Genomic DNA, 57,671 nt, shown 5'->3' with positions numbered 1-57,671 from the left:
ATTACCGTTCTTTCGCCGGATGCGGCATAACGCCTTATCCGGCCTACAGTTACATTACGAATACTTTTTGGTGCGCCGCGTTGGCGCGGTATTCGCCGGATCGTCCGGCCAGACATGTTTGGGATAACGCCCTTTCATCTCTTTTTGCACCTCGCGGTACGATCCCTGCCAGAACGCGCTCAGATCGCTCGTCACCTGTAGCGGTCTTTGGGCCGGCGACAGCAACTCCAGCACCAGCGGCACGCGCCCCTGGGCAATGGTTGGGTTTTTTGCTTCACCAAACATTTCCTGCATCCGAACCGCCAATACTGGAGGATTATCCTCATGATAGCGAATAGCAATCCGGCTTCCCGTCGGCACAGTGTAATGCGCAGGCAGCTCACTATCCAGACGTTGCAACATTGACCAGTCCAGTAAACCGCGCAACGCCTGTCCCACATTGAGTGCTTTTAATGCGCGTAACGAGTGCACACCGCTCATGTGCGGCAGCAGCCAGGTCTCCAGCGACGCCAGCAGAGAATCCTCATCTACCGCGGGCCAGTCGTATTCTGGCAACCAGTTTGCCGCACATTGCAGACGCAGTCGAAACTGCTCGGCTTCCGGCGTCCAGTTGAGCACACTTAGCCCTTTATCGCGAATGCCATTCAACATCGCCTGATGCAACTCCTCTTCCGAGGGTTTGGCCAATGGCTGTACTTTTACCGTGAGCTGACCAATGCGCGACCGACGCAATGCCTTTAACGTTCCCTGGGTTTCATCCCATTCGATGGTGTCGGACTGTTGCAGCAGCTCAGGACATGCCTGCATCAGCGACTCGATATCCAGCGGCAGAGCCAGCAAAATACGCGCGTCTGGCGAAGCGCTGCCCTGCAACAAAAGTGGCGCTATCAGCCATTCATGGCGTCCTGAAGCATCATCGGCATCCAGCATGGCGCCCATGCCATTCGCCAGTTGATAGCGCCCTTCCTGTCCGCGTCGACGCGCGATCCGATCGGCAAACGCCCGCGCCAGCAATGAGGGGAGCAGCGTGCTGTCGGGCTGCCCGCTGCTAACGTTAAGCCGTTTCAGCAACTGTTGACTGCGCTGCTGCCAGGCGGGCTGATTTCGTGAAAACGCCACGGTCAGATCGGTACTTCCACCGCGCGGCGGCTCTTCCAGAATCGCGGCCAGTTTTGCCGCCGTAGCCGCTTCGGTATTATTTTTGGCACCGACCAGCATCGCCGCTAAACGAGGATCGTTACCCAATGCCGCCATTTTCTGCCCGCGGGCACTGAGCCTGTCGCCCTCAAGCGCGCCCAGCATCTGCAACAGCCGTTTTGCCGCCTGCAGGTTGATGGCGGGCGGCGTATCCAGCCAGTTCAGTTGCCCAGGTTCGGTACATCCCCATTGCAGCAACTCCATCAGTAGCCCGGACAGATCGCTCTGCAATATCTCCGCTTCCCCCTGCGCTGCCGCTCTTTCTGCCTGCTCTTTGGCAAGCAGATGCAGGCAAATACCGGGCTCCAGACGACCCGCACGTCCCGCGCGCTGAGTCATCGAAGCCTGGCTGATGCGCTGGGTAATCAGTCGCGTCAGACCGGTACGCACGTCATAGCGCGCCACGCGTTCCTGGGCGCAGTCCACCACCAGCCGGATGCCTTCGATCGTCAAGCTGGTTTCAGCAATATTGGTGGCCAGCACCACTTTGCGTTTGCCTTGCGGCGCGGGCACAATCGCCTGACGCTGCTCGGAAAGCGTTAACGCGCCGTACAGTGGACACAGCACAACATCGCTGCCTACACGCGTAGCCAGCTGCTCCTGTACACGCAGGATTTCGCCCACACCCGGTAAAAATAGCAGCAGTGACCCGCTTTCATGGCGCAATAGCTCCGCCGTCGCTATCGCCACCGCTTCATCAAAACGCAAATGCGCCGCCAACGGCAGATACCGCCGCTCAACGGGAAATGCGCGGCCTTCAGAAACGATCGTCGGCGCATCGGGCAACATCTGCTGCAAACGCCCGTTATCCAGAGTGGCGGACATAATCAACAGTTTCAGATCGTCCCGCAGCCCTTGCTGTACATCCAGCAATAGCGCCAGCGCCAGATCAGCCTGTAAACTCCGTTCGTGAAATTCGTCGAGGATCACCAGCCCGACGCCTGTCAGTTCAGGATCGCGTTGGATCATCCGCGTCAGGACGCCCTCTGTTACCACTTCCAGCCGGGTCTGCGGCCCTACGCAACTTTGTGCGCGCATGCGATAGCCCACGGTTTCACCAGGCTTTTCGTTCAGCAATTCCGCTAATCGTTGCGCCACATTGCGCGCTGCCAGGCGGCGCGGCTCCAGCAAAATAATCCGCCCCGTAATACCGCGATGCTCAAGAAGTCGCAACGGCAGCCAGGTCGATTTCCCGGCACCGGTCGGCGCCGTCAGCAGAACCTGCGGCGAGGCATCAAGGGCGGTAAGCAGTTCAGGCACTACGGCGGCAACGGGCAACGACGTCACAAATGGCTCCAGAGGGTTAACATTCTTCGCGCTGCATTGTAGCATCGCGTTAATTCATAACCGAGTATCCATCATGTCTGAGCCAAAAAGGCTGTTCTTTGCGATTGAATTGCCAGCCGGGGTTCGGGAGCAGCTAATCCACTGGCGGGCCGCGCAGTTCCCCCCTGAAGCGGGTCGCCCCGTCGCGGCTGATAATCTGCATCTGACGCTGGCCTTTTTAGGCGACGTCAGCGCTGAGAAGCAACAGGCGCTGTCGCAGCTCGCGGGGCGTATTCGCCAGCCAGGTTTCACGCTCAAATTCGATGATGCCGGGCAATGGCTGCGCTCCAGGGTCGTGTGGCTGGGTATGCGTCAGCCGCCGCGCGGGTTGCTGCAACTGGCGAATATGCTACGGGCGCAGGCAGCGCGTAGCGGGTGCTATCAAAGCCCGCAGCCGTTTCACCCGCATATCACGCTGCTGCGCGATGCCGGTCACGCGGTTCCAATCCCTCCACCGGGCTTTGGCTGGTCATTTCCGGTAACGGAGTTCGCACTTTACTCCTCCTCATTTTCACGAGGACGCACGCGTTATACGCCGCTGCAACGCTGGACGCTGACTGAATAATTAAAGGGACTGCTTATGCAATTTTCTCCACCTTTACAACCTGCAACGCTCATCCAGCGCTATAAGCGCTTTTTAGCGGATGTGATCACACCCGATGGCACAGCGTTAACGCTACACTGCCCAAATACCGGTGCAATGACCGGATGCGCAATGCCAGGTGACACCGTTTGGTATTCGACATCAGAAAATACTAAACGCAAATATCCACATACCTGGGAATTAACGCAAACCCAATCCGGTGAATTTATTTGTGTTAACACGCTGTGGGCCAACAGATTAACGAAAGAGGCGATTCAGCAGACGTTAATTTCGGAAGTTTCAGGCTACAGTACTTTGAAAAGTGAAGTAAAATACGGCGCCGAAGGGAGCCGCATCGACTTTTTGTTACAGGCAGATTCCCGACCTGACTGCTATATTGAAGTGAAATCAGTCACGTTGGCGGAAAAAGAGCAGGGTTATTTTCCCGATGCCATCACTGAACGAGGTCAGAAGCATCTTCGGGAATTGATGAGCGTAGCGGCTGAAGGCAAGCGGGCAGTGATATTTTTCGCCGTGCTACATTCAGCCATTACACGGTTTTCACCCGCGCGCCATATCGATGCAAAATATGCGCAATTATTAGTTGAAGCACAGCTTAAGGGGGTTGAAATTCTGGTTTATAAAGCGGAACTTTCTGCCCACGGTATGACTCTTAAAGAGCCGTTGCCCATTACCTTGTAATGGTGTAAATATCTGGTCAATTAGTATTCTGGGCGCGTGGGCAAATACGCTTTTCCTCACAGGGTTGTCAAGTGTTACGTTTAGATAATTGCTATCCGGAAAAGCATCTGCTATTTATAGCGACCTGATTTTTCCCCCGAACATGGGGATCGATAGTGCGTGTTAAGGAGAAGCAACATGCAAGAAGGGCAAAACCGTAAAACATCGTCCCTGAGTATTCTCGCCATCGCTGGGGTGGAGCCGTACCAGGAGAAACCGGGCGAAGAGTATATGAACGAAGCCCAGCTGTCGCACTTCAGGCGTATTCTTGAGGCATGGCGCAATCAACTTAGGGATGAAGTCGATCGCACCGTAACTCATATGCAAGACGAAGCGGCTAACTTCCCTGATCCGGTGGACCGCGCCGCACAGGAAGAAGAATTCAGCCTTGAGCTGCGTAACCGTGACCGTGAGCGCAAACTGATCAAAAAGATCGAGAAGACGCTGAAGAAAGTAGAAGACGAAGATTTCGGCTACTGCGAATCATGCGGCGTAGAAATTGGTATTCGCCGTCTGGAAGCGCGTCCGACAGCCGATCTGTGCATCGACTGTAAAACGCTGGCAGAAATCCGCGAAAAACAAATGGCAGGTTAATTCCGGTCATTTTTACCACGTTTACTACAGGCGGGAGCTTCTCCCGCCTTATTATTTGTTAGTCCGCAAAATGAGCGATTCACACTATATTGGCCGCTTCGCCCCTTCCCCTTCCGGCGAACTGCATTTCGGCTCACTAATTGCCGCCCTCGGGAGTTACCTGCAGGCTCGTGCCCGGCGTGGAATCTGGCGAGTGCGCATTGAAGATATTGACCCCCCTCGTGAAGTTCCCGGTGCTGCAGATACGATTCTGCGTCAGCTGGAACATTACGGACTGCACTGGGATGGCGATATTTTATGGCAATCCCAACGTCATGATGCCTACCGCGAGGCGCTCGCCTGGTTACATCAACAGGATCTGAGCTATTACTGCACCTGTACGCGGGCGCGTATTCAAAGCGTCGGCGGTATTTATGACGGCCACTGCCGTGAGTTACGCCTCGGACCAGAGCAGGCGGCTGTCCGCATAAAGCAACGTCACCCGGTGATGCAGTTTACTGACCAACTGCGCGGTGAAATTCAGGCAGACCCGCAGCTTGCAGGCGAAGATTTTATCATTCACCGTCGCGACGGGCTGTTTGCCTATAACCTCGCCGTGGTGGTTGATGACCACTTTCAGGGCGTAACAGAGATTGTACGCGGTGCCGATCTTATCGAACCCACGGTGCGGCAAATCTCTTTGTATCAGCAGTTTGGCTGGCAAGCACCTGACTATATTCATCTTCCGCTGGCGCTCAACGAACAAGGCGCTAAACTTTCAAAACAAAATCATGCACCTGCGCTGCCGCAAGGCGATCCGCGTCCGGTGATTATTGCCGCGCTGCGCTTTCTCGGCCAGCGTGCCGATATCCCGTGGCAGGATATGCAGGTTGATCAGATCCTGGAGTTTGCCGTTGAGAATTGGCGTCTGACAACGGTGCCTGAATCGGCGATCTTAAATCCGGCATTCTCAAATGCATCATGCTGAGCTATGATTAGCCGCTATTTTTACACAGCAACACTTGTTCTGATTGAAGTTTGACACTACCGAGGTGCACTATTTTTACCCGAGTCGCTAATTTTTGCCGCAAGGTGCTAAGCCGCGAGGAGCGCGAGGCTGAGCTCGCCGTCGCCCGTCCACATATGACGGTAATTCCGCGTGAGCAGCACTCTATCTCCCGCAAAGATATCAGTGAAAATGCCCTGAAGGTAATGTACAGGCTCAATAAGGCCGGATACGAGGCATGGCTGGTTGGCGGTGGTGTACGCGATCTTTTGCTGGGCAAAAAACCGAAAGATTTTGATGTCACCACTAACGCAACGCCGGATCAGGTGCGCAAACTGTTTCGTAACTGTCGCCTGGTTGGTCGCCGTTTCCGTCTGGCCCATGTCATGTTCGGCCCTGAAATTATCGAAGTGGCGACGTTCCGCGGCCATCATGAAGGCAGCGAATCCGATCGCACAACATCGCAGCGCGGGCAAAACGGTATGCTGCTGCGTGACAACATCTTCGGCTCCATCGAAGAAGATGCACAGCGTCGTGATTTCACGATTAACAGCCTGTATTACAGCGTGGCCGATTTCACCGTACGTGATTACGTTGGGGGAATGCAGGATCTCGAAGAGGGCATCATTCGCCTTATCGGTAATCCGGAAACGCGCTATCGCGAAGATCCTGTGCGCATGCTGCGCGCCGTACGCTTTGCCGCCAAGCTCGACATGCGTATCAGCCCGGAAACCGCAGAGCCAATCCCACGTCTGGCAACCTTGCTTAACGATATTCCTCCTGCACGCCTGTTTGAAGAAGCGCTCAAGCTGTTACAGGCGGGCTATGGGTACGAAACCTATAAAAAACTGCGTGAGTACAGCCTGTTCCAACCGCTGTTCCCAACCATTACGCGCTACTTCACCGAAGACGGTGACAGCCCAATGGAACGCATCATTGCCCAGGTACTGAAGAATACCGATAACCGCATTCACAATGATATGCGCGTTAACCCGGCGTTCTTGTTTGCTGCCATGTTCTGGTATCCGTTACTGGAAGCCGCACAGAAAATTGCGCAAGAAAGCGGTCTGGCCTATTACGACGCTTTCGCGCTGGCAATGAACGACGTGCTGGACGAAGCCTGCCGCTCGCTGGCGATCCCGAAACGTCTGACCTCACTGACCCGCGATATCTGGCAGTTGCAGTTACGTATGTCCCGTCGCCAGGGTAAACGCGCCTGGAAGCTGATGGAGCATCCAAAGTTCCGCGCAGCTTACGACCTGTTAGCGCTGCGTGCTGAAGTCGAACACAACGCGGAATTGCAGCGACTGGCGAAATGGTGGGGTGAATTCCAGGTTTCTGCGCCGCCAGAACAAAAAGGCATGCTGAACGAACTGGATGAAGAGCCAGACGCACGTCGTCGCCATCGTCGCCCGCGTAAACGCGCGCCACGCCGTGAAGGCTCCGCATGACCTATCACGTATACCCAACAAATTTCGAGTCGCATCAAGGTGGTGACACAGATGCAGCTTGAAAAACGACGGGTATATATCGCCCTCGGCAGTAATTTAGCCTCCCCTCTGGAGCAGGTTAATGCTGCCGTGAAAGCGATCGGGGAAATCCCTGACAGCCGAATCGTGGCTGTCTCCTCATTTTACCGTACGCCACCATTGGGCCCACAAGATCAACCCGATTACCTGAACGCCGCCGTCGCACTGGAAACCACCCTTGCGCCGGAAGAATTACTCAATCACACCCAACGCATTGAGTTACAGCAGGGCCGGGTGCGCAAAGCCGAACGCTGGGGACCACGAACGCTGGACCTCGACATTATGCTGTTTGGCGATGAAGTGATTAACACCGAACGTTTGACCGTACCGCACTACGACATGAAAAACCGTGGTTTTATGCTGTGGCCGCTCGCTGAAATCGCGCCGGATCTTATCTTTCCAGACGATAAACAACCCCTTGCGTTTTTCATCCAGCAAACCACTCCTCGTCCGGCGCAATGGTAACCGCGTTATATAATAAATTAATTATGAAAAGTCTCACTCAAATTAATTAAACTACATTTTCCTTTCAGTAAATCTAATTAACACATACTACTCAGACATCATCCATGCAAAACAATTATTATTAAAGACCAGTAGTTGTTTGTTCCTTGCGCTTTATCACACAAACCTATATCCCATAAAAATATATTTCAAAAAACAAAAAAAGCCCTCCTACAATAATTTTAAAATAAAATGATTTTATAAAACCCATAGACCCAAGTTATTTTACAAAACATTACTAACCGCTAGAATATGCCCCTGCTATTTAATATAGCAAAGTAGTAATTATCTAATATTTCAAATCCTGTAAGGATACAGTAATGAAAAAAGCAATTTTGGCAGCAGCTATGGTTATGGCAATGGGCTCAACTTCAGCAATGGCAGCGGATGCAGAAGGCGGTCAGCTTAATTTTCACGGTTTAGTCAGTGCTACAACCTGTTCTAAAGTCGTTTCCACCAGCCGTGGTGATGAATCCACTGATGGCAACATCTATCTGGAAACCGCAACCCCGGCGGATATCACCACTGAAGTCGCTGATGCTACTTACGGCGCAAAAGCAGAACCTTTCTCCATCGTTCTGAACTGTAAAGATGCATCCGAAGTGACCACCGGAACTAAGGCCAGTCTGTCAATGGTCTCTTCTTTTGGTAACACCAAAGGCACGCTGGATAACGACACCAACCTGACTGCCGCCGGTATGGCTGCTGCGAAGAACGTAAACATCGCGATTCACGATGCAGACACCAAAACGCTGATGAAAGTTGACGGTGCAGATGTTCACGAAGCCACCTTCGATGCCAGCAAAATCGCTACCTACCACTTTGTAGCTTCCTATGTGAAAGCAGTACTGAGTGATGACGTAACCCCAGGTCACGTTACCACTAACGCAATGTATACCTTTACTTATCAGTAAGCATTAACGCTTTACTGATGAAATAAGTATACAAAAAAGCGCGTTAATAGCATTAACCGGAATTATTACACCGTTTGTCATTAACACAGCTTGTAATAACGAGGTGAGAATTACGATTACTATCGCACCTCGTTTCTTAAATTAAGAACACCAAATCATCCACTGGCAAGGAATGCTCATGTTGAATTTTAAGAAAACGCTTACCACATTGGTACTAGCAGGAAGCTTATTGAGTAATACCAGTCATGCCGATATTATCATTTCCGGCACGCGCATCATTTATGATGAAAATAAAAAAGATGTCAGTATCCGCCTGGAAAATAAAGGTACCCGACCGCTGCTGGTGCAAAACTGGATTGATCTCGGGAATGATAATGCCGATCCAGGCAGTATTAAGGCCCCATTCGTCTCCACTCCTCCCGTTTCACGTATAGAACCAAAGCACGGTCAATCCGTGAAAGTAATGTTTACCCAAACCACAGCATTGCCAAAAGACCGTGAAAGCGTGTTCTGGTTTAACGTGCTGGAAGTACCGCCAAAAGCAGACGCCAACAAAGAAGAAAACAAAAGTTTGCTGCAGTTAGCTTTCCGCACTCGTATCAAACTGTTTTACCGCCCTGCCGGTTTACAGGGTTCGCCTGCAGAAGCCACCAAACAGTTGAAGTGGCAGATGGGGAATGAACAAGGTCATACGACGCTAAAGGTTAATAACCCAACACCTTACTACGTTTCATTTAATGATGCTGTCGTTACGGTTGGCGGGAAGCGCTATACCGTTGATGCCACCATGGTTGCGCCTTTGAGCAATGCCTCTTTTAACGTCAAAGGTCTACAAAATACCGTATCAGGCAAACTGGACTACCACGCCATTAACGATTATGGCGGCATGATCGAAGGCTCTGTTTCACTGTAATCGATTAATCAAAACGCAGGATGCAAAAGACGGTGCAAAACTTTCCTTATACCGAATCGATGCCGAAAAAAACGCTACTGGCGATGTGCTGTGCACTGCTTTACAGCCAGCCCGGTTTTGCCGCAGAAAGCGTCGAGTACGACAGCTCATTTTTAATGGGAAGTAGCGCGGCTAGTATCGATATCAGTAAATATTCCGACGGCAACCCTACGCCAGCGGGAACCTACAGTGTGAAAGTTTTCGTCAACGAGAAATCAGTAGCAAGCCTGACCCTTCCCTTTGTTGATGTTGGTAAAAATAGCGCGCAAGCCTGCCTGACGTCGAAGAATCTGGCACAGCTGCACATTAAGCAGCCTGAGATCGGCAACGAACACGCTATTCTGAAAAAAGGTGATGAAGATGGGGATGACTGCTTAAACCTACCTGCACTTATCGAGCAGTCAAACGTAAGCTTTGATATGGGTGAGCAGCGCCTGGATATCTCCGTTCCTCAGGCGTGGCTCATTAAAGGTTATTCTGGCTATGTCGAGCCCTCCTTGTGGGAAAGCGGCATCCCGGCAGCCCTGTTTTCCTATACCCTTAACGGCTACCACAGCACCAACCACGATACTGACAGCGATAGCTTGTATGCTGCATTTAATACGGGCATCAATCTCGGTGCATGGCGTCTTCGTGCCAGTGGTAACTACAACTGGGCGAAGGACGGCGGCAGCAATTTCGAATACCAGAACCGTTATCTGCAGCGCGACCTCCCGGCACTACGCTCACAGCTGATTGTCGGCGAAGCCTATACCACTGGCGAAACCTTTGACTCGGTGAACATCCGCGGGGCACGTCTGTATAGCGACACGCGTATGCTGCCTTCACAGTTGGCTAACTATGCGCCTATTATCCGCGGCGTCGCCAACACTAACGCCAAAGTGACCGTGACTCAGGGCAGTTATAAGATTTATGAAGCGACCGTTCCGCCGGGACCTTTCGAGATCAACGATATCAGCCCTTCCGGCTACGGTAGCGACCTGATCGTCACCATCGAAGAAGCTGATGGCAGTAAACGTACTTTCTCCCAGCCGTTTTCTTCGGTCATGCAGATGCAGCGCCCGGGCGTCGGACGCTGGGACGTGAGCGTCGGGGAAGTCAATAACGACGAACTTCATGACAAACCAAACCTGGCGCAGGGCTCATACTACTACGGTCTGAACAACTTTCTGACGGCCTACACCGGTATTCAGGCAACGGACAACGACTATTTCGCTGGACTCCTCGGTCTGGGTCTGAATACACCCTTTGGCGCACTGGCGGTTGACGTTACCCATTCACGCGCAGATATCCCTGACGACGATACCTATCAAGGCCAAAGCTATCGCTTGACCTGGAACAAACTGATTGAAGCGACCGATACGTCGTTCAACGTCGCGGCCTATCGCTACTCGACGCGAGACTACCTGGGCCTGAATGACGCGCTAGAGCTAATCGACGATGCCAAATTCAAAGGTACTGACGCTGAACGCAATACCATGAATAACTTCTCGCGTATGAAGAATCAGGTCACCGTCAGCATGAACCAACCTTTGCAGTCCGCTGAGGTTGATTACGGTTCATTTTATCTGTCAGCCACCTGGACCGACTACTGGGCAAGCAACGAGAGCCGCAGCGATTACAGCCTGGGTTATGGCAAAGGATTTTCCTGGGGCAGCATGAGTATCAACCTGCAGCGCACCTGGGATGAAGAAGGCGAAAAGGATGATTCGCTTTATATCAACTTCAATATTCCGCTGGAGAACCTGCTGGGTGGTGAACGTCGCCGCTCAGGGTTCAGCAACTTGAGCACCCAGATGCGTACCGATTTTAACGGTGGGCACCAGATCAGCATGAACAGTAGCGGCAGCAGCGAAGACAATAAGCTGAACTACAGCGTGAATACAGGCTACACCATGCAAAAAGAGGGGAAAAACATCTCCGATATTGGTGGATATACCAGCTATCAGTCCCCATGGGGAGATCTTTCAGCATCCGCCTCGGCGAATAACGACAGTAACCGTCAGTATTCGCTCTCCACTGACGGCGGTTTTGTGTTGCACAGCGGTGGCTTAACGTTTACCAACGACAACTTTGGCAACAGCGATGCCATTGTGCTGGTGAAAGCGCCTGGCGCTAAAGGCGCTCGGATTAACGGTGGAAGCAGCACAATTGATCGCTGGGGTTATGGCGCAACGAACTCACTGACGGCCTACCGGGAAAACCAGGTCAATCTCGACATCGATACGATGGATAACGACGTCGAGCTGAAGAGCACCAGCACCACACTGGTACCACGCGATGGTGCGGTCGTTTTCGCCAGTTTCGAAACCGATGAAGGACGTTCAGCCATTCTCAACATGACGCGCAGCGATCACCAGACGATCCCATTCGGCGCCGAAGTTTATGAGAACAATGTACAGATCGGCAATATGGGCCAGGGCGGCCAGGCTTTTGTCCGCGGTATTAGCGATAACGGCGAACTTACGGTGCGCTGGTTTGAAAATAACCAACCCGCAACCTGTACGGCAACCTTCCTGTTGCCAGCAACGCAACAAACGGTCGGCACCAGCCAGACCCTACTGTTAGACAACATTACGTGTCGTGTCATTAACCACAATACAAATGGAATCCCCAATGAAAAGGAATAAGCGCTTTTTAGCTGCCTCCGTACTTGCGATGATATTTCCGCTAGCCAGTCACGCAGAATCTATCAACGTCGACTTTACTGCTACGGTAATAGCATCAACCTGTAACATTAAATTAACAGCACTCAATGGTTCGAGTGTTACAGACAATGGTGGGGATAAATACACTTTAACAATCCCTAATGTCGGCCTGGATAAAATTGAAAATGCAACGACTGCTGCGCAAGCCGATTTTAAATTAGTCGCGACGGAATGCAGTGCTGGCCTTAATAGTATTGTGACCAAAATAACGGGGACGACTATTTCCGGTAAGTTAATTAAAAACACGCTCACCGATACGACCGCTGCAGAAAATCTTGGCATGGGATTTAAACTTGTTAATACAGAGGATTCAGAGTTTATTACTCCAGATGGTTCAAGTAGTGTGACATGGGACGCCAATAATATTGCAAATGGCTTAGACATGACCGTTGCATTACGTGAAATCACGCAAGGACAAGGGACTCCTGGTGACTTTGAATCCTCAGCAACTTTTAGCTTTACCTATAATTAACAAGGACGAATAGCATGAGCCTAAAACTAACTAACACACTCTTGTTTAGCACACTATTAACAATAGGTACAGTGCATGCTGCTGAAACCAGCAGCCTTGAGCTAAAAGTAAAAACGACCGTCACATTGGGAACATGTTCTGCTCAGGTTATGGATGGTGATATTGCTACCAACACCATCGCTCTGGGAGATGTAACTTCATCGCAAGTTATAGCAAAAACATATACCAAACCGTTTAAAATTCGATTCAGTAATTGTGCTGGTTTGCCAGAGAGTAAAGCAACTATCAAATTTGACCGCAAGTCTGGAACCTCCTGCGCAGGTAGTAACGGGCCAGGGTTTCGAAATATTGGAGGAACATCATCCAGTATAGGACTTGAGCTATGGACAACAGAACAACCATCTGGTGCAGATAGCGTGCAATTGCTTTGTAACACACCCAACGCACAGGTAGTTGATGTATCTACAGCGAAAGGAAATACGAACTTCGACTATAAACTAAGCGCTCGATTGTTTGATGTTAGTGGTTCGGGTAAAATAGGTGCTGGTACATTCACATCGCCAACGACTTTGACAATTACATACCAATAATAGTTGATATAAATAGAACAACTATTTACTAAAAAATATATTGGGGTAAATATGTCATTGCATAGAAATTTCTATTTATCTTTATACTTAGGGCTGACAGCAGCCCTTTTTTCGCTATCCTGTCACCCCAGTATAGAGTTAGATCTTACAGCTAACATTATTAACAATACGTGTAATATTGAGGTTAGTGACGGCGGTACTGTTACTTTTCGTACAGTAGGGCTCGGTTATTTTGTACCTGGCATAACCTCTGAATCTGATTACGAAGGTGGTGAAATATTTTCCATCAAACTGTTGAGCTGTCCTGTCAGTGATAACGAAATAACCAAGGTGACGTTTGAGTTCACGCCGCAAAGCGGGCAGTTTGCCATCGGCAATCAACAGGTGTTTGCCAACGAGCTCACCAAGAGCGCAGGTGGGGCAGAAAACGTCGGCGTAGTGATATTTACCACGGACGTCCCGCGTAAGAATGTGTTGAATACTGATGGTACATCGCGAGCAACCTTTAGTGCAACGTCCTACAGCGATACCAGCTGGACCTTTTATTCCAGAATGCAAAAAATCCTTGATAGCGGCACGGTGACGCCAGGTCAATTAAGTAGCCATGTACTTGTCAATGTCACCTACCAATAAAATTCGGAACGACCATTAATAGGGAAATTAGCCATGAAGAAAAACATAGTCCTTTTAATATCATCTCTATTTTTATGGTTAGGAGCCAGCAACGCTTATGCCTGGTCTGTCTATATTGGGCAAGCGACCTCGTATCAAGGAGGTGCAGAATATGCAGATGTACAAGACTACTCAGTTCCATTCTCATGGAACCTGCTCCCTTCAGTTGCCGCCCATACAGAATCAGGATTACGCGAACTTGCTGTTTCTAATGCGACAGAATTTGATCCCAAGCATGGACTTAATTGTAACTATAACCACGATGTTCATAGTGTAAATCTTTATCATGGTTTTCAGAGTGCGGGTATTAAAAATAATAGCGGCAATCCATTATGGAAAACAAATACTACGGGTTTGTATCTTGGTATGGAAATTACCAAAATTAACTTTGGCACCGCCTATTATCCAGGGAGTTCATTTTGGGTTGACTGGAACGGCGGTGGTACGGATTATAAGTCCTTTGATCTGAATTTCATTAGTACCTCTTATGCAGATTTCTCCACTTTCTGTGATTCAATCGCATGGAAGAAAGGTTATTTTGAAATGGGGGGAATTGTTCTGTGGATTAAATTCCATCTTTATGCTGATGATACATTTAAGCCAACCACATCAGCAGTTAACGTTACCTTTCCAACAAGTACCGGATACAACTTCCGATTTAAGCTTTCAGACACCAGTATCGGTGGTGGCAACCACTACCTTGATTACGTCATCAGTCCAGGTTCAATAACGATTCACTACCCAACATGTACCGCCACTGCCGTTACAGGTGAAGGTGTTTCAGGATCTACCGTGCCTTTTGGCAGTCGCAACGCAGAAGAACTGAAAGGCGACGGTGTGACAAAAGACTTTTCAATAAAATTAAGTAACTGTACCTACATTAAGAATGTCGAAGTGAAGTTAGGATCAACAATAACAGGCAGCAGTGACAACGCATTATTGGGTAATACTTTAACATCTGGTGCCGCCAGCGGTATTGGCGTGACGGTTGCCGGCGAGAAGAATCCAGCAAGCATCAGCGACTGGATGACGATCATGCCAAACAACTCCAGCTCCGTTTATAAGTTTACGAATATGGAAGACTATACCTATAGCAATATCGGTAACCCCGATCAGATTCTGAATTTCAGAGCAACGCTGAAACAAGACGGTAGCAACACCATCAAACCCGGCGAGTTCAAAGCGACAGGCAGCTTCACTATCGACTACCCCTAAGCGCGTTAATCCGGCGGCTCTCGCTGCTGGGAATACACACAAAGGGCTAACGCTTTTCTGCTTCATTCCCCTACAATGCGGCCATTATATTCATCAATATTATGGCCGGAGAGGTTATGAGCAAACCCACCACTATCGCTGTGTTGCAGAAATGCAAACAAGAGAAAAAGCGCTTCGCGACTATCACCGCCTATGACTACAGCTTCGCTAAGCTGTTTGCCGATGAAGGCATCAACGTGATGCTGGTCGGTGATTCACTGGGCATGACGGTACAGGGGCACGACTCCACCCTGCCCGTCACCGTTGAAGACATTGCTTACCACACCCGAGCCGTGCGTCGCGGCGCACCGAATTGTCTGCTGCTCTCCGACCTACCGTTTATGGCTTATGCCACTCCGAAGCAGGCGTTTGAAAACGCTGCGGTGGTCATGCGCGCGGGCGCTAATATGGTCAAAATCGAAGGCGGCGCCTGGCTGGTAGATACGGTGAAAATGCTCACCGAACGCGCGGTGCCGGTTTGCGGCCATCTGGGATTAACGCCCCAGTCGGTGAATATCTTCGGCGGCTATAAAATTCAGGGCCGCGGCGACGCCGGGCAGGTACTGCTGGATGATGCGCTGGCCTTAGAAGCCGCTGGCGCTCAGTTGCTGGTGCTGGAGTGCGTGCCGGTTGAGCTGGCGAAGCGCGTCACTGAAGCGCTGTCGATCCCGGTGATTGGTATCGGCGCCGGTAACGTCACCGACGGACAAATCCTCGTCATGCATGATGCCTTTGGCATTACCGGTGGCCATATCCCGAAATTTGCGAAGAATTTCCTCAATGAAGCAGGCGACATGCGCGCCGCAGTGCGGCAGTATATGGCTGAAGTGGAGTCCGGCGTTTATCCGGGCGAAGAGCACAGCTTCCACTAATTTTCTGACCGTGCCGGATGACGACGCTACGCGTCTTATCCGGCCTACGGTACCTCAGGCAACTCAAGGAGTCTTGTCGTGTTAATCATTGAAACCTTGCCGCTGCTACGCCAGCATATTCGTCGTCTGCGTCAGGAAGGCAAACGCGTCGCACTGGTTCCCACCATGGGCAACCTGCACGACGGCCATATGAAACTGGTCGATGAAGCAAAAGCGCGGGCTGATGTGGTGTTCGTCAGCATTTTCGTTAACCCGATGCAGTTTGACCGACCAGACGATCTGGTGCGCTATCCGCGTACCCTGCAGGAAGATTGCGAAAAGCTGAACAAGCGTAAAGTCGATTATGTCTTTGCTCCGGCCGTTGAAGAGATCTACCCGCAGGGTCTGGAAGGCCAGACTTTCGTTGATGTTCCCGGCCTCTCTACCATGCTGGAAGGCGCCAGCCGTCCAGGCCACTTCCGTGGTGTTTCCACTATCGTCAGCAAGTTGTTTAACCTGATCCAACCCGATATCGCCTGCTTTGGTGAAAAAGATTTCCAACAGCTGGCGCTGATCCGCAAAATGGTAGCGGACATGGGTTATGACATTGAGATCGTTGGCGTACCGATTATTCGCGCCAAAGACGGTCTGGCCCTCAGCTCACGTAACGGTTATCTAACAGCAGAACAGCGTAAAATTGCGCCAGGCCTGCACAACGTGATGAACGGTATCGCTGAAAAGCTGATTGCGGGTAATCGTGAGCTGCAAGAAATTATTACCATTGCCGAACAAGAACTGAATGAAAAAGGTTTCCGCGCCGACGATATTCAGATTCGTGATGCCGACACGCTGCTGGAGTTGACTGAAACCAGTAAACGCGCGGTGATTCTGGCCGCAGCATGGCTGGGTCAGGCTCGTCTGATCGATAATCAAAGCGTTACATTAGCCCAGTAGACAGGGGTTAAAAATCGGGCAATACTGCCTGAAGATTTCTCAAAGCAGGCCAGTCGCGCCTGCTTAGCCAAGGTAAACGACAGGGTATAGAAGTTATGATTCGCACCATGCTGCAAGGCAAGCTCCACCGCGTAAAAGTCACGCAGGCGGACCTGCATTACGAAGGCTCCTGCGCCATCGACCAGGATTTCCTTGATGCCTCAGGTATTCTGGAAAATGAAGCTATTGATATCTGGAACGTGACCAATGGTAAACGTTTCTCAACCTATGCCATTGCGGCTGAACGCGGCTCCAGAATCATCTCGGTGAACGGTGCAGCGGCGCACTGTGCTGAAGTTGGCGACATTGTGATTATCGCCAGCTTCGTCACCATGTCTGACGAAGAAGCCCGTACATGGCGTCCGAAAGTGGCCTATTTCGAAGGCGACAACGAAATGAAACGTACTGCAAAAGCCATTCCGGTACAGGTCGCCTGACAGCCCTTACCCCTGCGGCTGATTGACTATCAGCCGCGACATTGTTTCCAGCGAATCCGTCCGCAGAATATACAGCCGCTTTAGCAACATCGGGTTATCGCCAGGCTTCACCTTCCCTTTCACCGTCGTCACCGCCAAATGAAAACCAGCGTCATGCGCCGCTTTCACCGCCGTCGCGTTATAGCCGCCAAACGGGTAGGAAAGATAGAGCACATGCGGATTAAACTGCCCGAGCGCCCGACGGGAGTGTTCAAAATCAAACAGAATATTGTGATAGTTACGGCTGAGTAAAATTGGTCGTCGCTGGCCATCCACCCGATGCAAGAAATGGGTGTGCGACTGGAAGTCGAACACGTCTTTGATCCCTTCCAGCTCGGAAATACTCATAAACTGCAGCGATTTTGGATCCCACTTCTGTGGGTGGCGCTTGATACGTGAGCTAATGATAAACGCCGTCGCCTTAAAGCCATACTGCTTGAGGACTGGATGCGCATAGCGGCTAACGGACTTCAGGCCATCATCAAACGTAATAACGACCGAACGCGCCGGAAGGTTTGCGCGATTATTGAGGTAGTCTTCTAACTGATACATCGTCAGCGTGGTATAGCCCATATCTCGCAGCCAGGTCATCTGGTTACTGAACGCGCGCACTGATGTGGTGGTGGAGGTATGACGAAAACGCGTGTTCTCTTCATCGCGCAGAATATGATGGTAAGTCAGAATCGGGATACCGTTATCCTGCTGGGCATCCAGCGCGCTGATATAGGCCAGCCGCTCGCCGATGCGAATCTGATACCAGGTCTGATTCAGTCTGTCTTTCAGCCGACTGAGCACCGGGTAACGTAGATTCTCAGCCAGCGTACCAAACGGCGCACTGCCTACGTCCGGCGCGTTATAGACCGGGGTATCTTTCCAGGTAATCAGGTTCTGGTTACTCAACGGTTTATTTAAGTCACCCAGGCCGTCTTCCACACGCTGATGCCCCTGCACAGGTTCCAGGTGCCCTTTGTCGATGTAGCCTTTGCCAAAACCGAAGTTGAAGGTGTAGTAATCCTTTGCATCCGGTTCAACGGCAATAATCTGTCCGGCGCGTAAATTACCGACAGTCTCCGTCTTATTGCCAATATGCGCCCAGATCACCGCATCCTCCGTGGTTTGCATATAGCGAGCGGGCAAGGCCGCACCTACGCCACCAGAAAACAGGAGCAACAGAACAAACAGAACGCGCATAACCATATGATTTAACCGAGGCGAGAAACCTCGGTTATTGTATCAAAAGCATCATCAATACCAATGATTAATACTCATACAAATCATGCTTCAACACGAAGGGGGGATTTTTTTGTTGTTGATGCCAGAGGCTGGAGACTTCGGGGCCGCCAAGCGCGACGATGCAATCGCGAAACGCAGAACTGCTCAGCGATTCCCGTGACGAAATCATTCGCTCAAGCAATGGATAGCTGATACCTGAAATCACTTCGCACTGGGGATGTTTATGACTCATTAACGAAGCCACACGGTAAGGCGCAGCCCCGGCCATATCCGTCAGGAATACTACCCCTTCACCAGAGTCTGTGGCATGCAGGGCATGGCACATCATGCGGCTTAACATATTCGAGCTGAGCCCACGCCAGAAACTTACCACCTGACATTGCTCCAACGGGCCGTACTTTTTCTCCAGACGATGCAGCATATCCTGTGCCTTATCGTCATGACAGGTAATTACCCAACCTAACATTGCCTACCTCCTTAGCAGGCAAGTAGTTTATCAGGGTGATAAATCGGTAATGGTGATAAGCATCAAAAGTCTTCCTCTCCCGAGTCAGGAGAGGAAGAAAGAATTAGCTACGCAGGCCGCGTCCGCGCTGAATCAGGTACCAGCACAGCAAGTAAAACGCCGCAATGAACACCACCAGCACGCCAAACGTGGTGACCAGCGGAACATCATGAATACCCAGGAAGCCGTAGCGGAAGCCGCTAATCATGTAGACAATTGGGTTCAGATGCGACAGTCCCTGCCAGAACGGCGGCAGCAGCGTTAACGAATAGAACACGCCACCCAGATAGGTCAGCGGCGTCAGCACGAAGGTGGGGATCAGGCTGATATCGTCAAAGGTTTTAGCAAAGACTGCGTTCAGCAAACCGGCCAGCGAGAACAGTACCGCCGTTAACACCAGCGTGAGCGCCACAAAGACCCAGGAATGCACCTGGAACGGTACGAAGAACAGTGAAATAGCCGTGACCAGAATGCCTACGCACAGGCCACGCGCCACGCCGCCGCCGACGAAACCGGCGATAATCACGTGCGTCGGCACCGGGGCGACCAGCAGCTCTTCGATATTGCGCTGAAACTTGGCGCTAAAGAATGACGATGCCACGTTCGCGTACGAGTTGGTGATCACTGCCATCATAATCAGCCCCGGCACAATAAACTGCATGTAGCTAAAACCATGCATTTCGCCGATACGCGAGCCGATCAGGTTACCAAAGATAATAAAATAGAGCGTCATGGTGATGACGGGAGGCACCAAAGTCTGGATCCAGATACGCATAAAGCGGTGGATCTCTTTCGCCCAGATGCTTTTCAGCGCAACCCAGTAAAGCTGCATCATGCGCGATCTCCTTGTTTTTCATGCACCAGAGAAACAAACAGTTCTTCCAGTCGGTTCGCTTTGTTACGCATACTCAATACCTGAATGCCCTGTGCGCTCAGCTGAGAGAAGACGCTGTTGACCCCTTGTTCACGCAGAACCTCCACTTCCAGCGTGGAAGTGTCGACCAGTCGGTACTGATAACCTTCCAGTTTCGGCAGCGGACTTTTTGGTGCCAGATCGAGGATAAAGGTCTCGGATTTCAGCTTGGAGAGCAGACTCTTCATCGAGGTGTTTTCCACCAGCTCGCCGTGCTGAATAATGCCGATATTACGACACAGCATTTCCGCTTCTTCGAGATAGTGAGTGGTCAGAATAATGGTGGTGCCTTTGTCGTTTAAATCCTTTAAAAAGCCCCACATTGAACGACGCAGCTCAATGTCGACGCCCGCCGTTGGTTCATCCAGAATGAGTAATTTCGGCTCGTGCATCAGCGCACGGGCAATCATCAGACGACGTTTCATCCCACCAGACAGCATGCGCGCGCGCTCGTTACGTTTTTCCCATAAATCGAGCTGCTTTAAATATAGTTCGCTGCGTTTGACCGCTTCTTTATGCTCAACACCGTAGTAACCCGCCTGGTTGACCACGATCTGCTGCACGGTTTCAAACGGGTTAAAGTTAAACTCCTGTGGTACCAGGCCAAGCTGGCGTTTAGCATTAACCGTATCTTTTTCAAGATCGTATCCGAAGACACTCACCCGCCCGGAGGTTTTATTCACCAGCGAGCTGATTATTCCAATGGTGGTGGATTTTCCTGCGCCATTCGGTCCCAAAAGCGCATAAAAATCACCCGCTTCGACTTGCAAATCTATCCCGCGTAACGCCTGAACGCCACCGGGGTAAGTTTTTTTAAGTTGTTGAAGTTCCAGAGCAATGGTCATGTTTTTATACTTACCTTACGTTCTGACATTTTATATATAGTTTAAATAATGATGGAGTTACCCTATATTAGCCCATCGAATTTATCTGGCTTCGGGTCGTGCTACTCCATGAAAGACATAGATACACTCATCAGCAACAATGCACTATGGTCAAAGATGCTGATAGAAGAAGATCCCGGATTTTTTGAAACGCTGACACATGCCCAGAATCCGCGTTTTCTATGGATTGGATGTTCCGATAGCCGCGTTCCCGCTGAACGATTAACCGGTCTTGAACCGGGCGAATTATTTGTTCACCGCAATGTTGCCAATCTGGTTATTCACACCGACCTGAACTGTCTCTCAGTGGTTCAGTATGCGGTGGATGTGCTGGAAGTGGAACATATTATTATATGCGGCCACTATGGATGCGGCGGCGTCCAGGCGGCGATTGAAAATAAAGAACAGGGGCTGATTGATAACTGGTTACTGCACATCCGCGATATCTGGTTCAAACACAGCTCACTGCTGGGCGAAATGCCGCAGGAACGTCGTATGGACACCCTGTGCGAACTGAATGTCATGGAACAGGTCTATAACCTGGGCCACTCAACCATTATGCGTTCAGCCTGGAAGCGCGGTCAGAAAGTGACCATTCACGGCTGGGCTTACGGTATTCATGATGGCCTGCTGCGCGATCTCGACGTCACCGCCACCAGCCGCGAAACGCTGGAACAGCGCTATCGCCAGGGGTTGTCTAACCTGAGTCAGAAACACAGTAACCATAAATAATGTGACATTGCCGGGAGGCGGCGACGCCTTACCCGGCCTACAAACCTGCGCCATCAGGCGCTCTAGCCAGTTACTCGTCCAGCAGCACCACTTTGCCAACGTACGGCAGATGGCGATAACGCTGGGCATAGTCAATGCCGTAACCGACCACAAACTCATCAGGAATTGAGAAGCCGATAAACTCGACCGGAACATTCACTTCACGACGAGAAGGTTTGTCCAGCAGCGTACAAATAGCCAGGGATTTCGGCTCGCGCAGGCTCAGAATTTCACGCACTTTGGACAGCGTATTGCCGGAGTCGATGATGTCTTCGACAATCAGCACGTCCTTGCCACGAATGTCTTCATCCAGGTCTTTCAGAATTTTAACATCACGCGTGGTAGACATTCCGCTGCCATAGCTGGATGCCGTCATGAAATCGACTTCGTGAGAGACATGCACTTCACGGCACAGATCCGCCATAAACATAAATGAGCCACGTAACAGACCAACCAGCACCATATCGCTGCCGCTGTCCTTGTAACGTTCGTTAATCTGACGCCCCAGTTCAGCAATACGCGCTTTGATCTCCGCTTCCGGGATCATGACTTCAACAGTATGTTTCATATATCTAACCATATGATTTAAAAACAAATCACTTAATGCTTACTTTAAATAAGCCAGCATCTAAGCGCAAGGCACGCAGTATACCAGCAAAAGCATTCATACGCGGCATCTGTTGATAAAGTTCATAATGTGACAATGGTCACGCGTTTTAGCTCCTATAATTAACTGCTATTAAAGAAATAACACATGTGATGGTATTTTTTATGGCAAATAACAACGTACGTTCTCAACGGCTTATCGTGACCCTGAGCGCCGTATTCGCGGCACTTTGTGGACTGTATCTCCTGATTGGCGGAGGTTGGCTCGTCGCCATTGGCGGCTCTTGGTATTACCCGATCGCGGGCCTCGCCATGCTCGGTGTGGCGCTTCTTTTATGGCGCAGTAAACGCTCTGCCCTTTGGCTGTATGCCGCCCTGCTTCTCGCCACCATGCTTTGGGGCGTATGGGAGGTCGGATTTGATTTCTGGGCGCTGACGCCGCGTAGCGACATCCTGGTTTTCTTTGGTATCTGGCTTATCCTGCCTTTCGTCTGGCGTCGCCTTATTATCCCTTCCAGTGGCGCAGTAGCGGGGCTGGTGGTGGCCCTGCTGATTAGCGGCGGTATCCTGACCTGGGCTGGCTTCAACGACCCACAAGAGGTTCACGGAATGTTGAGTGCTGATGCCACCGTGGCCGAGGCTATCTCTCCGGTTGCCGATGAAGACTGGCCTGCTTACGGCCGCAATCAGGAAGGTCAACGCTACTCTCCGTTGAAACAAATCAACGCAGACAACGTTCATCAGTTGAAAGAAGCCTGGGTATTTCGTACCGGGGATTTAAAACAACCCAACGATCCCGGTGAAATCACCAATGAAGTCACGCCCATAAAAGTAGGCGATACCCTTTATCTGTGTACCGCCCACCAGCGACTTTTTGCCCTGGACGCAGCCAGCGGTAAAGAGAAGTGGCATTTCGATCCTCAACTTAATACCAATACCAGCTTCCAGCACGTAACTTGTCGCGGCGTTTCCTATCATGAAGCCAGACCGGATACGGCTTCAGCAGAGGTGATGGCCGACTGTCCGCGCCGTATCCTTTTGCCGGTCAATGATGGACGACTGTTTGCATTGAATGCCGAGACCGGCAAGCCATGTGAAACCTTCGCCAATAAAGGCATTTTGAATCTGCAGACCAATATGCCGGATACCACGCCGGGTCTGTATGAGCCGACATCACCGCCCATCATCACTGATAAAACCATTGTGATTGCCGGATCGGTGACTGATAACTTCTCCACCCGCGAAACCTCCGGCGTTATCCGTGGCTTCGATGTGAATACCGGTAAGCTGCTGTGGGCGTTCGACCCAGGCGCCAAAGATCCTAATTTCATTCCTTCAGATGAACATACCTTCACCTTTAACTCGCCGAACTCCTGGGCGCCTGCGGCCTACGACGCGAAGCTGGATCTGGTATATCTGCCCATGGGTGTCACCACGCCGGATATTTGGGGCGGTAACCGCACACCGGAGCAGGAACGTTATGCCAGCTCCATCCTGGCGTTAAATGCCACTACCGGGAAATTGGCCTGGAGCTATCAGACCGTTCACCACGATCTGTGGGATATGGACTTACCGGCGCAGCCAACTCTGGCGGATATCAACGTCAACGGAGAGAAAGTTCCGGTCATTTACGCCCCGGCAAAAACCGGTAATATCTTTGTGCTCGACCGCCGTAATGGTGAACTGGTGGTGCCAGCCCCGGAAAAACCGGTGCCGCAAGGTGCAGCCAAAGGTGATTATGTCAGCAAAACCCAGCCGTTCTCCGACCTCAGCTTCCGTCCGCATAAAGATCTCAGTGGCGCGGATATGTGGGGCGCAACCATGTTTGACCAGTTGGTGTGCCGCGTAATGTTTCATCAGTTGCGCTATGAGGGCATTTTTACCCCACCTTCAGAGCAGGGCACACTGGTGTTCCCGGGTAATCTCGGCATGTTCGAATGGGGCGGCATCTCTGTTGATCCTAACCGTCAGGTCGCCATTGCCAACCCAATGGCGCTGCCGTTTGTTTCGAAGCTGATCCCACGCGGTCCCGGCAACCCAATGGAACCGCCAAAAGACGCCAAAGGTACAGGCACGGAGTCCGGTATTCAGCCGCAATACGGCGTACCGTTCGGCGTAACGCTTAATCCGTTCCTTTCACCATTTGGCCTACCGTGTAAGCAGCCAGCATGGGGTTATATCTCCGCGGTGGACCTGAAAACCAATCACGTGGTGTGGAAAAAACGTATAGGTACACCGCAGGACAGCATGCCGTTCCCAATGCCGGTTCCGGTGCCGTTCAATATGGGGATGCCGATGCTGGGCGGACCTATCTCAACCGCGGGGAACGTGCTGTTTATCGCCGCGACTGCAGATAACTATCTGCGTGCGTACAACATGAGTAACGGTGAAAAACTGTGGCAGGGCCGTCTGCCGGCCGGTGGTCAGGCAACGCCGATGACCTATGAAGTGAACGGTAAGCAGTATGTGGTGATTTCCGCTGGGGGCCACGGCTCATTTGGTACGAAGATGGGCGATTATATCGTGGCATACGCGTTGCCGGACGACGCGAAGTAAAATGGTTAACGCCCGCGATTCAGCGGGCGTTTTTTTATTCAAACTTCAGTGACAGTAGCGACGCTTTTGCGGCTTCCTGATACTGAGCCACCAGATCTTTGGTCATATTGAAGGAGACCTGCACCGCTTTCTCATTTTGCGAGGTAATCAGCAGCATATTGAGAATTTCAGTATCCGGCGCTTGAGAACGGAAGGTAATCAGCCACGCTTTATGCCCATCAACCGTGACAGGTTCGGCCTGCGGATTGAAGTTGGTCAGCATCTTCAGCGTCGCATCCTTTGCCATATCCAACTGAGCGGCAGGCAATGCGTTGCGCCCGGCGGTAATACCTAAAGACGCTTTACCGCGTTCGTCACCGTAAATCACCTGTGGACGGTTTTCAGAAGGGTATTTGATTTTTGCCATTTCGTCCGGCATCGGCGTGAGCGTCTGAGGAATTTCAAGGCTTAAATTCAGTTTTGAAATCTGTTGGCGTTCCATCTTCATCGCAGCTTGTGCCGAAACCGCCAGAAGCATAATAAAAGATGCCGTCAGTACTTTACGCAAAAGGGTCATGCATACCTCGTGATAAGTGATTAACCTCATCAGTATATGCATGCTTCTACTGGACGATAGGGTAATAATCCGTTTTTGGAATAAACATTTAGCGGATAGCGCCACCGCTATCCGCCGCTGTTTATACGGTGAAGCCGAGCATCATCCCGGTATCTTCATGCTCTAACAGATGGCAATGCGCCATATAGGCATGCTCTTTTGGCGCGTCGTGGTCAAACTTCACTAACACCTCGCTCACGCCGCCTTCTACCCGCACAGTGTCCTTCCATCCCGCGCGGTGTGCGGCAGGTGCTTTGCCATTCTCAGACAGAATACGGAACTGCGTGCCGTGAATGTGGAACGGATGCAGCATCATGTCGCCCTGGCCGGAAATCACCCAGCGTTCGTGCTGACCTTTCGCCGCGGCAAACATCGGTTTATTCATATCAAATGCCTGGCCATTAATCCGGTTGGCATTATGGAAGTCGAATGATCCATGCTTCATGTTGCCCATGTCGCCATGCTGCATATTCCCCATCTTACCGTGGTTCATATTGCCATGATTCATATTGCCGTGGCCCATATTGTCATTATTCATATGGCCCATCATCTTCCCATGATCCATACCCGCCATGGCCTGACCGCCGTATTTCTTCATCAGCATTTGCATGCCCATCATATCGAGCATCGGATCCATCGACAGCTGCAGCTTGCGCACCGTCAGCCCTTCCAGTGACGGCAGCGATGGCATGGATGTCAGCGAATCTGGCAGCGTGCCGGAAGCGGTAATCAGCAACGGTTGAACGCGCATGACTGGATGCGGCTTATCGAATGGCGCAATCGCCATCCCCATCTGGCTGACTGGCAGAGTGACCAGATCAAAAGCTTTGCCGTCGCTCACATCCACCAGCACTTCAAAGCGCTCGCCCATCAGCATAGGAAGCTCGGTCACTTTTACCGGTTCCGCCAACAGTCCGCCGTCGCTGGCAATGACGTACAAAGGACGATTGTCGCTGGCCGCAATGTTCAGTGAGCGTGCGTTACAACCATTCAACAGACGCAAGCGCAGCCAGCCGCGCGGTGCCGCATGCTGAGGATAAATCGCCCCGTTGGTCAGCAGCGTATCGCCAAACCAGCCGACGGCGGCGGTCATGATGTCCAGTTGATAATCAACCTGCCCATCAGCAGAGAACTGTTTGTCTTGAATGATCACCGGCACATCATCAATGCCCCACTGCTTAGGCAGCAGCAGCTTGCGAATCTCTTCATCTTCAATCAGCACCAGTCCGGCCAGTCCCATCGCTACCTGACGACCGGTCTTTCCATGCTGATGCGGGTGGAACCAGCAGGTTGCCGCCCTCTGATCCGGCGTGAAGGTCACCGAACGTTTCCCGCCCGCCGGGATAATGCCTTGCGGTCCACCGTCGACTTCACCGGGGATTTCCAGGCCGTGCCAGTGCAACGTCGTCTCTTCGGCAAGCTGGTTATGGATATCCACGGTCACCGACTGCCCTTTGTTCAGCTTGACCGCAGGTCCGAGTAAATTGCCGTTATATCCCCATGTGGTAGCAGTTTTACCTGCAAAGCTCGACTGCCCGGCTTGTGCAATCAACTGAATGCGATTAGAAGCATCGGCGGTTAACAGGTCTGGAATGGGTAATGCGGGACGGTCTGCGGCGAATACGCTACGGCTCCACAGAGGTAATGCTGACGCGACGCCCAGCGCCACGGAGTACTTTAAAAAGTCACGACGTTGCATAATCACTTCCTTATATTCAGCAGCTTAAGCAGGCTATCTTTTAAGCATAAGCCTTCCCCTTACGGGAAGGTCAAGTAAACGGCTAATAATAAAGGTCGTCGCTTCGCTCGCAGTGTGCTAACGTTTAAATTCCGTGATGCAGTGGTAGAAGCAATGAAGACGTTTTTCAGAACAGTTTTGTTCGGCACCCTGATGGCCGTATGCGCAAATAGCTACGCGCTCAGCGAGTCCGAAGCCGAAGATATGGCCGATTTAACGGCAGTTTTTGTTTTTCTGAAAAATGACTGTGGATACCAGAATTTGCCAAATGGGCAGATCCGTCGCGCACTGGTCTTTTTTGCCCAGCAAAACCAGTGGGACCTGAGCAATTACGACACCTTCAACATGAAGGCACTGGGTGAGGACAGCTATCGCGATCTCAGCGGTATCGGCATCCCAACAGCAAAGAAATGCAAAGCGCTGGCGCGTGACTCTCTGAGCCTGCTGGCCTACGTTAAATAATCTCCGGCGCAATCAGGGTTGAGATTGCCGTTACTCTGGCTGTACCAGCGTCAGGGCAACGGATTGCGCTTTTAATTCAGTCTGCGCGTTTGGCGGTAGATTCACATCGGTAACAACATCGGTAAAGCAACTAAGCGGCGCGACGTTAAATAACGAATGTGCGCCGTACTTACTGCTATCCGCCAGCAATACCTTCCGTTGGGCATTCGCAATAATTTCCTGCTTTAATCCCGCTTTGTCTTCCGTTGGCGTGGTTACACCCTTTTCCATACTCCAGGTGTTACAGCTCATAAAAGCAATATCAGGATAGACGCTGCGCAACATTTTCCGGCCAAACTCACCAATACAGGACTGGCTGCTGTCATCGATGCGTCCACCGACGATCGTCACCTCTATCTGACGGAATTCTGACAAAAACAGGGCAATATGCAGATCAACGGTAATCACTCGCAGCGGCAAATGAGTCAGACATTTTGCCAGCTCCAGCATTGTGGTACCGGCATCAAGCACCACGGCATCACCCGCACGCACCATTGAGGCAGCAAAACGCGCAATCGCCCGTTTCTCAGCAGGCGATCGCAGTTGCTTTTCGTTTGTGGTTGGCTGCGCAGCTTCAAAGCGTCGTAACGCAACACCGCCGTGGCTGCGGCTGATCACACCCTGTTCATCCAGCTTGATGAGATCGCGCCTGATCGTTGCTGGAGAGGCGTCAACCGCGTCAACCAACTGTTCCACGGTAACCAGCGTATGATTTTTCAAATACGCCACAATCTTATCCAGACGGTGTTGCCCTTTCATAACAGTAAATTACGCCAGTTGCATTGCCAGTTTAATCGATACGGCCATGCTCTCAGATTTTGCTTTTCCCGTCCAGGCGATATCAAATGCCGTACCGTGATCGGCAGAGGTACGAATAAACGGTAAACCTGCTGTGATATTTACACCATCATAGAAACCCAGCAATTTCAGCGGGATATGCCCCTGATCGTGGTACATCGCCACCACCATGTCATACTGACCTTCATAAGCCTGTAAAAACACGGTATCCGGCGGGCACGGACCGTAAACATCCATCCCCTTCGCTCTCATATTCTCAATCGCGGGTCCGACAATACGAATTTCCTCATCGCCAAACAGGCCATTCTCTCCGGCATGTGGATTCACCCCCGCAACGGCAATACGCGGGTGTGCAAAGCCTACGCGCTTCAGGAAGGTATCTGCGATACCAATCACCGTTTCGACACGTTGCCCATTGAGCGTATCAAGGAATTTGCGCAGTGCGATATGCGTCGAAACATGGATAACTTTCAGCTTATCGGTGTACAGCACCATCGCATAGTCGCGGCTTTCGGTTAGCGTTGCCAGCAGTTCGGTATGTCCAGGATAATTGTGTCCGCCGAGATGCAGCGCTTCTTTGTTCAACGGCGCGGTCGCGATGGCATGTACATCCCCCTTCATCGCCAGTTCAGTCGCCCGCTTCACACAGCGATAGGCCAGATCGCCCGCCTGCGCCTGCACTGTACCAGGGACCAGTTCGTCAGGTTTCGCCAGCGGTTCATCAATCACATGAATCGTATCTGGCGTGAATCTGGCATCGGCGACCTGTTCAATAGCGCGAAATGTTACTCCGTCAGCCAGCCCCTGAGCCTGTAACCGCTGCAGCGTTTTTAGGCACCCAACCACCACCAGCGGTGCACCATTAAGTTCATCTTCGCGTAGCGCTTTAACAATAATTTCCGGACCAATCCCCGCCGGATCTCCCATCGTAATCGCAATTGTTTTAGTTACCACGGTACATCTCCTCAATAAAATACAGCGCATCGCAAAGGGTCGTATCAGAACCGAATCCACCCGCTTTGGTAATAACCGGCAAGTCGTCAATCTCGCTATTCACAAACGTTCCGCACGGAATACAGGGGGCGACCTCACTGTGGATGCGATACCCTTCAGCACCCAACGCACTGGCGACCGCCGTGGCAATATCGCCTCCGGTCAGGAACAATCCGCCGATACGTGCTTGTTCAATAATGCGCAGCGTTATCTCCCCTAGACGCTGACTCAGCAGTTCTCCCAACTGCTGGCGACTCATCCCCACGTTGAAACACAGCGTGTCGATCATGTCCCGGTCTTCTGCACATCGACTGGTGCGTAAGATCGTGTGCTGCTGCTGGCTCAGTTGCGCGCAAGCCTGTTCAATAACAGAGTCCATTTCCGGTGCAAATGACGATGCAACCAACCGCGCGGCATCGATATCAACGACTTTTGCCCGACCTTGACACACTGCTTTTTCCACCTGACGTCGCGTTGCCTCACTCATTGAGCCAGCCACAACCAACACCGGTAATTCCTGCTTTTCTTGCATAAACGTTGCGGCCGGTAGCGCATTGGCCAGCCCTGCCGCCCCTACGAGCAGCGGCATCTGTTTTTGCTCACAAACCGCCTGTGCAATGAGCGCGAGATCTCGCTCTTCCATGGCATCCACCACCACCATACATTCGCCGGCTTTTGCAAAAGCGCTCAGCAGCGCACTCAAACTTCCCCGACGCACATCCACCAGCGACACCTCATGTACAGGGACATCGCTTTGCAGTGCGACCAGTTCAGCAATACGCGAAGAGTGAATGGGCGTTTTTGGATCGCTGGCGAATTCCGTTTCCAGCAGCGGCACACCATGGACCAGGCACAAGCCATCCTGCGTGGTGCGCCCGGCAGCAGGAATTGCCGCCGCAATCACGGCCAGCGTCCGACCGGCTGTACGCATGGCTGCAGTGACTTCAGCCCCCACATTGCCACGAAATGTCGAGTCTATTTTTTTGTATACCAGCGGTGTTGCTTCGCCCTCACACCATGGTGCTAACGCTTGTTGTACAGCCGCGGCGGCCTGCGTTGCCGGCATCGCCCGGCTTTCCGTATTGATGACCAGAACATCGGCGCGGCGCGACGGTTTCTGCGCTGGGGTCAGCATTACTTCGGTACGCGCCCCTTTTTTCGCCAACTGTACGCCGGTATCGTTAGAGCCCGTAAAGTCATCGGCGATAACGATCATTTTCATGCTTTCTTCTCCTGCACGGTCTGACGAGACTGCCTTTTCGCGACCCACGACGTAAGAATTGGCGTCAGAATAGCGGTTGTAATGACTGACGCAGCGATCAGCGGCGCTGCCGCAGCGGCAACCTCTGCCAGCGAGGGATCGGCCTGTGCTATGGCCAGTGGCGTCGCGACGGCGTTCCCCGCAGTACTGGATGCCGCAGCACCAGCAATACCACTCCCGCCTACCAGACGATCGGCACGAATGTTAAAGAAGCCGCCCACAAAGGTGGTCAGCACACCCAGCAGAATGCCCGCCAGACCACCTTGCAGCAGCATTTCCAGGTTAATACCGGCTCCAAGTGCAAACGCAAAGAAAGGAATGAGCAGTGGACCGCCTTTGGTCAGGAAGTCACGCATATTGGCGTCGAGGTTACCGAGGATCATGCCAACCACCAGCGGAACAAGAACCGCCACCAGCGCCATGATAGGAATATTTGCCATACCCGCCGCGCCCAGCGCGATCATGGTAAAGAAAGGCCCGTCATTCAGAGACAAAATGGAGATCGCACCGACATCACGTTCATTGCCAAACTCGCCAACCAGCGCCGCGTAAAGCCCGCCATTGGAGTTACTCATTGCCGCAATAATGGCAACACCGCTTAAGCCAAAGATGCCCTCCGCGCCAAACAGGTGTTCAACCCCGAGACCAATTGCAATCGCGACCAGTAACTTGGTCAGCGTAATCGTGCCGCCTTGTAGCAAAGCTTGCGGCGCCGCCTTTACGCTAATTCCCGCCCCCATACAGAGCAGGAACGCGCCAATCAAGGGAGCCGCGCCATTTTTAAATAAAGCCGTGGTGAATCCACCGATCTGCAACGCCTGCGGGGCAAAAGTGTTGATAATGGCACCGATAACCAACGGCACAACCATCATGCCGCCGGGTACGCGTTCTATTGCCTTCTTGATGTTCATGGTCTTCCCGCCTGTTGTTATGTTGTGATTAAATAAAATCACAACGATTATATTCAATCAAAATAAGATCACAAACGCGGCAGATCACAGTTTTTGAATGATTAATAAAAATCAAATAATCATTCGGATGAAAAAAAAGCCGGGTTTGTCTCACCCGGCTTCATTGATATCTGAAATATCTCAGGATTGATGCACAAATTCGCGGTATGCCGCCACAACCTGAAGAAAGTCCTCTACACCACAGAGCGAAAAACTTTCTTCGTCGTAGTAGCTCATCCCCTCTTCCATCTCATCGCCAGAGAACTCCAGCTGATTAGCGCGAACCATCACTTCTTCGCCATCCAGCCAGAGCGTGTATTCATGCCCTGCTCGCTGCCAGGAGCGCTCACTGCCCTTAACCGCACGCGCTGCCTGTTCCACTTCATCAAGTAAGGCCAGGTTTTCTTTCACTTCCTCATTAAACCAGTGCCCCACCACCTCGTGGCCCATGGACATACGCACTTTTACCACCCCGGTAATATCGCGCAGAAATTCGTAATCCATAATGTCTTCCTCTACTCCCGGCAATGCGCCAATACCGCATTGCGCCTTGCTGTAATTATCGCAGCAGCGCGGCAGAAAAAAAGCGTAGTGGGTATAAGGAATAGAAATAAAAATGCCCGGAGAAGCAGACTTCTCCGGGCATTGATGCGTTTTTACACAAAATGCTTTAGGGCATTACACCGCGGTCTGGAAAATCACACCATCGGCTTTCTCGGTGTACTGAGACAGCTGGTCGAAGTTCAGATAACGGTAAGTATCTACGGCCGTTTTATCTACCTGCGCCACATAGGTCTGGTACTCTTCCGCCGTCGGCAGTTTGCCGATCAGCGCCGCAACCGCCGCCAGCTCCGCAGAAGCCAGGTAGACGTTCGCTCCGGTACCTAAACGGTTCGGGAAGTTACGGGTAGAGGTCGACACCACCGTTGCGCCGTCGGCTACACGCGCCTGGTTACCCATGCACAGAGAGCAGCCTGGAATTTCGATACGCGCACCGCTCTTACCGAACACGCTGTAATAACCTTCTTCGGTCAGCTGTGCCGCATCCATACGGGTTGGTGGAGCCACCCACAGACGCGTTGGCAGTTGGCCTTTGTGCGCATCCAGAAGCTTACCAGCGGCACGGAAGTGGCCGATGTTAGTCATGCAGGAGCCGATGAACACTTCGTCGATCTTCTCGCCCTGTACGTCAGACAGCAGACGCGCATCGTCCGGATCGTTCGGTGCACACAGGATTGGCTCTTTGATATCCGCCAGATCGATGTCGATCACTGCCGCGTATTCTGCGTCAGCGTCGGCTTCCAGCAACTGCGGATCCGCCAGCCATTTTTCCATGCCCTGCACACGACGTTCCAGCGTACGGCGATCGCCGTAACCTTCTGCGATCATCCACTTCAGCAGAACGATGTTAGAGCTCAGATACTCAACGATCGGCTCTTTGTTCAGCTTGATGGTACAACCGGCAGCAGAACGTTCAGCGGAGGCGTCGGTCAATTCGAACGCCTGCTCTACTTTGAGATCCGGCAGACCTTCGATTTCAAGAATGCGGCCAGAGAAGATGTTCTTCTTACCTTTCTTCTCAACGGTCAGCAGACCCTGTTTGATCGCGTACAGCGGGATGGCGTGTACCAGATCGCGCAGGGTGATACCCGGTTGCATTTTGCCTTTGAAACGCACCAGAACGGATTCCGGCATATCCAGCGGCATCACGCCGGTCGCCGCAGCAAACGCCACCAGACCAGAACCTGCCGGGAAGGAAATACCAATCGGGAAACGGGTATGGGAGTCACCACCGGTACCTACGGTATCCGGCAGCAGCATGCGGTTCAGCCAGGAGTGAATAACGCCGTCGCCCGGACGCAGCGACACACCGCCGCGGTTCATGATGAAGTCTGGCAGCGTGTGATGCGTGTTCACGTCCACCGGCTTCGGATAGGCCGCGGTGTGGCAGAAGGACTGCATCACCAGATCAGCAGAGAAGCCCAGACACGCCAGGTCTTTCAGTTCGTCACGGGTCATAGGGCCAGTGGTATCCTGAGAACCGACGGAGGTCATCTTCGGTTCGCAGTACGCGCCCGGACGGATGCCTTTCACGCCGCAAGCGCGGCCAACCATTTTCTGTGCCAGGGAGAAGCCACGGCTGCTTTCCGCCACGTCTTTCGCCTGACGGAATACGTCGCTGTGCGGCAGGCCCAGCGCTTCGCGCGCCTTGGTGGTCAGGCCACGACCGATGATCAGCGGGATACGGCCACCGGCGCGTACTTCGTCGATCAGGACTTCGGTTTTCAGCTCAAAGCTTGCCAGCAGTTCGCCGGTTTCGTGGTTGCGTACTTCGCCTTTGAACGGGTAAACGTCAATCACGTCGCCCATGTTCATGTTCGACACGTCCACTTCAATCGGCAGTGCGCCCGCATCTTCCATGGTGTTGAAGAAGATAGGTGCAATTTTGCCGCCGAGGCACAGGCCGCCGCCACGCTTGTTCGGCACATGAGGAATGTCGTCACCCATGAACCACAGCACGGAGTTGGTTGCGGATTTACGCGAAGAACCGGTACCGACAACATCACCCACATAAGCCAGCGGGTAACCTTTTTTCTGCAATTCTTCGATCTGTTTGATCGGGCCAACCACGCCCGGCTGATCCGGTTCGATACCTTCACGGGCGTTTTTCAGCATCGCCAGCGCGTGCAGAGGGATATCCGGGCGAGACCATGCATCCGGTGCCGGAGAAAGGTCATCGGTGTTGGTTTCACCCGTCACTTTAAAGACGGTAACGGTGATTTTTTCAGCCAGAGCTGGACGGTTCAGGAACCATTCGGCATCAGCCCAGGATTGCATTACCTGCTTCGCATATTCGTTGCCCGCTTTGGCTTTTTCTTCTACATCGTAGAAGTTATCGAACATCAGCAGCGTTGAAGAGAGCGCTTTGGCGGCAATCGGCGCCAGTTTTGCATCGTCCAGCGCGTCGATCAGCGGATGAATGTTGTAGCCACCCTGCATGGTGCCCAGCAGTTCAATGGCTTTTTCTGGGGTAACCAGCGGGGAGGTGGTGTCGCCTTTTGCGACAGCGGCGAGAAAACCAGCTTTAACATAAGCGGCTTCATCTACGCCAGGAGGAACGCGGTTGATCAACAGGTCTAACAGGAATTCTTCTTCGCCCACAGGCGGGGTCTTCAGCAGCTCGACAAGTGCAGCCATTTGGGTTGCGTCTAAAGGTTTTGGCACAATCCCCTGGGCAGCACGCTCAGCTACGTGCTTACGGTATTCTTCTAGCACGACGATATCTCCTCGCTCTCATTGTCATAATGCGGCGCTTTTGTAGATGGGCGATTCTCTTCACGCTCCTGTGAGACAGTAGTTAGTAGGGTAAATGCCCGGTACCGCATAAGGCACAATAACAGGATTTTCATTAAGTGTTAATCCGTTTACAAAAAAGCAACATAAAAAATTGGCTGAATCGTTAAGAATGGTATAGCGACAAGGCGAGGTGAAATTAAGTCAGCTTAAAACCACCCATAAACGGTTAATTTTCAAGCACGATCGGCTGAATATTCCAGCGATTTTTCCGCCATCACATATAATTGTGTAATAAATACTCACACTCTTTTTTCGGACCTACCTGGTGAATCAACCATAAAAGTCAAAACTGTCTAACACGGGTGAATAATACTCGCGGCAACAGGAACGCCTCACGGCACAGCGCTCGTCTCGTTGGAGTCATTTTATGAAGTTGCCCCTTAAGCCACATCTGCTTGTCCTTTTGTGCAGTGCCGGGCTGTTTGCCGCCTCTGGCGTGATGTTTGTTAAAAGTCGCACAACGGAGCCTGCTGCTCCGGCCCCCGTTGCGCAGCAACCGTCAACACCGGCCCCAGCTCCCGTAGCGGCCCCCGCCCCGGTAGAGCAAACTGCGCCCGCCGTGGCACCAACCTACTCAGCAGCACAAATCGATCAGTGGGTTGCGCCTATCGCGCTCTATCCAGACTCGCTGTTGTCGCAAATTTTGATGGCCTCAACCTATCCGGCTAACGTCATCCAGGCCGCACAGTGGTCAAAAGACAATCCCAAAATGCAGGGCGATGCCGCCATTCAGGCCGTGGCCAGCCAGCCCTGGGATCCCAGCGTGAAATCGCTGGTCGCTTTTCCTCAGTTGATGTCGCTGATGGGTGAAAATCCGCCGTGGGTACAAAGCCTGGGCGATGCTTTCCTCGCACAGCCGAAGGACGTCATGGATTCCGTTCAACGTCTGCGTGTACTGGCGCAACAAACCGGCGCGCTGCAATCAACACCGCAACAGACCGTCACCACCGTGACCAAAGCGGCACCGGCGAAAACCGCCACCAGCACGTCGACGACCAGCACTACCACCACGACAAGCCCTACTGTCATCAAGATTGAATCCGCCGATCCGCAGGTGGTGTACGTTCCAACCTATAACCCGAACACGGTTTACGGTACCTGGCCGAATACCGCCTATCCGCCAACCTATCTGCCACCAACGCCCGGTGAGCAATTTGGTAACAGCTTCGTCAATGGTTTAGGCTTCAGCCTTGGTGTCGCCACAACCTATGCCATCTTCAGCAACATCGACTGGGATGACGACGACGACCACCATCATAATGATGACTGGGATAACCATGGCGGCTATAACCGCAACGGTGATAACAACATCAACATTAACGTTGATAACTTCAATAAAATCAGTGGTCAGCGCCTGACAGATGCCAACCGTACCTGGCAGCATAATCCGGCCTACCGTGAGGGTGTGCCTTACCCAAATAGCCAGCTCAATAACCGCTTCCACTCCACTAACACGGCAACCGGGTTAAGTTCGACCCAGCAAAGACCGGTCAACCGTGATAGCCAGCGTCAGGCAGCCCTGAGCCAGATGGAAAAATCGACGGGGAAAACATTCCCGCAAACGGCGCGTACGGGCACGAGAGACGCCCAGCGTCAGGCATCGAATCAACAACTGAAGCAAATTTCCCAACGTAATAACTACCGCGGTTACGATACCAAACCGCAAACCGCGAAGCGGACGAGCACTCAGCAGCGGGAGAATCGCCAGGCAGTCGCCCAGCGACAGGAGAAACGGGTCACGCAACCGGCGCAGCAACGCAATGTACAACAGCGCAATCTTCAACAGCGAACCAGCCAGCCACGCGCCAATGCGCTGAGCGGTAACGACAGTCGCTCCGCCAGCTGGCAGGCACAGCAACAGCGAGGTGCCCAGAGCCGGCAGGTCGCCCGTAATCAGCCATCGCGCCAGCCTTCTGGCGGGCGTGCTGAACACCGTGAATTCCGTCATCGTTAAGGGAACCGACATGAAAAATAAACTACTCAGTGGAATGGTGTTGTTCATGGTTTCGGCCACCGCGATGGCACAACAATCCTTCAGCACACCAGACCAGGCAACAGATGCGCTGGCAAACGCTATCAGTGAGCAAAATGAAAGTGCAATGAGCAACCTGCTCGGGGAAAACTGGCGTGATTTTCTGCCGCCAGAAGGCGTCGATCCTGATGCGGTTGATCGCTTCCTGCGTGACTGGAAGGTACGCCATAGCACTGTCATCGACGGCAATACGGCGCATCTTGTGGTTGGGGACAGCGACTGGCAACTGCCAATCCCGGTCGTCAAAAACGCTTCAGGCTGGCAATTTGATATCAAGGAAGCAGCCGAAGAGATCCTGACCCGTGAGATTGGACGCAACGAACTTGCTGCCATTGAGGCGTTGCACGCCTATGTGGATGCCCAGCAGAGCTATTTTTCGATGAACCAGAAATACGCGCAAAAGATTGTCAGTTCTGAAGGGAAAAAGGATGGTCTGTACTGGCCTGTTTCGCCGGGCGAAGCGCCAAGCCCGCTTGGCCCAGCCTTCAGTCCACAGGAGCCGGGCATGGGCTATCACGGCTATCGCTTCCGGATCCTTCCCGATAAAACCAGCGGTTTTGCCATGGTAGCCTGGCCCGTTAGCTACGATCACACCGGCGTGATGAGTTTTATGATTAACGGTGAAGACAAAGTCTACCAGGCCGATCTCGGTGTTGAATCACAGCAGAAAGCACAAGCGTTAGCCACATTCCATCCGGATAAAAACTGGCAACCTGTAGCGCCCTGATACCGAGTCGGAAGGTTAGTAGGCCGGGTAAGGCATAGCCGCCCCCGGCAACCCCAACAAATTAAATGCAGCAACTTTATCCGTTGTCACTTTAGCTTTGCTGCACATAGAGATTTGCAGGTCAGTAACCATGGTGTAGTTCACCTCTTCCACCATCGCATCCGCAGCCATGCCGATCAGCCCCGCCGCGATACCACCACCCAGCGTCGCACCAGAGGTGTTGCTGTTATAAGCGGTGGTTATCGCACCACAACCAGCCAGCGTCATTGCCCACACGCTCACGTCAGCGTGGATTTGTCTGACGTGAGCTCGGAGAGTTAATTCTGATGCGGCATTAATTCAGGATAACCTTTAAACGCCGGCTTAGTGCTGATAAGTGCTATTTCGTCAGCTCGAATGCTGCCAGAGTTTGTTGCCCATACACCTTCCTGTGTCTGGTTAATCTGCTGATGCTGCGCATTCAAATTTTGTCCCATTGCCGCAATATGTGTGCTTTCGGTACCACCGCTGTTGGTAGCCCATGGAATGACGGCATCCTGCGCCAACGCCATGCCGGAAATAAACACGGTAGTTATTACTGCTGCTTTTAAAAAACGTTTCATCATTTCCCCTCCCAATTTATTTTCACGCTATTAGTTTATAGGGTTATTAATTTCATCTAATGACAAGATAAGGTTATTTATTTCTTGTGAAACAGTATGTTGATTTGGAAAGCTGATTTCATGCGGTTCGGGAGTTTGATGCAGTACGGTAAAAAACATTTTCTGGCAATTCGGCTAGTTACCTTAATCTTTGCCAGATCTTGACACTATTATGTAACAAATACATAAAAAAAAGCGGCCATTCAGCCGCTTTTTATCATTTCGGAAAAATTACTTTTTCTTCGCTTTCGGGTTTGGCAGGTCGGTAATGCTACCTTCAAAGATTTCTGCCGCCAGGCCCACGGACTCGTGCAGAGTCGGGTGCGCGTGGATGGTCAGCGCGATATCTTCTGCGTCACAACCCATTTCGATCGCCAGACCGATTTCGCCCAGCAGCTCGCCGCCGTTGGTACCGACAATCGCACCACCGATAACACGGTGAGATTCTTTGTCGAAAATCAGTTTGGTCATACCGTCTGCGCAATCGGAAGCGATAGCACGACCAGAAGCAGCCCACGGGAAGGTGGCGGTTTCGTAGCTGATACCTTTTTCTTTCGCTTCTTTCTCGGTCAGACCAACCCATGCAACTTCTGGTTCAGTGTATGCAATGGATGGGATAACTTTCGGATCGAAGTAGTGTTTCTTACCGGCGATAACTTCAGCGGCAACGTGACCTTCATGAACACCTTTGTGTGCCAGCATCGGCTGACCGACGATATCGCCGATAGCAAAGATGTGCGGCACGTTGGTGCGCAGCTGTTTGTCAACGCGGATGAAGCCACGGTCGTCAACTTCCACGCCAGCTTTGCCCGCGTCGAGGTTTTTACCGTTCGGTACACGACCGATAGCGACCAGCACAGCATCGTAACGCTGAGCTTCGGCAGGGGCTTTTTTGCCTTCCATGGAAACGTAGATACCGTCTTCTTTCGCTTCAACGGCGGTCACTTTGGTTTCCAGCATCAGGTTGAACTTCTTGCTGATGCGCTTGGTGAAGACTTTAACCACGTCTTTGTCGGCAGCCGGGATAACCTGGTCGAACATTTCAACCACGTCGATCTCTGAACCCAGCGCATGGTACACGGTACCCATTTCCAGACCGATGATACCGCCGCCCATTACCAGCAGGCGCTTAGGAACAGTTTTCAGTTCCAGTGCATCGGTGGAATCCCATACGCGCGGATCTTCATGCGGAATAAACGGCAGTTCGATCGGACGGGAACCCGCCGCGATGATTGCGTTGTCGAAGTTGATCACGGTTTTGCCGTTTTCGCCTTCAACTTCCAGGGTGTTTGCCCCGGTAAATTTACCCAGACCGTTAACCACTTTCACTTTACGGCCTTTGGCCATACCCGCCAGACCGCCGGTCAGCTGAGTGATAACTTTTTCTTTCCAGGTACGAATCTTGTCGATATCGGTTTTCGGCTCGCCAAAAACGATACCGTGTTCAGCCAGCGCTTTGGCTTCTTCGATAACTTTTGCTACGTGCAGCAGCGCTTTAGAAGGGATACAGCCGACGTTCAGACAAACACCGCCAAGGGTGCTGTAACGTTCTACGATGACGGTCTCCAGACCTAAATCTGCGCAACGGAAGGCAGCAGAGTAACCTGCAGGGCCTGCCCCAAGTACCACGACCTGAGTTTTGATTTCAGTGCTCATCATGACCTCTTAATTTATACCCGTCGTCCAGCGGGTCGTTCTATCCGCCCGTATTTTACAAAATTGTTAACAATTTTGAAACAACAAACGGCAACCGATTTGTCTTTCGCACAATAACCTCACTGACTTCATGAGATTACCAGAAAAAAGCCGGCCGTCGGGCCGGCTTTTTCGCTTACATCACCAGGCGGCGAATGTCAGACAGCATGTTGTTGATGATGGTGATAAAGCGCGCACCATCCGCACCGTCAATTACACGGTGGTCGAAGGAGAGCGAAATCGGCATCATCAGACGCGGCATAAACTCTTTACCGTTCCACACTGGCTCCATAGAGGACTTGGAGACACCGAGGATAGCCACTTCCGGCGCGTTCACAATCGGCGCGAAGTGGGTAGTACCCAGGCCACCGATGCTGGAGATGGTGAAGCAACCGCCCTGCATTTCGCCAGCGGTCAGCTTGCCATCACGCGCTTTCTTGGAGATCACGGTCAGTTCACGAGACAGCTCGGTAATGCTCTTCTTGTTCACGTCTTTGAAGACCGGAACAACCAGACCATTCGGAGTATCAACCGCTACACCGATGTTGATGTATTTCTTCAGGGTCAGGCGCTGACCGTCTTCAGACAGGGAGCTGTTGAAGCGCGGCATCTGTTCCAGAGCTGCGGCAACGGCTTTCATGATGAAGACTACTGGGGTGAATTTCACGTCCAGTTTACGTTTTTCAGCTTCGGCGTTCTGCTGTTTACGGAACGCTTCCAGATCGGTGATATCGGTCTTATCGAAGTGAGTAACGTGCGGGATCATCACCCAGTTACGGCTCAGGTTAGCACCAGAGATTTTCTGGATACGGCCCAGTTCCACTTCTTCGATTTCACCAAACTTGCTGAAGTCCACTTTCGGCCAAGGCAGCATGCCCGGGATACCGCCACCTGCTGCTGCCGGAGCCGCTTCAGCACGCTTGATAGCGTCTTTCACGTAAGCCTGAACGTCTTCACGCAGGATACGACCTTTACGGCCAGAACCTTTCACTTTCGCCAGGTTCACACCGAATTCGCGCGCCAGGCGACGAATCAGCGGCGTTGCATGAACGTAAGCGTCGTTCTCAGCAAACTCAGATTTGCCTTCCGCTTTCGCTGTCGGAGCTGCGGCTTGCGCAGGTGCTGGTGCAGCGGCCGGAGCCGGAGCAGCTGCTTGCGCAGGAGCGGCTGCAGGTGCTGCGCCTTCGACTTCGAAGACCATAATCAGAGAACCGGTTTTAACTTTGTCGCCGGTGCTGATTTTGATTTCTTTCACGGTACCCGCGAACGGTGCCGGAACTTCCATCGACGCTTTATCGCCTTCAACGGTGATCAGTGACTGTTCAGCGGCAATTTTATCGCCCACTTTAACCATCACTTCAGTGACTTCAACTTCGTCACCACCGATATCCGGTACGTTAACTTCTTTCGAGCCGGAAGCAGCCGGAGCCGCCGCTGCTGCTGGAGCAGCCGCCTGAGCCGGTGCTGCAGCAGGCGCTGCGCCCGCCACTTCGAAGACCATAATCAGGGAACCGGTAGACACTTTGTCACCCGTGTTGATTTTGATCTCTTTGACGGTACCTGCGAACGGCGCCGGAACTTCCATAGAGGCTTTGTCACCTTCAACGGTGATCAGAGACTGTTCGGCCGCAACGGTGTCGCCCACTTTAACCATGATCTCGGTAACTTCAACTTCGTCGCCGCCGATGTCCGGTACGTGTACGTCTTTCGCCGCAGAGGCAGCAGGTGCTGCTGCCGGAGCCGCTTCTTTCTTCTCTTCTGCCTGAGCAGGTGCAGCTGCTGCTGCACCGTCGGCGGAATCGAAAATCATGATCAGTTTGCCGGTCTCAGTTTTGTCGCCAACAGAGACTTTGATCTCTTTAACGATACCCGCCTGAGGAGACGGAACTTCCATAGAAGCTTTGTCGCCTTCTACGGTGATCAGCGACTGTTCAGCTTCAACTTTGTCGCCCACTTTGACCAGGATCTCGGTGATTTCAACTTCATCAGCCCCGATGTCCGGTACATTGATTTCGATAGCCATTATTCTTTTACCTCTTACGCCAGACGCGGGTTAACTTTATCTGCATCGATGTTGAATTTGATGATTGCGTCTGCAACCACTTTCTTATCGATTTCGCCACGTTTAGCCAGTTCGCCCAGGGCCGCTACAACCACGTAGGAAGCATCAACTTCGAAGTGGTGACGCAGGTTTTCACGGCTGTCAGAGCGACCGAAACCGTCAGTACCCAGTACGCGATAATCATCAGCCGGTACATAAGTACGAACCTGTTCGGCAAACAGTTTCATATAGTCAGTAGATGCTACTGCCGGAGCGTCGTTCATCACCTGAGCGATGTACGGAACGCGCGGAGTTTCCATCGGGTGCAGCATGTTCCAGCGCTCACAATCCTGGCCATCACGCGCCAGTTCAGTGAAGGAAGTTACGCTGTAAACGTCAGAGCCTACACCGTAGTCGTTCGCCAGAATCTGTGCTGCTTCACGCACGTGACGCAGGATAGAACCGGAGCCCAGCAGCTGAACTTTACCTTTCTTACCTTCGAGGGTTTCGAGTTTGTAGATACCTTTACGGATACCTTCCTCGGCACCTGCTGGCATTGCCGGCATGTGGTAGTTTTCGTTCAGCGTGGTGATGTAGTAGTAAACGTTCTCTTGTTTCTCACCGTACATACGCTCCAGACCATCGTGCATGATGACCGCAACTTCGTACGCGTAAGACGGATCGTAAGAGATACAGTTCGGGATAGTCAGAGACTGAATATGGCTGTGACCATCTTCGTGCTGCAGACCTTCACCGTTCAGCGTCGTACGACCGGAAGTACCACCAATCAGGAAGCCACGAGCCTGTTGGTCGCCTGCCTGCCAGCACAGGTCACCAATACGCTGGAACCCGAACATGGAGTAGTAGATGTAGAACGGGATCATCGGCAGATCGTTGGTGCTGTAAGAAGTCGCAGCAGCCAGCCAGGATGCGCCTGCACCCAGTTCGTTGATACCTTCCTGCAGGATCTGACCTTTCTCGTCTTCTTTGTAGTAAGCAACCTGCTCACGGTCCTGCGGGGTGTACTGCTGACCGTTCGGGCTGTAGATACCAATCTGACGGAACAGACCTTCCATACCGAAAGTACGCGCTTCGTCAGCGATGATCGGAACCAGACGATCTTTGATCGACTTGTTCTTCAGCATCACGTTCAGGGCACGAACGAAAGCGATAGTGGTGGAGATTTCTTTGTTCTGCTCTTCCAGCAGCGCACCGAAGTCTTCCAGAGCTGGCAGTTCCAGCTTCTCGGTGAAGTTCGGCTGACGAGCTGGCAGGTAGCCATGCAGTTTCTGACGCTGAGCGTGCAGATAAGTGTGCTCTTCAGAACCTTCCGGGAAGGTGATGTAAGACAGGTTTTCAACCTGCTCATCGGTCACAGGAACGTTGAAACGGTCGCGAATATAACGCACGCCGTCCATGTTCATTTTCTTAACCTGGTGAGCGATGTTTTTACCTTCAGCAGTGTCACCCATGCCGTAACCTTTGATGGTATGGGCCAGGATTACAGTTGCTCTGCCTTTGGTTTCCTGCGCTTTTTTCAGTGCAGCGTAGACTTTCTTCGGATCGTGACCACCACGGTTCAGAGCCCAAATCTGCTCGTCAGTCCAGTCAGCAACCAGTGCTGCGGTTTCCGGGTATTTACCGAAGAAGTGCTCACGTACGTATGCACCATCTTTGGATTTGAAGGTCTGGTAGTCGCCGTCAACGGTTTCGTTCATCAGCTGGATCAGTTTACCGCTGGTGTCTTTACGCAGCAGCTCATCCCAACGACCGCCCCACATGACTTTGATAACGTTCCAGCCAGCGCCCGCGAAGATGCCTTCCAGTTCGTTAACAATCTTGCCGTTACCGGTTACCGGGCCGTCAAGACGCTGCAGGTTACAGTTGATAACAAAGACCAGGTTGTCCAGTTTTTCACGGGTCGCGATGGTGATCGCACCTTTAGATTCTGGCTCATCCATCTCGCCGTCGCCCAGGAAGGCGTAAACGGTCTGTTTAGAGGTATCTTTCAGGCCACGGTGTTCCAGATATTTCAGGAATTTAGCCTGGTAGATAGCACCGATTGGGCCCAGACCCATAGATACGGTCGGGAACTGCCAGAATTCTGGCATCAGTTTCGGGTGCGGGTAGGAAGACAGGCCTTTGCCATGTACTTCCTGACGGAAGTTGTTCATCTGCTCTTCAGTCAGACGACCTTCCAGGAATGCGCGTGCGTAGATGCCCGGAGAGATGTGACCCTGGAAGTACACCAGATCGCCGCCATCTTGCTCGTTGCGTGCGCGGAAGAAGTGGTTGAAGCAAACATCATATACCGTTGCGGAGGACTGGAAGGATGCCATGTGGCCACCCAGCTCGAGGTCCTTTTTAGACGCGCGCAGTACGGTCATAATGGCGTTCCAGCGGATAGCAGAACGAATACGACGTTCCAGCTCCAGATTGCCCGGGTATTCCGGTTCATCTTCAACGGCAATAGTGTTTACATAATTGCTGGCCCCTGCACCTGCCGCTACTTTCACGCCGCCTTTGCGAGCTTCTGAAAGCAGTTGGTCGATCAGATACTGAGCACGCTCAACACCTTCTTCACGGATGACCGATTCGATCGCCTGTAGCCAGTCGCGAGTTTCGATCGGATCCACGTCATTTGGGAAACGTTCTGACATGGGGGTATTCCTTATCTATCTAATACGTTGAGTTATCTGGAACCTGTCCCATTACGTTCTCGCCAGAGAGCGTAATAAGACAGGTTCTGCGTTTAGTTGCCGCGCACTTTATATGGCGCTTGATTTACAACATCTTCTGGTTAACGTTCTACCAGAAAAATCACTAATTCTTTCGTTGCTCCAGACGGCGTAAGGCGCGTTCACGACGGCTTTCCTCACGGCTTCTGTCCAGCAGGATCTCTTCGATAAACGCCAGGTGACGGTGGGACGCTTCACGCGCCTCTTCCGGCTTCCCGGCAATAATTGCTTCAAAAATACGGGTACGGTGACTGCTAACCAGTGGCAGCATTTCACGACGCGCATACAGCAATTCGAAGTTTTGCCGAACGTTCTGGGCCAGCATCGGCTCCATACACCTTAGCAAATGGAGCAGCACCACATTGTGTGCCGCTTCGGTGACAGCAATTTGATACTGGAGTACCGCATCAGATTCGCCGTCAAGATCGCCGGACTGTTGAGCAAGCTCGATCGCATGGTGGAGTTCACGGATACGCGTTTTGTCTTCATCCGTGCTGCGCAGTGCAGCGTAATAAGCCGCAATACCTTCCAGCGCATGGCGCGTCTCAAGCAGGTCAAACTGGGATTCAGGATGGTCGGAGAGCAGCTCTACCAGTGGGTCGCTAAAGCTCTGCCACAGGCTGCTCTGAACAAAAGTGCCACCGCCCTGACGACGAAGCAGTAAGCCCTTCGCTTCAAGGCGTTGGATCGCCTCGCGTAAGGAGGGGCGGGAGACGTCGAACTGTTTTGCCAGCTCGCGTTCCGGTGGGAGTTTTTCTCCGGGGCGAAGTGTCCCCTCAAGAATTAAAAACTCCAGCTGCTGCTCAATCACATCGGAGAGTTTTGGTTGGCGGATTTTGCTGTAGGCCATGATTTCCTGTCTTAAGCCATTTGCCCGGAGTCAATTGGTCTTACCAATTTCATGTTCTTGACGCTAAAGTAACAAAGTATTCACCTTCTGTCCATACAGGTTTTGATTGAAATCAGTAAAGGAGGCATATTTTAACAACATTACAGAAATAACGTTTCAAACATGTAACTATGCACAAATGTTAAATTTACCCACCTCGGGGTAGTTTTAACGGAATTGAAACGAAAAATTATCTCATCTGAACCGATTCACCTGCTTATTTATCGATATATCAACCACTATTAATGAATAAAAATTCAAAATGGAAATTTTGTGGTAGATAAACTCGCATTTACAAATGGTTTCTTTTTATTCAACTCGTCATCTTCCCCGCATAAAGCAGGTGCATTCGCGCTCGCATATCATTATTCTGATCAAGACAAAAGTATTAAGGCAACATTTTATCAAAAGCATCTGTAAACAAATTAATACAACAAACGGAATTGCAAACTTACACACGCATTGCTGCGTAGTTCAAAATATAAGCACTCGAAATATGAAGAGTAAAACCACACACGAGGTTTCATGATGGAAAGTCAACAGCATGGCGATCAGCTCAAGCGCGGCCTTAAGAACCGCCATATACAGCTAATCGCGCTGGGTGGCGCGATTGGTACCGGGTTATTCCTCGGTAGCGCATCCGTTATCCAGTCTGCAGGACCGGGTATTATTCTGGGTTACGCTATTGCCGGCTTTATCGCCTTTTTGATTATGCGTCAGTTAGGTGAAATGGTGGTTGAAGAGCCCGTTGCAGGCTCATTTAGTCACTTTGCTTATAAATACTGGGGCGGTTTCGCGGGGTTCTCTTCCGGCTGGAACTATTGGGTGCTGTACGTGCTGGTTGCCATGGCAGAGCTAACTGCCGTGGGTAAATACATCCAGTTCTGGTACCCGGAGATCCCAACATGGGTGTCTGCGGCTGCCTTCTTTGTGCTGATCAACGCCATCAACCTGACCAACGTGAAAGTGTTTGGTGAGATGGAGTTCTGGTTCGCCATTATTAAAGTCATTGCCGTCGTAGCGATGATCCTGTTCGGCGGCTGGTTACTGTTTAGCGGTAACGGCGGCCCGCAGGCCAGCGTCAGCAACCTGTGGGACCAGGGAGGCTTCCTGCCGCATGGCTTCACCGGTCTGGTGATGATGATGGCTATTATTATGTTCTCTTTCGGTGGGCTGGAGCTGGTCGGGATCACCGCAGCAGAAGCGGATAACCCGGAGCAAAGCATTCCCAAAGCGACTAACCAGGTTATCTACCGTATCCTGATTTTCTATGTGGGTTCGCTGGCGGTTCTGCTTTCCCTGATGCCGTGGACGCGTGTCACGGCGGATACCAGCCCGTTTGTCCTTATTTTCCACGAACTGGGCGACACCTTTGTTGCTAATGCCCTGAACATCGTAGTGCTGACTGCCGCCCTTTCTGTCTATAACAGCTGCGTATACTGCAACAGCCGTATGCTGTTCGGTCTGGCACAGCAGGGCAATGCGCCGAAAGCGCTGATGAACGTAGATAAACGCGGTGTACCGGTGAACACCATTCTGGTTTCCGCACTGGTGACGGCTCTGTGTGTGCTGATCAACTACCTGGCACCGGAATCCGCCTTTGGCCTGCTGATGGCGCTGGTGGTTTCCGCACTGGTGATCAACTGGGCAATGATTAGCCTGGCACACATGAAGTTCCGCAAAGCCAAACAGCAGCAGGGTGTTACCACCCGCTTCCCGGCGCTGCTCTATCCGCTGGGTAACTGGGTGTGCCTGATTTTCATGGCTGCAGTACTGGTGATTATGCTGATGACGCCGGGTATGGCGATCTCGGTGTACTTAATCCCTGTATGGATTGCCATTCTTGGCATCGGCTACCTGTGTAAACAAAAAACGGCCGGCGCGGTTAAAGCGCATTAATCCCCCCCTCCCCCCACCTGCGTCAGGTGGGGGTTGTTACCTGCCTCACACTTTCCCACTCACGACTGTTTAGTCCATATCAGCGGCGTTATCCTGCAACGCAAAAACACCGGTGCCGGACAATAATTCTCTCCATATCTCATTAATGGAGTGCAGTTGATGGAAACCAGTAAGCTCACGGTGAAAGAAAAGATCGGCTATGGAATGGGCGACGCCGGATGCAACATCATCTTTGGCGCCATCATGTTGTTTGTTAACTATTTTTACACAGACATTTTTGGTCTGGCACCTGCACTGGTCGGCGTATTACTGCTCTCAGTACGCGTTATCGACGCCGTTACCGACCCTATAATGGGTGCGATGGCCGACCGCACCCGTAGTAAATATGGTCGATTTCGTCCATGGCTTTTATGGATGGCTTTCCCGTACGCGTTATTCAGCGTACTGATGTTTACCACTCCAGAGTGGACCTATAACAGCAAAGTTATCTATGCGTTCGTTACCTACTTCCTGCTATCTATTACTTATACAGCGATCAACATTCCCTACTGCTCGCTCGGCAGCGTCATCACCAACGATCCGAAGGAACGCGTCGCCTGCCAGTCATATCGCTTTGTGTTGGTAGGCATTGCAACCCTGCTGCTGTCCCTCACCTTGCTGCCAATGGCCGACTGGTTCGGCGGGGAAGACAAAGCCAAAGGGTATCAGATGGCGATGGCGGTTCTGGCTTTCATCGGCATGTGTATGTTCCTGTTTTGCTTCGCTACGGTCCGTGAACGCGTGCGCCCTGCTGTCCAGACCAATGACGATTTAAAAGCCGATCTGAAAGACGTGTGGAAGAACGATCAGTGGGTAAAAATTCTGCTGTTAACACTGTGCAACGTCTGTCCGGGCTTTATTCGCATGGCTGCCACCATGTACTACGTGACATGGGTTATGCAGCAAAGCACGCAGTTCGCAACGCTGTTTATCAGTCTTGGTGTGATCGGCATGATGATCGGCAGTATGTTGGCGAAGGTATTAACCGATCGCTGGTGCAAACTGAAAGTCTTCTTCTGGACCAATATTATCCTGGCGATTTTCTCTGCCGCGTTTTACTTCTTCGATCCGAAAGCCACCATGATGATTATGGTGCTCTACTTCCTGCTCAACATCCTGCACCAAATTCCTTCTCCGCTGCACTGGTCGCTGATGGCGGATGTCGATGACTATGGCGAGTGGAAAACCGGTAAACGCATCACCGGAATCAGCTTCTCCGGTAACCTGTTCTTCCTGAAACTGGGCCTGGCGATTGCCGGAGCGATGGTCGGCTTCCTGCTCTCCTGGTACGGCTACGACGCTGGGGCGAAAGCGCAAAGCGACTCTGCCATTAACGGTATTATGCTGCTGTTTACCATCATACCGGGCGTAGGCTACCTGATTACCGCAGGCGTGGTTCGTCTGCTGAAAGTTGACCGCGAGTTTATGCAGCAAATCCAGACAGATTTAGAAAAGCGCCGCGCCAACTACCGTGAACTGAATGAATACCACGATATAAAAACGACTGAAACCGTAAGGAAAGCCTAATGAATCAGTGGCCAAATCCCTTTATTGAACAGCGTGCCGATCCGTTTATCTTACGTGACGGTAGCCACTATTATTTCATTGCTTCAGTACCCGAATATGACCGACTGGAGATACGCCGGGCCGACTCGCTGGAGGGGTTGCGCACCGCCGCCCCGGTTGTCGTCTGGCGCAAACCAGAAAGCGGCCCCATGAGCCAACTCATCTGGGCACCCGAAATCCATCATCTGGCAGGCAAGTGGTACATCTATTTTGCTGCCACCCACACACAGTCGCTCGACAAGCTGGGGATGTTCCAGCATCGCATGTTTGCGCTCGAATGTGCCGACGCCGATCCGTTGACCGGGCAGTGGACGGAGAAAGGTCAGATTAAAACGCAGTTTGATACCTTTGCGCTTGATGCCACCACCTTTAACCATCAGGGAAAACAGTGGTACCTCTGGGCGCAGAAGTCGCCCGATATCGCCGGAAACTCCAATATCTATCTCGCTGAGCTGGAAAATCCATGGACGATTAAAGGCGAGCCGGTCATGCTAAGTCATCCTGAGTATGACTGGGAATGCCGGGGTTTTTGGGTCAATGAAGGTCCTGCCGTCATGGTTCATGGCGATAAGCTGTTTATCAGCTATTCCGCCAGCGCCACCGATGAGAACTACTGTATGGGATTATTGTGGATTGACCTCAACGCCGATCCGCTCAAACCGCAGAACTGGCACAAATCACCGCGTCCGGTCTTTACCACCAGTTATGAAAACCGCCAGTTTGGGCCAGGACACAACAGCTTTACACAAACGCCGGAAGGTGAAGATGTACTGGTATATCACGCGAGAAACTACACCGAAATCGAGGGCGATCCGCTGTACGACCCAAACCGCCACACTCGTCTGAAGCTCGTGCGTTGGGACGAAAACGGCATGCCAGATTTTGGCGTGCCGCCTGCTGATACGAACTAAACCGTTGCACTGCCCGGTGGCGCTAGCGCTTACCGGGCCTACACGTTTTTTCATTGTAGGCCGGATAAGCATTAGCGCCATCCGGCACAACGCTATACTAATGCCCCATAAATGGTGAGCACCGCAATAGCCACCACCACCACAAACGAGGTTTTCTTCGCCAGCGAAACGGCGGCTTTTGGCGTTTCGACTTTATCGGTGTGCGGTTCACGCGCCAGCGAGAACTGCGCCAGACGCGTAAGCACCTGATATTGCGACGTGTGCAGATCCGCAAGCGAGGCAAACCAGGCCGGCAGCGCTTTCTCACCATGTCCCAACAGCGCATAGACCACGCCCGCCAGACGCACCGGGATCCAATCCAGCACATGCAGGATCGCATCAATGCCTGATTGCAGACGCTGGTGCGGTGTCTGATAGCGCGCCAGCCAGGACTGCCAGGCGCGTAAAAAAGCATAACCAACCAGCGTCACAGGTCCCCACGGACCACCGACAATCAGCCAAAATAACGGCGCCAGATAAAAACGGAAGTTGTTCCATAACAGCGCGTTCTGCAGTTCGCGCAAGAATTCACGCTCATCGCAGTCCGGCGGAACCCCATGGATAAGCGTCAGCTCGCTGGCCATCGCATCACGGGCGTGAGCATCATCGCGAGCAGCCGCGTTCAGGTAAGCGTGATAGTGAAGGCGCGCCTTGCCAGCACCGATGCACAGCAAGCCAATTAAGATCCACGCCACCAGCAACGGAACATTAAACAACAGCCCATGAAGTGCGCGCAGTAGCAGAAATGTCACTCCCATCGCAATCAGAGTCATGCCTACCGTACGCATCATCGAAAAATGCTTAATCCGGCGGAAAAAAGCTTCAATCCGGTGATCAAGCTGCCAGTGCTCACCCAGCTTAAACAGGCGTTCAACAATCAACACCAATAATGTTGTAAACAGCGTCATGTCATCTCCTTGTGCGACGAGGGGGTGACCAGGGCGCGGAACCTTGCCCAGTCAAAGGACGGCCCGGGATCGGTCTTACGCTCGGGCGCAATATTGCAATGTCCTGTCATGTTGTTAGCAATGGCCGGATAACGCGTAATCAGAATATTCGTCACGGCAACCAGTTGCTGATACTGCGCATCGGTATAGGCCAGTGTATCCGTCCCTTCCAACTCAATACCAATTGAAAAATCATTACAGCGTTCTCGCCCTTGATAGCTCGACACACCCGCATGCCAGGCGCGTTTATCAAAAGGCACATATTGCACGATTTCACCGTCACGGCGAATCAAACAATGGGCCGAAACACGCAGATGGGCGATCCCGGCAAAATAAGGATGGGCGTTGGGATCAATCGTGCCCGTAAACAGCGCGTCTATCCACGGGCCGCCAAACTCGCCGGGCGGCAGGCTGATATTATGCACCACCAGCAGAGAAGGGTTTTCGTCATCCGGGCGGCAATCGTAATGCGGAGAGGGAACGCGTCGCGCCTCTGCCAGCCAGCCCTCGTCTAACAACATGCAGAATCTCCTTATTGGTGGTGCTCATATCAGGTTCAGGGTAGCATGTTTCCACCTTATGATTCGTTAGCAATTTGGAGTTTTATCATGCCGCCTCGCCGCTATAACCCTGACTACCGACGTGACGCGCTGTTGGAACGCATAAATCTGGATATCCCTGCCGCTGTAGCTCAGGCGCTGCGTGAAGATTTAGGCGGAGAAGTTGATGCCAATAACGATATCACCGCACAGCTTTTACCCGAAGACATGCGCTCCCATGCCACCGTAATCACCCGCGAAGATGGCGTTTTTTGTGGAAAACGTTGGGTGGAAGAGGTCTTTATTCAGCTGGCTGGCGATGATGTCAACATCACCTGGCATGTCGAAGATGGCGACAGCATAAAGGCCAATCAGCCGCTGTTTGAACTGGACGGCCCTTCCCGCGTTTTACTGACCGGTGAACGTACTGCGCTGAATTTTGTGCAGACGCTTTCAGGTGTAGCGAGTGAAGTGCGTAAATACGTCGACCTGTTAGCGGGAACCAAGACCCAACTGCTGGATACCCGCAAAACCCTGCCGGGACTGCGTACCGCGCTAAAATACGCCGTATTGTGCGGCGGCGGCGCGAATCATCGTTTGGGGCTGTCCGACGCCTTCCTGATTAAAGAAAACCACATTATTGCTTCCGGCTCGGTACGTCAGGCCGTCGAAAAAGCCTTCTGGTTGCACCCGGATGTGCCGGTTGAAGTCGAAGTAGAAAGCCTGGATGAACTGGACGACGCGCTGAAAGCCGGGGCCGATATCATCATGCTCGATAACTTCGAAACTGACCAAATGCGCGAAGCGGTAAAACGCACCAACGGCCAGGCGCGTCTGGAAGTGTCGGGCAACGTCACCCATGAAACGCTGCGCGAATTTGCCGAAACCGGTGTGGACTTTATCTCCGTTGGCGCGCTGACCAAACATGTTCGCGCACTCGATCTCTCCATGCGATTTCGCTAATTGCTGATTGTATTGCCCGATGACGCTTCGCTTATCGGGCCTACTACACAGGTTTATTCCGTAAGCCGAATACGGCATTTACACCACCACCCGGCAGTTTCTTCGAGTCTCTTCGCAAGTACATTGTCTGACTCTGTAATTTCGTAAAAATCCTCTGAACCCGCTTTCCCGTTTTGTTTTTTGTCTCTCGCCGTCCTCCCGTCGGTTTGCCAAAGTAGCGCCAGCAAACTCAAGGAGCGAACGATGAACAAGCAACGAGGCTTTACGCTTATCGAACTCATGGTGGTGATTGGCATTATTGCCATCCTTAGCGCCATCGGCATTCCGGCATATCAAAACTATCTGCGCAAAGCCGCGCTGACGGACATGCTGCAAACATTTGTCCCCTATCGCACGGCGGTTGAGCTCTGTGCACTGGAGCATGGCGGAACAAATACCTGCGATGCCGGAACGAATGGTATTCCCTCTCCAACAACTACCCGTTACGTCTCAGCCATGAGCGTTGAAAAGGGAGTTGTCAGCCTTAGTGGGCAGGAAAGCCTGAACGGGCTAAGCATCACCATGACGCCAGGTTGGGACAATGCCAACGGCATTACCGGCTGGAACCGAAACTGCGTCATCCAGAACGACAGCGCATTGCAGCAGGCCTGTGAAGACGTTTTCCGCTTCGATACCCACTAAGGAACAGAGATGAACACCACCCAACTTACGGCACTATGCCAACGTTATCAGGCAATATTACTGGATGCAGACAATGAAGTGGTGCATATCGCCGTCGTAGACGCCCCATCACACGAGCTGCTGGATGCGCTGCATTTTGCCACCACCCGACACATCGACATTGTCTGCTGGACACGTCAGCAAATGGAAGGCCACACGCATACACCGCAGACAATGCTTCCGGCAGTAGTCACGAAAAGCAGCGCCAGCGCGGCAGACTTGCTGAATCAGACGTTTCATTCCGCTCTGACGCAACGGGCTTCTGATATTCATTTTGAACCCGAGGAAAATCACTATCGAATCAGATTACGCGTAGATGGCGTGCTTCACGCTTTACCGGAAGTCACGACCGAGATGGGCATTGCCATCACCGCAAGGTTAAAAGTATTAGGCAGCCTGGATATCGCCGAGCATCGGCTTCCACAAGACGGACAATTTACCGTTGAGATTTCAGGAGAGCCGGTCTCGTTTCGCATCGCCACCCTACCCTGTCGCTACGGCGAAAAAGTCGTGTTACGGCTACTTCATCAGGTCGATCAGTCACTGGAGATCGCGGCGCTGGGAATGCAAGACGCGCAGCTGGCCGCATTTTCGCAAGCCTTGCAGCAGCCTCAGGGGTTGATTCTGGTCACCGGACCTACCGGAAGCGGCAAAACGGTCACGCTGTACAGTGCGCTGCAAACCCGAAACACCCCGGATGTGAATCTTTGTAGCGTGGAGGATCCGGTAGAGATCCCGATCGCAGGTCTCAACCAGACGCAAATTCACCCACGCGCCGGTTTGACTTTTCAGGGCGTATTGCGCGCGCTGCTGCGCCAGGATCCCGACATTATCATGGTGGGTGAAATCCGCGATGGCGAAACGGCAGAAATAGCCCTTAAGGCCGCACAAACAGGTCATCTGGTTCTTTCTACGCTGCATACCAATTCCACCAGTGAAACGCTGGTGCGCCTGCAACAAATGGGTGTCGCACGCTGGATGATCGCCTCCGCGCTGACGCTCGTTATTGCACAGCGGTTGGTCAGAAAGTTGTGCCCCCATTGCCGACAACGTCAGAGTACGCCTATCACGCTCCCGAAAACTGTCTGGCCTACACCACTACCGAATTGGCAGGCCCTTGGCTGCAAACATTGTTATCACGGATTTTATGGCCGTACGGCATTGTTTGAAGTGCTCCCTGTTACTCCGGCATTACGTCAGAGTATTGCCAGTGGCACATCAGTAGACGAAGTGGAATCTGATGCTCAGCAATCAGGAATGAGAACGCTTTTCGAGAATGGCTGTCAGGCCGTCAAGCAAGGGTTAACGACATTTGAAGAGCTGATTCGTGTACTGGGCATGCCTCATGTCCGCTAAACAGCTTTGGTGCTGGCAAGGCATTAACAACGAAGGTAAATCGCTGGAAGGAACGCTATGGGCCGATACCCGACCGTCATTGATGCTGGCTCTTGAGGAACAACAGATTACGCCGCTGCGCATTAAACGTATGCGTGTCAAAATCTCGCACTGGAGCCGTACAAGAAGTGCCGAAACCATACACCAGTTGGCGACATTGCTAAAGGCAGGGTTAACGCTCTCAACAGGGCTAGCTCTGCTTGCTGAACAGCATCCCAGCAGTCAATGGCAGGCGCTACTGCGTACGCTGGCTTACGATATGGAACAGGGCATAACCCTCTCCGCCTCGTTATCACAATGGCAACACGTTTTTCCGCCCCTTTACCAGGCAATGATCCGTACCGGAGAACTTACGGGTAAGCTGGACGACTGCTGTTTTGAACTCGCCTACCAGCAAAAGAAACAACAGCAACTTGCTGATAAAGTTAAAAAATCCCTGCGCTATCCGATCATCATCATAACAATGGCGGTGATGGTCGTATTTGCGATGCTGCAGTTTGTACTCCCTGAGTTTGCCGCTATCTACCAGACGTTCAACACCCCGCTACCGGCGCTCACTCAGTGGATTATTACCATCGCACACTGTAGCAGCCAATGGGGATGGCTGGCGGTAGCGCTTGGCCTGGTAGCAGTTGCCACACATCATTTGATAAAGCAGAAACCGTACTGGCTCATTCTGCGCCAGAAATTGCTGCTCAGCCTCCCGGTCATAGGGCCGATAGTGAGAGGGCAAAAACTCACGCAGATATTCACTGTTCTGGCGTTAACGCAAAATGCGGGCATTCCCTTTTTGCAGGGTCTTGAGAGCGTTACCGAAACGCTGGCTAACCCTTTCTGGTCGCAACGTTTAGCACTGGTTCAGCAGGACATCAGCTCTGGAAAACCGATCTGGTTAGCGCTTAAAAATAGCGGTGAATTCAGCCCATTGTGTATACAGCTGGTCAGAACGGGTGAAGCTTCCGGCTCGCTGGATGCAATGCTGCGCAATCTTGCTCATCACCATGGCGAGAAAACCCTGGCTCAGGCTGAGAATTTGGCTGCATTACTTGAGCCTGCGTTGCTGGTCATTACGGGGCTTATCATCGGTACGCTGGTCGTCGCGATGTATTTACCGATTTTCCATCTGGGAGATGCGATGAGCGGGGCGGGATAGATTCAAATGCCGGATGGCGGCGTAACGCCATCCGGCATTTCACAGAACTAGCTGTTCTTACAGGCTATTGAAAACACGGTTTTCTTGTTCCTGTACACGAATAAATGTTGTACGTTTGGTCAGCTCTTTCAGACGGGATGCGCCCACATAGGTACAAGCAGAACGCAAACCGCCGAGGATATCGCGAGCGGTATTATCAACCGGGCCGCGCAGTGGCAGCTTGACGGTTTTACCTTCTGCAGCGCGGTACTGTGCAACACCACCTACGTGACGCGTCATGGCAGATTCAGAGCTCATACCGTAGAACAGCATGAATTTCTCACCGTTCTCTTCAACAATTTTGCCGCCACTTTCTTCATGACCAGCCAGCATGCCGCCGAGCATCACGAAGTCTGCACCGCCACCGAACGCTTTTGCCACGTCACCCGGCATTGTGCAGCCGCCGTCGCTGACAATCATTCCACCCAGACCGTGGGCTGCATCGGCGCATTCAATAACCGCAGAAAGCTGTGGATAGCCAACGCCGGTTTTTACACGCGTGGTACATACAGAACCTGGGCCAATGCCGACTTTGACAATATCAGCACCGGAAAGCACCAGCTCTTCACACATTTCACCGGTGACCACATTGCCCGCACAGATCGTTTTAGTCGGCCATGCTTCACGCGCTTTCGACACGAACTGAACAAAATGCTCTGAGTAGCCATTGGCCACATCAATGCAGATAAAGTTCAACGCGGGGTTGAGCGCCAGAATCTGTTTAGTTTTTTCGAAATCTGCATCAGACGTACCGGTTGAAACCATTACGTGTTTGAGCACATCGGCAGAGCTCTCTGCGATGAAGGCGGCCCAGTCTTCAACAGAATAGTGTTTGTGCACAGCGGTCAGGATGTCGAAGGAAGCCAGTGCCGTTGCCATGGCAAACGTCCCGACAGTGTCCATGTTCGCGGCAATAATAGGTACGCCGGACCAGGTCTGACCTGAATGCTTAAAGGTAAATTGACGTTCCAGCTCAACATCGGAACGGCTTTTGAGAGTAGAACGCTTAGGGCGGATAAGAACGTCTTTGAAACCTAACTTCAGATCTTCTTCGATACGCATGTGCGGATTCCTGGGGTTAATGGCGAAAAATCGAAACTCACAACTCCAGTGACGCTATCATACGCACTAATCAATGCCGCGCAAGACTGCGAAATTCTCTTTTTTTACGCTACAATCCCATAAATTTACCTGGCGAATAGTAGGTTAATCCTGCAGCAGCCTCGCCTTCGCACGCATAACTTTTAACTGTTTGATAATCAAACTTAAACTCCAGGATCGGCATCTATGAGGTATACGGTAGCCTTAACCGGCGGCATTGGCAGTGGTAAAAGCACCGTTGCAAATGCGTTCGCTGACCTCGGAATAAACGTCATTGATGCAGATATTATTGCGCGCCAGGTGGTTGAACCCGGCACACCTGCTCTTAAGGCGATCGAAGAACATTTTGGTTCCGACGTTATAGCCGCAGACGGATCGTTGCAGCGACGCATTTTACGCGAACGCATTTTTTCCAATCCTGAGGAGAAAAGCTGGCTGAATGCTCTGCTTCATCCGCTTATTCAGCAGGAAACCCAGCGTCAGTTTCAGCAAGCAACCTCTCCTTATCTGCTATGGGTTGTCCCTTTGCTGGTGGAAAATTCGCTGTATAAAAAAGCCGACCGCGTACTCGTGGTGGATGTCACCCCCGAAACCC

The 57,671-nt window shown here is 52.1% G+C and carries 51 protein-coding genes and 1 pseudogene (1 of these 52 running past the window's edge); 29 read left to right on the top strand and 23 right to left on the bottom strand.

Annotated elements, in window-relative coordinates; genetic code table 11:
• Window positions 1–54 precede the first annotated feature (54 nt).
• Window positions 55–2,484 (bottom strand): ATP-dependent helicase HrpB, encoded by a 2,430-nt coding sequence (gene hrpB / locus OGY10_RS05575; RefSeq protein ID WP_286576418.1) that lies wholly within the window; start codon window positions 2,482–2,484, stop codon window positions 55–57.
• Window positions 2,485–2,557: 73 nt separating this feature from the next.
• Between hrpB and thpR the strand changes: the two genes are divergently transcribed.
• The 16 genes from thpR (at window position 2,558) to panD (ending at window position 17,302) form a co-directional block, all read left to right on the top strand.
• Window positions 2,558–3,088, top strand: a complete 531-nt coding sequence (gene thpR / locus OGY10_RS05570; protein ID WP_032942390.1) for an RNA 2',3'-cyclic phosphodiesterase — start codon at window positions 2,558–2,560, stop codon at window positions 3,086–3,088.
• Between the two features lie 15 nt (window positions 3,089–3,103).
• Entirely contained in the window at window positions 3,104–3,808 is a 705-nt protein-coding gene (gene sfsA / locus OGY10_RS05565) for a DNA/RNA nuclease SfsA (protein WP_286576416.1), read from the top strand.
• A gap of 177 nt (window positions 3,809–3,985) precedes the next feature.
• On the top strand, window positions 3,986–4,441 hold the full coding sequence (dksA, locus tag OGY10_RS05560) for an RNA polymerase-binding protein DksA (RefSeq protein WP_003829221.1): 456 nt from the start codon (window positions 3,986–3,988) through the stop codon (window positions 4,439–4,441).
• A gap of 70 nt (window positions 4,442–4,511) precedes the next feature.
• Window positions 4,512–5,408 carry a tRNA glutamyl-Q(34) synthetase GluQRS gene (gene gluQRS, locus OGY10_RS05555; protein WP_071446613.1) on the top strand — a complete coding sequence of 299 codons (897 nt, stop codon included), beginning with the start codon at window positions 4,512–4,514 and terminating at the stop codon, window positions 5,406–5,408.
• A gap of 71 nt (window positions 5,409–5,479) precedes the next feature.
• Window positions 5,480–6,877 (top strand): polynucleotide adenylyltransferase PcnB, encoded by a 1,398-nt coding sequence (pcnB, locus tag OGY10_RS05550; protein WP_204192014.1) that lies wholly within the window; start codon window positions 5,480–5,482, stop codon window positions 6,875–6,877.
• A gap of 51 nt (window positions 6,878–6,928) precedes the next feature.
• A complete protein-coding gene (folK, locus tag OGY10_RS05545) occupies window positions 6,929–7,420 on the top strand; it encodes a 2-amino-4-hydroxy-6-hydroxymethyldihydropteridine diphosphokinase (protein ID WP_008786242.1) in 492 nt (163 codons plus the stop codon).
• A gap of 359 nt (window positions 7,421–7,779) precedes the next feature.
• Window positions 7,780–8,373, top strand: coding sequence for a fimbrial protein (locus tag OGY10_RS05540; RefSeq protein ID WP_071446612.1), 594 nt, complete (start codon window positions 7,780–7,782; stop codon window positions 8,371–8,373).
• Window positions 8,374–8,551: 178 nt separating this feature from the next.
• Complete coding sequence (locus tag OGY10_RS05535; RefSeq protein WP_008786240.1) at window positions 8,552–9,286, top strand: fimbrial chaperone; 735 nt, start codon at window positions 8,552–8,554, stop codon at window positions 9,284–9,286.
• Window positions 9,287–9,345: 59 nt separating this feature from the next.
• A complete protein-coding gene (locus OGY10_RS05530; protein ID WP_286576429.1) occupies window positions 9,346–11,955 on the top strand; it encodes an outer membrane usher protein in 2,610 nt (869 codons plus the stop codon).
• A complete protein-coding gene (locus OGY10_RS05525; RefSeq protein WP_008786238.1) occupies window positions 11,942–12,505 on the top strand; it encodes a fimbrial protein in 564 nt (187 codons plus the stop codon). The genes OGY10_RS05530 and OGY10_RS05525 overlap by 14 nt, the downstream gene beginning before the upstream one ends.
• Window positions 12,506–12,519: 14 nt before the next feature.
• On the top strand, window positions 12,520–13,095 hold the full coding sequence (locus OGY10_RS05520; protein ID WP_008786237.1) for a fimbrial protein: 576 nt from the start codon (window positions 12,520–12,522) through the stop codon (window positions 13,093–13,095).
• A 51-nt stretch (window positions 13,096–13,146) separates the two neighbouring features.
• Window positions 13,147–13,728 carry a fimbrial-like protein gene (locus OGY10_RS05515; protein WP_008786236.1) on the top strand — a complete coding sequence of 194 codons (582 nt, stop codon included), beginning with the start codon at window positions 13,147–13,149 and terminating at the stop codon, window positions 13,726–13,728.
• Between the two features lie 33 nt (window positions 13,729–13,761).
• On the top strand, window positions 13,762–14,982 hold the full coding sequence (locus OGY10_RS05510) for a fimbrial protein (protein ID WP_153687605.1): 1,221 nt from the start codon (window positions 13,762–13,764) through the stop codon (window positions 14,980–14,982).
• Window positions 14,983–15,098: 116 nt separating this feature from the next.
• Entirely contained in the window at window positions 15,099–15,893 is a 795-nt protein-coding gene (gene panB / locus OGY10_RS05505; protein WP_048236117.1) for a 3-methyl-2-oxobutanoate hydroxymethyltransferase, read from the top strand.
• Between the two features lie 78 nt (window positions 15,894–15,971).
• Window positions 15,972–16,826 carry a pantoate--beta-alanine ligase gene (panC, locus tag OGY10_RS05500; RefSeq protein WP_008786233.1) on the top strand — a complete coding sequence of 285 codons (855 nt, stop codon included), beginning with the start codon at window positions 15,972–15,974 and terminating at the stop codon, window positions 16,824–16,826.
• A gap of 95 nt (window positions 16,827–16,921) precedes the next feature.
• Complete coding sequence (gene panD / locus OGY10_RS05495) at window positions 16,922–17,302, top strand: aspartate 1-decarboxylase (RefSeq protein ID WP_000621526.1); 381 nt, start codon at window positions 16,922–16,924, stop codon at window positions 17,300–17,302.
• Window positions 17,303–17,308: 6 nt separating this feature from the next.
• Here panD and OGY10_RS05490 read toward each other — a convergent pair whose 3' ends face one another.
• The 4 genes from OGY10_RS05490 to OGY10_RS05475 all read right to left on the bottom strand — a co-directional run bounded on the left by OGY10_RS05490 (window position 17,309) and on the right by OGY10_RS05475 (window position 20,837).
• The gene (locus OGY10_RS05490) at window positions 17,309–18,538 is read right to left on the bottom strand and encodes a polysaccharide deacetylase family protein (RefSeq protein ID WP_286576413.1); all 1,230 of its coding nucleotides are present in this window, start codon (window positions 18,536–18,538) and stop codon (window positions 17,309–17,311) included.
• A gap of 61 nt (window positions 18,539–18,599) precedes the next feature.
• Window positions 18,600–19,040 carry a PTS sugar transporter subunit IIA gene (locus tag OGY10_RS05485; protein ID WP_125362724.1) on the bottom strand — a complete coding sequence of 147 codons (441 nt, stop codon included), beginning with the start codon at window positions 19,038–19,040 and terminating at the stop codon, window positions 18,600–18,602.
• A 103-nt stretch (window positions 19,041–19,143) separates the two neighbouring features.
• Complete coding sequence (locus OGY10_RS05480; protein WP_008786229.1) at window positions 19,144–19,914, bottom strand: ABC transporter permease; 771 nt, start codon at window positions 19,912–19,914, stop codon at window positions 19,144–19,146.
• Window positions 19,911–20,837: an ABC transporter ATP-binding protein gene (locus OGY10_RS05475; protein ID WP_003829469.1), complete on the bottom strand. Its 927-nt coding sequence runs from the start codon at window positions 20,835–20,837 to the stop codon at window positions 19,911–19,913. Before OGY10_RS05475 ends, OGY10_RS05480 begins: the two co-directional genes overlap by 4 nt.
• 108 nt (window positions 20,838–20,945) lie before the next feature.
• Between OGY10_RS05475 and can the strand changes: the two genes are divergently transcribed.
• Complete coding sequence (gene can, locus OGY10_RS05470; RefSeq protein ID WP_008786227.1) at window positions 20,946–21,608, top strand: carbonate dehydratase; 663 nt, start codon at window positions 20,946–20,948, stop codon at window positions 21,606–21,608.
• 70 nt (window positions 21,609–21,678) lie between these two features.
• Here can and hpt read toward each other — a convergent pair whose 3' ends face one another.
• Entirely contained in the window at window positions 21,679–22,215 is a 537-nt protein-coding gene (gene hpt / locus OGY10_RS05465; RefSeq protein WP_003018658.1) for a hypoxanthine phosphoribosyltransferase, read from the bottom strand.
• A gap of 203 nt (window positions 22,216–22,418) precedes the next feature.
• Here hpt and OGY10_RS05460 point away from each other — a divergent pair, with 203 nt between their 5' ends.
• Complete coding sequence (locus OGY10_RS05460; RefSeq protein ID WP_032941710.1) at window positions 22,419–24,809, top strand: glucose/quinate/shikimate family membrane-bound PQQ-dependent dehydrogenase; 2,391 nt, start codon at window positions 22,419–22,421, stop codon at window positions 24,807–24,809.
• A 34-nt stretch (window positions 24,810–24,843) separates the two neighbouring features.
• Here OGY10_RS05460 and OGY10_RS05455 read toward each other — a convergent pair whose 3' ends face one another.
• Window positions 24,844–25,365, bottom strand: coding sequence for a hypothetical protein (locus OGY10_RS05455; protein WP_032942383.1), 522 nt, complete (start codon window positions 25,363–25,365; stop codon window positions 24,844–24,846).
• 121 nt (window positions 25,366–25,486) lie between these two features.
• Window positions 25,487–27,103, bottom strand: coding sequence for a multicopper oxidase CueO (gene cueO, locus OGY10_RS05450; protein WP_125362725.1), 1,617 nt, complete (start codon window positions 27,101–27,103; stop codon window positions 25,487–25,489).
• Between the two features lie 153 nt (window positions 27,104–27,256).
• On the opposite strand from cueO, the gene OGY10_RS05445 reads away from it, so the two are divergent.
• Window positions 27,257–27,604: a YacC family pilotin-like protein gene (locus tag OGY10_RS05445; protein ID WP_032941691.1), complete on the top strand. Its 348-nt coding sequence runs from the start codon at window positions 27,257–27,259 to the stop codon at window positions 27,602–27,604.
• Between the two features lie 30 nt (window positions 27,605–27,634).
• Here OGY10_RS05445 and OGY10_RS05440 read toward each other — a convergent pair whose 3' ends face one another.
• From OGY10_RS05440 to acnB, 6 genes are all read right to left on the bottom strand, one after another.
• The gene (locus OGY10_RS05440; protein WP_008786221.1) at window positions 27,635–28,402 is read right to left on the bottom strand and encodes a DeoR/GlpR family DNA-binding transcription regulator; all 768 of its coding nucleotides are present in this window, start codon (window positions 28,400–28,402) and stop codon (window positions 27,635–27,637) included.
• A 9-nt stretch (window positions 28,403–28,411) separates the two neighbouring features.
• On the bottom strand, window positions 28,412–29,395 hold the full coding sequence (locus OGY10_RS05435) for a D-threonate 4-phosphate dehydrogenase (RefSeq protein ID WP_081003606.1): 984 nt from the start codon (window positions 29,393–29,395) through the stop codon (window positions 28,412–28,414).
• Window positions 29,385–30,656: a D-threonate kinase gene (gene dtnK / locus OGY10_RS05430; protein ID WP_125362726.1), complete on the bottom strand. Its 1,272-nt coding sequence runs from the start codon at window positions 30,654–30,656 to the stop codon at window positions 29,385–29,387. The genes OGY10_RS05435 and dtnK overlap by 11 nt, the downstream gene beginning before the upstream one ends.
• The gene (locus tag OGY10_RS05425) at window positions 30,653–31,606 is read right to left on the bottom strand and encodes a 2-keto-3-deoxygluconate permease 1 (protein WP_048214928.1); all 954 of its coding nucleotides are present in this window, start codon (window positions 31,604–31,606) and stop codon (window positions 30,653–30,655) included. The genes dtnK and OGY10_RS05425 overlap by 4 nt, the downstream gene beginning before the upstream one ends.
• Before the next feature lie 180 nt (window positions 31,607–31,786).
• On the bottom strand, window positions 31,787–32,149 hold the full coding sequence (yacL, locus tag OGY10_RS05420) for a protein YacL (protein ID WP_020996227.1): 363 nt from the start codon (window positions 32,147–32,149) through the stop codon (window positions 31,787–31,789).
• A 174-nt stretch (window positions 32,150–32,323) separates the two neighbouring features.
• Complete coding sequence (gene acnB, locus OGY10_RS05415) at window positions 32,324–34,921, bottom strand: bifunctional aconitate hydratase 2/2-methylisocitrate dehydratase (protein ID WP_057067418.1); 2,598 nt, start codon at window positions 34,919–34,921, stop codon at window positions 32,324–32,326.
• Window positions 34,922–35,369: 448 nt separating this feature from the next.
• Here acnB and OGY10_RS05410 point away from each other — a divergent pair, with 448 nt between their 5' ends.
• Both OGY10_RS05410 and OGY10_RS05405 read left to right on the top strand, forming a co-directional pair.
• Window positions 35,370–36,956 (top strand): DUF3300 domain-containing protein, encoded by a 1,587-nt coding sequence (locus OGY10_RS05410; protein ID WP_191226411.1) that lies wholly within the window; start codon window positions 35,370–35,372, stop codon window positions 36,954–36,956.
• A gap of 10 nt (window positions 36,957–36,966) precedes the next feature.
• Complete coding sequence (locus OGY10_RS05405) at window positions 36,967–37,761, top strand: DUF2950 family protein (protein ID WP_191226412.1); 795 nt, start codon at window positions 36,967–36,969, stop codon at window positions 37,759–37,761.
• Window positions 37,762–37,827: 66 nt separating this feature from the next.
• Here OGY10_RS05405 and traT read toward each other — a convergent pair.
• From traT to pdhR, 6 genes and pseudogenes are all read right to left on the bottom strand, one after another.
• Window positions 37,828–38,019, bottom strand: a pseudogene (gene traT / locus OGY10_RS05400) (complement resistance protein TraT); the annotation flags it as partial.
• A gap of 59 nt (window positions 38,020–38,078) precedes the next feature.
• Window positions 38,079–38,363, bottom strand: a complete 285-nt coding sequence (locus OGY10_RS05395; RefSeq protein ID WP_032942376.1) for a hypothetical protein — start codon at window positions 38,361–38,363, stop codon at window positions 38,079–38,081.
• A 270-nt stretch (window positions 38,364–38,633) separates the two neighbouring features.
• The gene (lpdA, locus tag OGY10_RS05390) at window positions 38,634–40,058 is read right to left on the bottom strand and encodes a dihydrolipoyl dehydrogenase (protein ID WP_003829486.1); all 1,425 of its coding nucleotides are present in this window, start codon (window positions 40,056–40,058) and stop codon (window positions 38,634–38,636) included.
• A 175-nt stretch (window positions 40,059–40,233) separates the two neighbouring features.
• On the bottom strand, window positions 40,234–42,120 hold the full coding sequence (aceF, locus tag OGY10_RS05385) for a pyruvate dehydrogenase complex dihydrolipoyllysine-residue acetyltransferase (RefSeq protein WP_191226413.1): 1,887 nt from the start codon (window positions 42,118–42,120) through the stop codon (window positions 40,234–40,236).
• Between the two features lie 14 nt (window positions 42,121–42,134).
• Complete coding sequence (gene aceE / locus OGY10_RS05380) at window positions 42,135–44,798, bottom strand: pyruvate dehydrogenase (acetyl-transferring), homodimeric type (protein WP_048214932.1); 2,664 nt, start codon at window positions 44,796–44,798, stop codon at window positions 42,135–42,137.
• Between the two features lie 163 nt (window positions 44,799–44,961).
• Entirely contained in the window at window positions 44,962–45,726 is a 765-nt protein-coding gene (gene pdhR, locus OGY10_RS05375) for a pyruvate dehydrogenase complex transcriptional repressor PdhR (protein ID WP_003018699.1), read from the bottom strand.
• Window positions 45,727–46,290: 564 nt separating this feature from the next.
• Between pdhR and aroP the strand changes: the two genes are divergently transcribed.
• From aroP to OGY10_RS05360, 3 genes are all read left to right on the top strand, one after another.
• Entirely contained in the window at window positions 46,291–47,664 is a 1,374-nt protein-coding gene (gene aroP / locus OGY10_RS05370; RefSeq protein ID WP_008786209.1) for an aromatic amino acid transporter AroP, read from the top strand.
• A 159-nt stretch (window positions 47,665–47,823) separates the two neighbouring features.
• A complete protein-coding gene (locus tag OGY10_RS05365; protein WP_191226414.1) occupies window positions 47,824–49,230 on the top strand; it encodes a glycoside-pentoside-hexuronide (GPH):cation symporter in 1,407 nt (468 codons plus the stop codon).
• Window positions 49,230–50,180, top strand: a complete 951-nt coding sequence (locus OGY10_RS05360; RefSeq protein WP_008786208.1) for a glycoside hydrolase family 43 protein — start codon at window positions 49,230–49,232, stop codon at window positions 50,178–50,180. The genes OGY10_RS05365 and OGY10_RS05360 overlap by 1 nt, the downstream gene beginning before the upstream one ends.
• Window positions 50,181–50,272: 92 nt before the next feature.
• Here the strand turns inward: OGY10_RS05360 and ampE are convergent, their stop codons facing one another.
• Window positions 50,273–51,127 (bottom strand): beta-lactamase regulator AmpE, encoded by an 855-nt coding sequence (ampE, locus tag OGY10_RS05355; RefSeq protein WP_048236132.1) that lies wholly within the window; start codon window positions 51,125–51,127, stop codon window positions 50,273–50,275.
• Window positions 51,124–51,687, bottom strand: a complete 564-nt coding sequence (ampD, locus tag OGY10_RS05350; RefSeq protein WP_191226415.1) for a 1,6-anhydro-N-acetylmuramyl-L-alanine amidase AmpD — start codon at window positions 51,685–51,687, stop codon at window positions 51,124–51,126. Before ampD ends, ampE begins: the two co-directional genes overlap by 4 nt.
• Before the next feature lie 87 nt (window positions 51,688–51,774).
• Between ampD and nadC the strand changes: the two genes are divergently transcribed.
• The 4 genes from nadC to hofC all read left to right on the top strand — a co-directional run bounded on the left by nadC (window position 51,775) and on the right by hofC (window position 55,936).
• Window positions 51,775–52,668 (top strand): carboxylating nicotinate-nucleotide diphosphorylase, encoded by an 894-nt coding sequence (gene nadC, locus OGY10_RS05345; RefSeq protein WP_003837454.1) that lies wholly within the window; start codon window positions 51,775–51,777, stop codon window positions 52,666–52,668.
• Between the two features lie 243 nt (window positions 52,669–52,911).
• Window positions 52,912–53,349, top strand: a complete 438-nt coding sequence (gene ppdD, locus OGY10_RS05340) for a prepilin peptidase-dependent pilin (RefSeq protein WP_032942370.1) — start codon at window positions 52,912–52,914, stop codon at window positions 53,347–53,349.
• Between the two features lie 9 nt (window positions 53,350–53,358).
• A complete protein-coding gene (gspE, locus tag OGY10_RS05335) occupies window positions 53,359–54,744 on the top strand; it encodes a type II secretion system protein GspE (RefSeq protein ID WP_286576408.1) in 1,386 nt (461 codons plus the stop codon).
• Window positions 54,734–55,936, top strand: coding sequence for a protein transport protein HofC (gene hofC, locus OGY10_RS05330; RefSeq protein ID WP_191226417.1), 1,203 nt, complete (start codon window positions 54,734–54,736; stop codon window positions 55,934–55,936). Before gspE ends, hofC begins: the two co-directional genes overlap by 11 nt.
• A 57-nt stretch (window positions 55,937–55,993) precedes the next feature.
• Here hofC and OGY10_RS05325 read toward each other — a convergent pair whose 3' ends face one another.
• A complete protein-coding gene (locus OGY10_RS05325; RefSeq protein WP_003829510.1) occupies window positions 55,994–57,037 on the bottom strand; it encodes a GMP reductase in 1,044 nt (347 codons plus the stop codon).
• A gap of 225 nt (window positions 57,038–57,262) precedes the next feature.
• On the opposite strand from OGY10_RS05325, the gene coaE reads away from it, so the two are divergent.
• On the top strand, window positions 57,263–57,671 hold the 5' portion of the coding sequence (coaE, locus tag OGY10_RS05320; protein WP_003829511.1) for a dephospho-CoA kinase. Its footprint extends 212 nt past the window's final position; 409 of the gene's 621 nt are visible here — the first part of the coding sequence; its start codon is at window positions 57,263–57,265; its stop codon lies off the right edge, out of view.

Origin of the sequence: Citrobacter sp. Cpo148 (assembly GCF_030332375.1) — a bacterium.
In the GTDB taxonomy this organism is placed as follows: domain Bacteria; phylum Pseudomonadota; class Gammaproteobacteria; order Enterobacterales; family Enterobacteriaceae; genus Citrobacter; species Citrobacter portucalensis.
This window is presented reverse-complemented; position numbering and strand designations above follow the sequence as displayed.

Bases quoted from the DNA above. Each gene is read 5' to 3' on its own strand.
- OGY10_RS05530 (WP_286576429.1), top strand. From the start codon at position 9,346: ATGCCGAAAAAAACGCTACTGGCGATGTGCTGTGCACTGCTTTACAGC.
- cueO (WP_125362725.1), bottom strand. From the start codon at position 27,103: ATGCAACGTCGTGACTTTTTAAAGTACTCCGTGGCGCTGGGCGTCGCG.
- gluQRS (WP_071446613.1), top strand. From the start codon at position 4,512: ATGAGCGATTCACACTATATTGGCCGCTTCGCCCCTTCCCCTTCCGGC.
- OGY10_RS05520 (WP_008786237.1), top strand. From the start codon at position 12,520: ATGAGCCTAAAACTAACTAACACACTCTTGTTTAGCACACTATTAACA.
- OGY10_RS05490 (WP_286576413.1), bottom strand. From the start codon at position 18,538: ATGGTTATGCGCGTTCTGTTTGTTCTGTTGCTCCTGTTTTCTGGTGGC.
- dksA (WP_003829221.1), top strand. From the start codon at position 3,986: ATGCAAGAAGGGCAAAACCGTAAAACATCGTCCCTGAGTATTCTCGCC.
- OGY10_RS05440 (WP_008786221.1), bottom strand. From the start codon at position 28,402: ATGAAAGGGCAACACCGTCTGGATAAGATTGTGGCGTATTTGAAAAAT.
- yacL (WP_020996227.1), bottom strand. From the start codon at position 32,149: ATGGATTACGAATTTCTGCGCGATATTACCGGGGTGGTAAAAGTGCGT.
- ampD (WP_191226415.1), bottom strand. From the start codon at position 51,687: ATGTTGTTAGACGAGGGCTGGCTGGCAGAGGCGCGACGCGTTCCCTCT.
- OGY10_RS05410 (WP_191226411.1), top strand. From the start codon at position 35,370: ATGAAGTTGCCCCTTAAGCCACATCTGCTTGTCCTTTTGTGCAGTGCC.
- OGY10_RS05325 (WP_003829510.1), bottom strand. From the start codon at position 57,037: ATGCGTATCGAAGAAGATCTGAAGTTAGGTTTCAAAGACGTTCTTATC.
- OGY10_RS05425 (WP_048214928.1), bottom strand. From the start codon at position 31,606: ATGAACATCAAGAAGGCAATAGAACGCGTACCCGGCGGCATGATGGTT.
- panD (WP_000621526.1), top strand. From the start codon at position 16,922: ATGATTCGCACCATGCTGCAAGGCAAGCTCCACCGCGTAAAAGTCACG.
- OGY10_RS05455 (WP_032942383.1), bottom strand. From the start codon at position 25,365: ATGACCCTTTTGCGTAAAGTACTGACGGCATCTTTTATTATGCTTCTG.
- aroP (WP_008786209.1), top strand. From the start codon at position 46,291: ATGATGGAAAGTCAACAGCATGGCGATCAGCTCAAGCGCGGCCTTAAG.
- pdhR (WP_003018699.1), bottom strand. From the start codon at position 45,726: ATGGCCTACAGCAAAATCCGCCAACCAAAACTCTCCGATGTGATTGAG.
- hofC (WP_191226417.1), top strand. From the start codon at position 54,734: ATGTCCGCTAAACAGCTTTGGTGCTGGCAAGGCATTAACAACGAAGGT.
- thpR (WP_032942390.1), top strand. From the start codon at position 2,558: ATGTCTGAGCCAAAAAGGCTGTTCTTTGCGATTGAATTGCCAGCCGGG.
- OGY10_RS05485 (WP_125362724.1), bottom strand. From the start codon at position 19,040: ATGTTAGGTTGGGTAATTACCTGTCATGACGATAAGGCACAGGATATG.
- OGY10_RS05535 (WP_008786240.1), top strand. From the start codon at position 8,552: ATGTTGAATTTTAAGAAAACGCTTACCACATTGGTACTAGCAGGAAGC.
- OGY10_RS05360 (WP_008786208.1), top strand. From the start codon at position 49,230: ATGAATCAGTGGCCAAATCCCTTTATTGAACAGCGTGCCGATCCGTTT.
- ppdD (WP_032942370.1), top strand. From the start codon at position 52,912: ATGAACAAGCAACGAGGCTTTACGCTTATCGAACTCATGGTGGTGATT.
- OGY10_RS05445 (WP_032941691.1), top strand. From the start codon at position 27,257: ATGAAGACGTTTTTCAGAACAGTTTTGTTCGGCACCCTGATGGCCGTA.
- lpdA (WP_003829486.1), bottom strand. From the start codon at position 40,058: ATGAGCACTGAAATCAAAACTCAGGTCGTGGTACTTGGGGCAGGCCCT.
- dtnK (WP_125362726.1), bottom strand. From the start codon at position 30,656: ATGAAAATGATCGTTATCGCCGATGACTTTACGGGCTCTAACGATACC.
- OGY10_RS05475 (WP_003829469.1), bottom strand. From the start codon at position 20,837: ATGACCATTGCTCTGGAACTTCAACAACTTAAAAAAACTTACCCCGGT.
- OGY10_RS05510 (WP_153687605.1), top strand. From the start codon at position 13,762: ATGAAGAAAAACATAGTCCTTTTAATATCATCTCTATTTTTATGGTTA.
- sfsA (WP_286576416.1), top strand. From the start codon at position 3,104: ATGCAATTTTCTCCACCTTTACAACCTGCAACGCTCATCCAGCGCTAT.
- OGY10_RS05395 (WP_032942376.1), bottom strand. From the start codon at position 38,363: ATGAAACGTTTTTTAAAAGCAGCAGTAATAACTACCGTGTTTATTTCC.
- aceE (WP_048214932.1), bottom strand. From the start codon at position 44,798: ATGTCAGAACGTTTCCCAAATGACGTGGATCCGATCGAAACTCGCGAC.
- ampE (WP_048236132.1), bottom strand. From the start codon at position 51,127: ATGACGCTGTTTACAACATTATTGGTGTTGATTGTTGAACGCCTGTTT.
- OGY10_RS05405 (WP_191226412.1), top strand. From the start codon at position 36,967: ATGAAAAATAAACTACTCAGTGGAATGGTGTTGTTCATGGTTTCGGCC.
- OGY10_RS05515 (WP_008786236.1), top strand. From the start codon at position 13,147: ATGTCATTGCATAGAAATTTCTATTTATCTTTATACTTAGGGCTGACA.
- OGY10_RS05365 (WP_191226414.1), top strand. From the start codon at position 47,824: ATGGAAACCAGTAAGCTCACGGTGAAAGAAAAGATCGGCTATGGAATG.
- OGY10_RS05525 (WP_008786238.1), top strand. From the start codon at position 11,942: ATGAAAAGGAATAAGCGCTTTTTAGCTGCCTCCGTACTTGCGATGATA.
- OGY10_RS05480 (WP_008786229.1), bottom strand. From the start codon at position 19,914: ATGATGCAGCTTTACTGGGTTGCGCTGAAAAGCATCTGGGCGAAAGAG.
- panB (WP_048236117.1), top strand. From the start codon at position 15,099: ATGAGCAAACCCACCACTATCGCTGTGTTGCAGAAATGCAAACAAGAG.
- OGY10_RS05460 (WP_032941710.1), top strand. From the start codon at position 22,419: ATGGCAAATAACAACGTACGTTCTCAACGGCTTATCGTGACCCTGAGC.
- hpt (WP_003018658.1), bottom strand. From the start codon at position 22,215: ATGAAACATACTGTTGAAGTCATGATCCCGGAAGCGGAGATCAAAGCG.
- aceF (WP_191226413.1), bottom strand. From the start codon at position 42,120: ATGGCTATCGAAATCAATGTACCGGACATCGGGGCTGATGAAGTTGAA.
- can (WP_008786227.1), top strand. From the start codon at position 20,946: ATGAAAGACATAGATACACTCATCAGCAACAATGCACTATGGTCAAAG.
- OGY10_RS05540 (WP_071446612.1), top strand. From the start codon at position 7,780: ATGAAAAAAGCAATTTTGGCAGCAGCTATGGTTATGGCAATGGGCTCA.
- gspE (WP_286576408.1), top strand. From the start codon at position 53,359: ATGAACACCACCCAACTTACGGCACTATGCCAACGTTATCAGGCAATA.
- nadC (WP_003837454.1), top strand. From the start codon at position 51,775: ATGCCGCCTCGCCGCTATAACCCTGACTACCGACGTGACGCGCTGTTG.
- folK (WP_008786242.1), top strand. From the start codon at position 6,929: ATGCAGCTTGAAAAACGACGGGTATATATCGCCCTCGGCAGTAATTTA.